This is a genomic window from Massilia sp. UYP34, from assembly GCF_056279385.1.
Map to the genome: position 1 here is coordinate 173,015 of NZ_JBWBRF010000002.1, position 55,112 is coordinate 228,126.

The following is a 55,112-nucleotide window of genomic DNA, read 5'->3' on the forward strand; positions in this document are numbered from 1 at the left end:
CGCTGCGCGGCGCCGGCGGCTGGCCCGAGCTGGCCGAGGAATTGTATGGACCGCTGGCGCGCTGGATGGATGGCGCCGTCACGATCAAGCCCTTGCAGGAGTTGTCCGCATGAGCAGCAAACTCGAAGCGATCCGGTTCCCGCTGCACGGCTCGCGCCTGATCGAGGCGTCGGCCGGCACCGGCAAGACCTGGACCATCGCCGCCCTCTACGTGCGCCTGGTGCTGGGCCACGGCGGCGACGACGCCTTCGTGCGTCCGCTATTGCCGTCCGAAATCCTGGTGATGACCTTCACCCGCGCCGCCACGCGCGAGCTGGCCAACCGGGTGCGCGAACGGCTGGTGCAGGCGGCGGACTACTTCCGCGGCGAGTCCGCGGCCGACGATCCCTATCTGGAAGAACTTGCCGGGGCCTATGCGCCGGGCAGCGAACGCAGCATCGCCGCCCACCGCCTGATGCTGGCCGCCGAAACCATGGACGAGGCGGCGATCTTCACCATCGACGCCTGGTGCCAGCGCATGCTGCGCGAGCACGCCTTCGACAGCGGCAGCCTGTTCGACGAAGAACTGGTGAGCGACGAGCGCATGCTGTTCGAGGACGCCGCCCACGACTACTGGCGCCAGCACGTGTATCCGCTCGACGCGCAGAACCTGGCCGTCGTGCTCGACACCTGGAGCGACGTCGAGGCGCTCAAGGCCAGCGTACGCGAGCTGGTGCATCGCGGGCCGCTGTTGGGCGAAGTGGAGCGCGCGCCGCTGGGCGCGCTGGTGACGCGCCTGGCCGAGGCCCAGCGCGACGAACTGGCGCGCCTCAAGCACGGCTGGCTCGAGCGCGCCGACGCGATGGAGCGCTGGATCGCGGGTCACCGCGAACGCGCGCCCAAATGCTTCAACGGCAACAAGATGCGCGCCGATTCGCTGCTCAAGTGGTTCGAGGCGCTGCGCGCCTGGGCGCGCGACCCGGCGCGGCACATGCCCGACCTGAGCGACACCGCTTGGCGCCGCCTGACCCCGGACGGCATCGTGGACGCCTTCAGCAAGGACTTCAGCGCCGAGGTCCCGGCCTGCTTCGACGCCACCGCCGCGCTGCAGCAGGCGCTGGGCGCGATCGATCCGATCGCCCACGCGCTGCTGCGCCACGCCGCCGGCCACATCGGCGCGCGCATGCGGGAACTCAAGCGCCGCAACCGCCAGTTCGGCTTCGCCGACATGCTCGAACGCCTGAAGCTGGCCCTGGAAGGAGAGAACGGCGCGGCGCTGCGCGAACGCATCGTGCAGCAGTATCCGGTGGCCATGGTCGACGAATTCCAGGACACCTCGCCCGACCAGTACCGCATCTTCGACCTGCTGTACCGGGTAGGCGACAACGATCCGCGACAGGGCCTGTTCCTGATCGGCGACCCCAAGCAGTCGATCTATGGCTTTCGCGGCGCCGACATCCACAGCTACCTGTCCGCGCGGCGCGCCACGGGCGCTCGCCACTACCAGCTCGACACCAATTACCGCTCGACGGCGGCGCTGGTGGGCGCGGTCAATGCGCTGTTCCTGCACGCCGAAGGCGGCGACGGCCGGCCCGGCCACGCGGCAGCGGCGTTCCGCTTCCGGCGCGGCGACGACAATCCGCTGCCGTTCGAGGCGGTCAAGGCGCGCGGCCACCGGGAGCGCCTGATTGGCGTCGATGGCGACGGCGAGATCGAGGCCCTGTCCGTGTGCACCACCTGCCGCGACGACCTCAAGGCCGAGGACTACCGCAGCTTCTTCGCCCACCACTGCGCCGAGCACATCGTGCGCCTGCTGAACGACGAGCGGGTCGGCTTTCAGGATGAGGAAGACGGCAGCTTCCGGCGCCTGATGCCGGCCGATGTCGCGATCCTGGTGCGCGACCGGCGCGAGGCGGCCGCCGTGCGCCAGGCGCTGGTGCGGCGCAAGGTGGCCAGCGTCTACCTGTCCGACAAGGATTCGGTGGTCGAGAGCGAGGAGGCGGCCGACGTGCTGCGCTGGCTGTACGCGGTCGCCAATCCGCTCGACGGCGTTCTTGCGCGCGCCGCCTTCGCCACCCGCACCGCGGGGCTGCCGATGGGCGAACTGGCCCGGCTGTCGAGCGACGAGCTGGCGTGGGAACGGCGGGTCGAGCAACTGAAAGCCCTGCACGGGGCCTGGCAGCGGCGCGGGGTGCTGGCGATGCTGCGCACCTTCATCCACGAACTGGGACTGCCGGCGCGCCTCCTGGCAGAGCCGGGCGGCGAACGGCGCCTGACCAATCTGCTGCACCTGGCCGAACTGCTGCAAGAGGCCAGCACCCAGCTCGAGGGCGAGCAGGCCCTGATCCGCTGGTTCGCCGAGCAGATCGGGGGATTGGGCGGCGGCGGCGACGAGCGCGTGCTGCGCCTGGAAAGCGACGCCGAGCTGGTCAAGGTGGTGACGGTGCACAAGTCGAAAGGCCTCGAGTATCCGCTGGTCTACCTGCCGTTCGCGGTGACCGCGCGCGCGACCAACCGCCGCAACCGCGCCTTCTTCGATTACGTGGACGACGAGGGCAGCCGCCGTCTCGACCTGGCGCTGTCGGACGAGGCGCTGGAGGCGGTGGACCGCGCGCGCATCGAGGAAGACCTGCGCCTGCTGTACGTGGCCCTGACCCGGGCGCGCCACTTCCTGTGGCTGGGCGCGGCGGCGGTGGCGGGCGCGCGCAAGGGCGAGAACCGGCTGCACGAATCGGCGCTCGGCTACCTGCTGGCCGGCGGCGCGCCGATCCCGGCCGCCGGCTTGCGCGATCACTTCGCGGCGGTGGCCGGCGCTGCCGGCGCTATTGCCTTGCGCGAGCTGGAGGCGGAAGACGGCGTCACCATGCTGGCGCGCCAGGATGCGCGTCCCGCGCTGCTGGACGCGCCGGTGTACCGGGCCGAATTCGAGAAGGACTGGTCGATCGGCTCGTTCACCTCGCTGACCCGGCATGCGGTGGCGCCGCCGCCGACGCCGATGCGCGCCCAGGAACAGACCCTGCTGGAGGAAGCGCCGCAGGCGCCGCTGCCGCCGCGCATCGAGGACGTGGCCTGGCACCGCTTCCCGCGCGGCTCGGTGCCGGGCAACTTCATGCACGAGCAGCTCGAATGGCTGGCGCGCGAAGGCTTCGACTGCCTCGACCAGCCCCATGGCCAGACGCGGCTGGTGAAGCGCATCGAGCGCGCCGGCTGGGGCCACCGGCTCGACGACGCGCTGTCCTGGCTGCGCGCGATCGTCGACACGCCGCTGCCGCCGCTGGGCGCGCCGCTGCGCGCGCTGCAGGGCGTGCTGCCCGAGATGGAATTCTGGTTCCCCAGCGAGCGCCTCGCACTGCCCGCGCTGGACGAATTGTGCCGCGCGCATCTGTTGCGCGGCATCGAGCGCCCGGTCTTGCCCGAGCGCGACCTGCATGGCATGCTCAAGGGCTTCGCCGACCTGGTGTTCGAGCACGACGGGCGCTACTGGGTGCTCGACTACAAGACGAATGCGCTGGGGCCGAACGACGCCGCCTACAGCCAGGCGGCGATGCAGGCCGGCATGGCCGAGCACCGCTACGAGATCCAGGGCAGCATCTACCTGCTGGCGCTGCACCGCCTGCTGCGCGCGCGCCTGGGCGCGTCCTACGCGCCCGAGGTCCAGCTGGGCGGCACGATCTTCATGTTCCTGCGCGGGATCGCCAACCCGGACACGCGCGGCTGCTGCGTGCTGGCGCCCGACCTCGCGCTGCTGGACGGACTGGAACGATTGCTGGACAAGGACAAGCATGGGCAAGACTGACCCCGATCGCAGGATCGAACCCGATCCTGCGGCCCTGTGGCATGAGATCGGCAACCTGACCGAGGCCGGCGAACTGCGTCGCCTGTCGGGCGCCTTCGCGCGCTTCATTGCGCAGCTCGGGGCCGCGCCGCCGCCGCTGGTGCTGGCCGCGGCGATCCTGTCCGAGCTCGAAGGCCATGGCCACAGCTGCGTCCAGCTGGCCGACCTGGCCGCCAGCCCGGCGTCCCTGCTGGGCTGGAGCGACGAACAATGGGCGCGGCTGGCGTTGGCCGCGGCGCCGCTGCCGCGCGGCGTGGCGGGCTGGAGGAAGCTCCTGGCCGGCTGCGGGCAGGTGTGGGTGCGCGAGGAGTTCGACTACGACCAGCCGCTGGTGCTGGACGGCGAGCGCCTGTACCTGCGCCGCTACTGGCGCGACGAGACGAAGGTCGCGCGCGCCGTGCGTGAACGCGCCGAGGCGACCCATCCGGTGGATGCGGGCCTGGTGCGCTCCTGGCTCGACAGGCTGTTCGCGGCCGCGCCCGACGCTCCGCGTCCCGACTGGCAAAAGCTGGCCTGCGCCGTGGCCCTGCGCGGCTCGGTCGCGATCATCACGGGCGGCCCCGGCACCGGCAAGACCTACACGGTGGCGCGCCTGCTGGCGCTGCTGTTCGCGACCGCGCCGGACGCCGAACGCCAGCGCGTGGCCCTGGCCGCGCCAACCGGCAAGGCGGCCGCGCGCCTGAAGCAGTCGATCGACAAGGCGCTGGGCGAGCTGGCCGAGCGCGTCGGCGCCGCGCTGCCGCTGCGCGAATTGACCGCGCGCATGGGCGCCGCGCGCACCCTGCACAGCCTGCTCGGGGCGCGGCCCGACACCCGCGCCTTCGCCCACCACCGCGGCAACCCGCTCGACGTCGACGTGTTGATCGTCGACGAAGCCTCGATGGTGCATCTCGAGATGATGGCCAGCCTGCTCGACGCGCTGCCGCCGGGCGCCACCCTGATCCTGCTGGGCGACAAGGACCAGCTGGCCTCGGTGGAGGCGGGCGCGGTGCTGGGCGACCTGTGCCACGACGCGCAGTCCGGCAACTACGACGACGACACCATCGCCTATGTGCGAGCGGCGAGCGGCGAGGCGATTCCCGCGCAGTATGCGGGCGAGGGCGGCGCGCTGGCGCAGCAGACCGTGATGCTGCGTCACAGCCGCCGCTTCGGCGGCCCGATCGGGCAGCTGGCGCTGGCGGTCAATGCCGGCGACACGGCGCGCGCCGAGGCGGTCTTGCGCGCCGGTGCAGAAGACGGCGATGGCGTGCGCTGGATCGAGCACGCGCAGCCATCCCAGTTGCTGCAACTGGCCCATGCCGGCTACGCCCCCTACCTCGAACTGGTCAAGGGCGGGGCGGCGGGCGACGTGGACTGGATACGCCAGGTGCTGCAGCGCTTCGAGACCTTCCGCATCCTGTGCGCGGTGCGCGACGGCGAGTGGGGCGTGTCGGGCCTGAACGAAGCGATCGAGAAGCGCCTGGAAGCCGGCGGCCTGCTGCGCCGCGGCGCCGAATGGTATGTGGGCCGGCCGGTGATGGTCACCCGCAACGACTATTCGACCGGCGTGTTCAACGGCGACATCGGCGTGACCCTGCCCGACCCCGCGCGTCCCGGCGCGCAGCGGGTCTACTTCCTGGAAGGCGACAACGTGCGCAGCGTGCTGGCCACGCGCCTGCGCAACGTGGAAACGGCGTTCGCGATGACGGTGCACAAATCGCAGGGTTCGGAGTTCCGCCACACGGTGCTGGCGCTGCCGCGCGAGAGCAATGCCATCCTGACGCGCGAGCTGGTCTACACCGGGATCACGCGCGCCAGCCGCGAATTCACGCTGGTGACCCCGAGCGGCGAGGTGCTGCGCGAGGCGATCGCCAGCCGCACGCACCGCACCAGCGGCTTGCGTGAACTGGTGGCCTAGGAGTTCGTCATGCGACTTGCCGCAACCTTGCTGTCGCTGTGCCTGGGATCGTTCATGGTCGACGCGCAGGCTGCCGGGGCAGCACCGGATATGCCGCTCGACGGCGAGCAGATCGCCTCCGCGACGGTCGTCCTGTTCCCGTCCGGTATCTTCACACGCGCACCGTTGACCGAAGCCATGCTGGCGCTGCAGGGGTGCACGTTCAAGACGGTTGGCGACACCGCCAGGCAGGTGGCGCTGGCTGGCATCCTGAATCGGCGCCTGTCGGCTGGGGCGCAGGGCGATGGGTTTCCCAACCAGCTGCGCAATCTCGTCTACCTGCAGTTGCGCGACGGCGCAAGATTGCGTTACACGTTGACCGACGAATATGATGCGCCGGGCCGTGTTCTTGGCTGGGTCGACAGCGACAAGGGCGACGGCAGGCCGCTGCTGGCAGGCCGGGAGTTGCTGTTCGACTTGCGCGACTGGGCCGCAGATGTGACGGACAGGAAGAACTTCAGCGCCCACTGCCTGGCAAAGCCGGTCCGGCCGCCCGGGGCACGCAGCGCGCCGCTCGAATGACGAAGAGGCCTTGCGGCCTCTTTGTCATTGGGACGATGCGACTTTAGTCGCGGCGCTTGCGCGTGACCTTGACCTTGGCCTTGACGCGCTTCTTGGTCACCTTGGCTTTCGACGCCTTCGACTTGGCGCGGGCCTTGGCCTTGGCGCTGCCGGCGCTGGCCTTGATGCGCGGCCCGCCCGCGGCGCGCGCCACCCGGCTTACCGGCTCGTCGCCCGTGATGAAGCGGCGGATGTTCAGCGCATCCAGGATGCGCGCCGACGAGGCGTTGGCATTGAGCAGCACCAGCGTCGCCTTCTTGCCGGCGGCGGTGATGTTCATGATCAGGCAGCGGCCGGCTTCGTTGGTGAAGCCGGTCTTGGACAGGCCGACGTCCCAGCCCTTGGCGCCGACCAGTCGGTTGGTATTGCGGTATTCGACGCCGCGGCCGTTGATGTCGATGATCTCGCGGGTCTCGGTCGTCATGCGCACGATTTCCGGATAGCGGGCCGAGGCCGACGCCATCTTGACCAGGTCGGCCGCGGTCGAACGATTGTGCGGGGACAGGCCGGTCGGTTCTTCGATCTCGGTCTGGCTCATGCCCAGTGCGCGGATCTTGCGGCGCACGGCGGCCTTGAAGCCTTCTTTACCACCCGGGAAGGTGCGGGCGAGGGCGGCGGCGGCGCGGTTATCCGAAGACATCAGTGCCAGGTGCAGCACGTCGCGGCGCGTGATGCTGGCGCCGACCGGCACGCGCGAGCTGCTGAACTTGACGCGGTCGACGTCGTCGCGGTCGATCTCGATCATCTCGTCCATGTCGAGCTTGGCGTCGAGCACGACCATCGCCGTCATCAGCTTGGTCAGCGAGGCAATCGGCACGACCGCATCGGCATTTTTCTCAAGCAAGATCTTGCCGGTATCGTCCTCCACCACGAGCACCGATTGCGAACCGAACGGGACGGCGAATGCCGCAGCCGAAAAGGTCATCAGGACCGTTGCGAACAGTTTCTTAATCATTCTTTGTCTGGGATCTGGGGTTGAAGTTGACGTCAGGGCGCCGGGCGGCGCAGGATCAACATCTATCGCTAGGGAAGCATTGATTCATTCATGGCGGCGCACTCGGCCACGAGAAAATGCGCCCAGCGGCGTTGCAAATCCTCGCGATACCACGGGGTATCGCTGCGGTTTGTGCGCGGCCGGCGAGGCCTTGCTGGGCACATTTTTCGTGACCGATTGCAGCGCGCCAGAATAAATCAGTGCTTCCCTGGGGCAACTAGATTAAAGACAATATCATCCATCCCAGCCGTATGTCTATGGCGCACGAGCAAATTCCCCTAGGGGAAGTCGTTTTTTGTCGGAAATGTGTCGTTGTCAATTCAAAGGATTAACAAAGTATGTCGCACAGAAATGTCGAGTGACTAATTTATGTGCAGACCAAACGAAACAGCCCCGCACGCGGCGGGGCTGTTTCGTGTCGAAGGTCGTTACTTGGCCTGGTAGATCTTGTCGAACTCGCCGCCATCATTGAAGTGGCGTTTCTGGGCCGCGGTCCAGCCGCCGAACACCTCGTCCACGGTGAACAGGGCGATCGGCTTGTAGTTGGCCGCATACTTCTTCATCACTGCTTCCGAGCGCACGCGCATGAAGTGCTTGGCGCCGATTTCCTGGCCCGCGGGCGAGTACAGGAAGTTCAGGTAGGCGGTGGCCGGCTGGCGGATCTTGAGGCGGTCGACCACCTTGTCGACGACCGCGACCGGCGACTCGGCCAGGATCGACGTGCCTGGGTAGACGACTTCGAAATCGTTGCCGAATTCCTGGCGCACCATGCTCACTTCGTTCTCGAACGTCACCAGCACGTCGCCGATCTGGCGCTGGGTGAAGGTGGTGGTCGCCGCGCGGCCGCCGGCGTCCAGGATCGGCACGTTCTTGAAGATCTTGGCGACCAGGTCGCGCGCCTGCGCTTCGTTGCCGCCTTTCTTGATCACCGAGCCCCAGGCCGCCAGATAGGTATAGCGGCCGTTGCCGGCGGTCTTGGGATTCGGGATGACGACGCTCACGCCCGGACGCGCCAGGTCTTGCCAGTCGCGCACCTGTTTCGGATTGCCCTTGCGCACCAGGAACACCATGGTTGAGTAATACGGCGCCGCATTGTTCGGGAACTTCTTGGCCCAGTCTTTCGCCACCAAGCCCCGGTCGGCCAGCATGTCGATGTCATTGGCCTGATTCATGGTCACCACCGACGCCGCCAGGCCATCGGCCACGGCGCGCGCCTGCTTGCTCGAGCCGCCATGCGACTGCTTGATGGTGACGGTCTGGCCGGTCTGCTGTTTGTACGAGGCGATGAAGGCCGGGTTGACTTCCTTGTACAGCTCGCGCGCCACGTCATAGGACACGTTCAGCAGTTCGGCATTGGCCGCGCTGGCGTGGAGGGGCAGTGCGCCGCCGAGCGCCAGGGTCAGTGCCAGGATCGAGCGGCGCAGCATGTTCGGAGTGGTGTCGCGCATTGTGTGTTCTCTCTTGTGAAAAATAGTAGTGACAGAGTGCATGTTCCCTAATTCTTCCGTTAAACGGAACAATAGTTTCGTCATATGGTTATAAGGCGAACGCGTTTGACCGTTGCGCCAGCAGGGTTTCTTACTTTCGGTGTATAGTCGAGGTCGTGCGATGCCCGTCATCGTTCGTTCATGTCTGTTTCCAAGTTGATGATTGATGTCCACGCGTATTGAAATCCGCAGGGCTGTCCCTGACGATGCAACGGCCGCCTGCGATCTGCTGCGCCGTTCGATCGAAGAGGGCTGCCGTGCCGACCACCAGGGCCAGCCGGGCGTGCTCGGCGCCTGGCTTGGCAACAAAACGCCGGCCAACGTCGTCGCCTGGTTTTCCTCGCCCTCCAATTATTCGGTGGTCGCCGAAAACGATGGCGTGCTGGTTGGGCTCACCCTGTTGACGCCGGCCGGCAAGTTGGCGCTGTGCTACGTGTCGCCCGACACCTTGCGCCGCGGCATCGGCCGCGCGCTGCTGGATGCGGTGGAGCAGCAGGCGCGCACCTGGAACATCAGCAAGCTGCACCTGCACAGCCCGGCGGGCGCGAGCATGTTTTTCGAGCGCCTCGGCTACATCAATGCCGGGAAAGACAAGGCCTGCTTCGGCCTCGAATGCGATTTGCTGTGGAAACGCCTGGACGGCGCCTGCGATCCGGCGGCGCGCAAGCGCTTCTGCAACTGCGCCGGATAGCTGCCGGCGCCTGGCGCCTACGCGCAACAAAGCGATAACATTTGCACGCTTCCTGAATCCTTCTGCACGCTTGTCGGATACGCTATAGTACGCGCTATCGCAATTGTCGAGTAACGGATCCGCCCCATGGCTTCACGCAGAGATTTTCTTCATCATAGTGCCCGCCTGGCCGCGCTGGGCGCCCTCGGCGCGCCGCTCGCCGCCGCCGCCGCCACCGACCTCCAGCCGCCGCCCGACCTGTTCGACTCGCAAGCGCTGGACCTGGATTTCTGGGTCAAGCCGCGCACCCTGTCCGTGACCCGTCCAGCCAGCGGCGAACGCGCCAGCGTGCTGTACTGGAAAGATGGCGAAGTCATCGATTCCGCCTACGAGCAGTTGTGCCATCTGCTGCGCGACGTGAACGGCAAGGCCACCGCCAAGATCGACCCCAAGCTGCTCGAGATGCTGTGGAGCACCCAGGCCTTCATCGCCCGCTACGGCCTGCTGCAGCCGCTCGAGATCCTGTCGGGCTACCGCTCGCCGGCATCGAACGCGCGCCTGCGCGAAGCGGGTATCCCGGCCGCGCGCCAGTCGCTGCACATGGTGGGGAAGGCGGCCGATATCCGCATCGCCGGCCTGAACGAAGAAGTGCTCGGCGGCTTGATCAAGAGCTTCCGTGGCGGCGGGGTCGGCTACTACTACCGCTCCGGCCCGCGCGGCGGCTGGATCCATGCGGACACCGGCCTGGAGCGCTCCTGGAAGGGATGATTCGCCATCGCGCCGATGCGTGCGAACGTGTCCGATAACTTGGGATAGACTTGTTGTCAAGTGCCGGGGCAGGACGCCCCGGCTGTCCCACGTCTTTCCAAGGAGGCTGTGATGGCAACTATCAATGCACCAACCATGGACCGCCGGTCCAATACCGACCGCCGCGTCCACGTCCACGCGCGCGAGCGCTCGGCCATGTCTGCCGTCGACTACATCGCGATGGCGCTCCTGATCATCGGCGGCCTCAACTGGGCGATGGTCGGCCTGTTCGACGTCGACATGGTCGCCACGCTGTTCGGTCCCGGCACCCCGGCAACCCGCATCGTTTACGTGGTGGTCGGCCTGGCCGCGCTGTACTCGATCTATACCACGGCCAAGATGGTCGGCAGCAAGCGGCGCTGAGCGCGACCCGGCCCGTGCGCATCGGCTTGATTTCCGACACGCACGGGCTGTTGCGAGCGCAGGCGCTCGATTTCCTGCGCGGCAGCGACCACATCCTCCATGCCGGCGACATCGTCGGCGCGGCCATTCTCGACCAGCTCGCCGGCTGGCGCCATTGACCGCCGTGCGCGGCAATAACGACCACGGCGACTGGGCCCACGCCTTGCCCGACACCGTCACCCTGCGCCTGGGCGGCGTCACCATCCACATGCTGCACGACCTCAAGGAGCTCGCCATCGATCCGGCCGCGCAAGGCGTGCGCGTGGTCGTGGCCGGCCATTCGCACAAGAGCGCCTGCGAGGAGCGTGGCGGCGTGCTCTACGTTAATCCCGGCAGCGCCGGACGGCGCCGCTTCACGCTGCCGGTCTCGGTCGGCGAACTGCTGGTCGAAGATGGACGCGTGCTCGTGCGACTGGTCACGCTCGACCTGTCGTAGCGCACCTCAGCGCTTGCGCGTCGCCAGGTAATCGCGCAAGCCATGCGTGACGACCATCGGCAAGACGCTGGCATGGTCCTCGTCGGCGAACACCTTGAGGCGCGTGCGCAGATGCCGGTAGCCGCGGCCCTTGAGCGCCGCATCGAATTCGCGCAGGTCGGCCACCATGTCGGCCTCCTCTTCCGAGCGCGAGCGCTTCTTGCCGGGCGCCAGGGTCTCGAGGCTGCCGATGCCGAACGACACGCTGGCCGGCAAGTCCTTGTTGCGCGCCGCATAGGCGCGTTCGCGCTCGAACATGATGCCGGCGTCGAACCATAGCGAGGGGCTGCCGAGGATGTAGTGGTCGAAGCTGCGCGGCGCATCGAGCATCATCTGCAGCCCGAGCAGGCTGCCGTAGGAATGGCCGACAAAGATCTTGCGCCCCATGTCGGCGCGGTAGTGGCGGGCGATGAAGGGAAACACCTCGCCGGTGAGGTAGCGGCCATAGGCCGACGCTTCGCCGAAGGCGGGCGCCCGTCCCGGCATGTCGGAGCGGTAGGCATGCGTGCGCGGGGTGGTCGGCGTATAGTCGCGGCGGCGGCTGAAGACGGCGGCGTCGCCTTTGGCATACGACAGGCCGACCACGATGGCTTCTTCCATGCCCGCGTGCCGGCTCAGGCGCGAGGCGATATTGCGCACGACCGGGAAGGCGTAGTCGGCGTCGACCACGAACACGACCGGGTAGGCACGCTTGCTCGTGGCATAGGAATCCGGCAGGGCGACAAAGACCTGGTAGTCGCGCCCCAGGGCGCCGGCGCGGACGTCGCGTACTTCGGTATTGGCCAGGACGTAGGGCGGCGGGGCGGCGGCAGCGGCAGGAGCGGCGGCGAGCGCCGCGAGAGAAAACACACAGGCGGCAAGGAGAGCTTTCACCGGGAAGACCTTTGTTGTTGTCGTACAAGCATTGTCACACAGCCGGGTGTGGCAGGAAGCGCTGCCAGGGCCGGGCGCGCCCGCCCGAAATCACTTAAGATAGGGACCGTTTCTTCAAGCGCGCAGCACATGACTCTCTCGTCCGACCAACCCCGTTTCAAACCCCGCCCCTGGACGCATCTCGAGACGCCGCAGGACGTCGAACTCTGGATCGACGAACACAACGCCGCCATGCAGGAGCTGATCCGGCCGCAAGAGACCGGCGTCGGCATCTGCTTCACGCTGGCCGAAGGCGGCACCGTGCACATGCAGACGACCGAAGACGCGATCGTGCTCGACGTCGACGACGACGCCGCGTGGATCGCGCCGCTGATCATGGCCGCCACCCGTGCCGAGCAGCCGCGCGGACAGATCTGGGTGCTGCCGGACGACACGCTGGTGCAGCTGATCCTCGGCCTGTCGACGCTGGTGCAGAGCACGACGCTGGTGACCGGCCACCATTTCGGCGCCGCCGGCCGCCGCGCCTGGTAATCAGTACGGCAGGCCGGTCACGTCCAGCCGCACCTGCCACACGGCGCCGGCGCCGGTGATGTACAGGGTCTTGCCGTCGGCTCCGCCGAAGGCCACGTTGGTGACGTTGGCGTCGGTCCGGATCGTCGCCAGCTCGCGGCCCTGCGGCGTGAACACGCGCACGCGCTTCGGTCCATGCTCGGTCACGTACAGGTTGCCATGGCAGTCGAGCGTCATGCCGTCGCCGTTGTCGATGCCACGAATCACATCGTGGCCTGGCTGCGGCACGCCGTCCCTGATCGGGTAGGCGCGCACCGCGCCGTCGCTCGCGTTCACGTACAGGGTGTCGCCGTTCAGCGACAGCGCGATGCCGTTCGGATTCTTGCGCGTGCCGTCCACCAGCGTGACGGCGCCGTCGGGTGCGATGCGGTAGATGCCGGTCACCGGCTGGCCGCCGGGCGCCGCGGCCTTCTGGTAATCCGGGTCGGTGAAGTAGATGGCGCCATCGGCCGCGATCGCGATGTCGTTCGGCGAATTGAAGACCCGGCCCTGGTAGCGCGCGGCGACCTCGGTGCGTTGTCCGGTCGCGATGTCATAGCGCGACATGGCCTTGTACTTGTGGGTCGCGGCGACCAGGGCGCCGCTGGCGTCGACGGCCAGCCCGTTGCTGCCGGCATCCTCGAGCGCCGTGCTCACCGCGCCGTCGGGCGAGAACTTGCGCACGCGCGAAGGAAACCCTTCGCTGAAGCCGAAGTCCGAGAAGTACAGCGCATCCTTGATCCATACCGGTCCCTCGTACAGGCCGGGCTCGCTGCGCGACGGCTTGATCGCGGCGATCCGTTCGGCCTTCAGTTCGCCCGCCGGCGGCCTGCCGCTGCAGCTGGCGGCCATGGCGGCGGCGGGCAGGGCGACGGCGAGGCCAGTCGCGAGCAGGACGCGAAGGGGGTGGATGCGGCGCAATGGACGGGATCGGGTCATCAATAGGTCTCCTGGTGAATGCTTGGGATGGCTCGCGCTGTGTTAACGCTACCATTTCAATCGAATCAATTGTATCCTTACTAAGAACCTATCCCGGTAGGTGAGAGTTGTTCCTGCCGCGCCTGGCAAGCGTGCGCTGCGTTGCTCGTCGTTGCATGGCTCGCCATGCGGCCTCCTCGCGCCTTGCTCACGCCCGCCATGCATCGACATGAACTTCCTCCCACCTACCGGGATAGGTTCTAAGGAAGCAATGGTAACCCGCCGCGCCGCGCGACCGGCACGGTATTCGAACGACACATTCTGCAAGGAGACCTGAATGATCGACCTGAATCGGCGCGGCCTGGTCATGGCCGCAGGTGGTGTGCTGGCGGCCGGCGCGGTGGGCATGCCGGCCTGGGCCAATCCCGAACGCAAGCTGGGTTATGCGGTCGTTGGCCTGGGCGGTTATGGGCTGGGACGCATCATCCCCCAGTTCAAGGAATGCCGGCACAGCCGCCTGGTGGCGCTGGTCAGCGGCGATCCGGCCAAGGCGAAGAAGGTGGCGCTCGAATATGGCGTGCCCGAGCGCGGCATCTACGATTACCAGAACTATGACGGCATCCGCGACAATCCCGACATCGACATCGTCTATATCTGCCTGCCGGTCTTCATGCATGCCGAATACACGATCCGCGCCGCCCAGGCCGGCAAGCACGTGATGTGCGAAAAGCCGATGGCGCTGAGCGTGGCCGAATGCGAACGGATGATTGCCGCCTGCCGCAAGGCCGGCAAAAAGCTGATGCTGGGCTATCGCTCGCGCTTCGAGCCGCACAACGTCGAGGCGATCCGCCTGGCGCGTAGCGGCGCCATCGGCAAACTGCGCTACTTCCGCTCCGAACACGGTTTCGTCGCGCGCGACCCGAACGCCTGGCGCATGAAGAAGGCGCAATCGGGCGGCGGCTCGCTGATGGACATCGGCATCTACGCGCTGCAGGCGGCGCGCTACATGACCGGCGAGGAGCCGGTGGCCGTATTTGCCAAGGAAACCACCGATCGCAGCGACCCGCGCTTTCGCGAGGTCGAAGACATGATCGATTTCCAGCTCGAATTCCCGTCCGGCGTCATCGGTTCGTGCATGTCGATGTACAGCGCCAACCGTAACCAGTTCGTGCTGATGGGCGACAAGGGACGGATTGAACTGGAACCCGCTACCGCCTACAGCGGCCAGCGCATGTGGGTCGGCGCCGAGCGCAGCGACAAGACCCTGGTCACGCCAGCGCCGGGACCGACTGCCAACCAGTGGGTCGGCCAGCTCGACCATATGGCGCAATGCGTGAAGGAAAACCGCGAGACCATCGTGCCGGGCGAGGAAGGCTTGCGCGATATCCGCATCATCGAGGCTGTGTACCGTTCGGCGCGTGAGCAGAAGCGAATCGACCTGCGCGGCTAGTCACCGAGCCTGTTTTTCGGTTATAAAGTGCCATTGACGGCTGTACAGGGTCGGAGTCGATGGACGAGGCAATGAAGGAGCAACGGCGCAAGGAACGGCGGCGCCGATTCGTGGCGGCGGCATTGGTCACGGTTCTGCTGCCGCCGGCGGCGCGTGCCGCCGACCTGATGAGCGGGGCGAAGGCCCGCGGCACCCTGCGCATCGCCGTCGAGGGCACGTATCCGCCCTTTAGTTTCAAGGATCCGAACAGCGGCCAGCTGACCGGCTACGACGTCGAAGTCGGGCGCCTGGTCGCCGCCGGGCTGAAACTCGCGCCGCAGTTCGTGCTCACCGAATGGAGCGCGATCCTGCCGGCGGTGTCCTCGGGCAAGGTCGACGCCGCCATCAGCCAGGTGATCATCACGCCCGAGCGCGAGCGGGCCTTCGACTTTTCGGTTCCCTACACCTATTCGCGCTTCCAGCTCATCGTGCGCAAGAACGAGCGCGCCACCTACCGCAGCCTGGACGACCTCAAGGGCCGCAAGCTGGGGGTGCGCGCGGGCAGCGTGTTCGAGCAGCGGGCCAGGGGAGTGAAGGGGATCGAGGTCAAGCGTTACCCGGCCGTGCCCGAGAACCTGCAAGACCTCGCCTTCGGCCGTATCGACGCCTCGCTCGACGGCAGCCTGATGGTGGGTTATCTGCTGAAGCATTCGGCGTTGCCGATCAAGGCCGGTCCGCAGGTGGGCGAAGAGGCGCGCATCGGCGTCGCAATTCGCAAGGGCAATCCGCAACTCAAGGCGGCGGTCGACAAGATACTCGACGACGCGCGCGCCGACGGCACACTGCGCCGGCTGTCTCTCAAGTGGCTTGGCGTCGACGCCAGCAGCGCCACGCGCGCGCCAGGCGCACCGTAACAGCACACGGCAACAGGCGCGGCCCGCATCGCGGACCGCGCCACGCGTGGTCGGTGCCACGTCAACGGGCCTTGTCCTGCTCGCCGTTCAGGTCGTCGGATGCCGGGATTCCACCCGACGCATGCTGGCCCCCCTTCTGCTGGCCCTGCCGTTGTCCGCCAGCGCTTTGATGGCTGGCGCCGGCTTGCCGCTGACTGCCCTGGAGATTGCCGTCTTGCCGCAGGCCGGCGTCCTGCTCGCTCTCAGCGCGCTGCTGATTGCCGGCGCTCGAGCCGGCGCGGCTCGCTGCCGATCCCATCTCGTCCAGCTCGGGATAGCTTGGCGCCTTATCGCCATGTCCTTTGTTTTCACCCATGTTCGACTCCTGGCACTGGTGCGTGGAAGACCCATGCTACGCCGATGGCGGACCCCGCCAATCAGCGGATTGATGGCGACGTCGTAGGATTTATCAGACAAAGTCAGCAGTATGACGAGGGGTCAGCGCAACGCCGGAATGATGCCTTGCTGGCGCAGGAAGGACTGGATCCCGTCGAAGATGACGACCTGCTGTTCGGGGCTGAAACCGCCATGGCCGCCGCCCTCGACCGTATGCAGCACGTTGCTCACGCCCATTTTGTCGAGCGCGCTTTTCAGGCGCACGCCGTGGGCATACGGCACCAGCTTGTCGGCGTCGCCATGGATCGTGAACACCGCCGGCCCGCCGCGGCGCACATGGCTCAGCGGCGACAACTCCCTGGCCAGCGCGGCGCGCTGCGGCAGGCTGCCGAACCAGCCCACCGCATACGAGCGGATATGGGGACCCTGCAGCATGTCGGCCACATCGGTGATGCCATACCAGTTGACGACGGCCTTCACCTTCGGCGCGGCGTTCCGGTATGGGCCGCTCCAGCTCTCTTCGTTGAACGCGCATTGATTGGCGAAGGGCGAATCGCCGGGAATCATGGCCGTGGCCAGCGCCAGGTGGCCGCCGGCCGAATCGCCGGTGGTGACCACCCGCTCCAGGTCGAAGCGGTATTGCTCGGCATTGAGGCCGACCCATTGCAGCGCGCACAGTGCGTCTTCGACGGCGGCCGGGGCCAGCGCCGCATTGGCCAGGCGGTATTGCACGTTGACGAAGGCAAATCCCATCTGCAGATAGGGAAGGGCGGCCAGCGCGCGGCTTTCGCGGTTGCCCGCCACCCAGCCGCCGCCGTGGAAGTGCAGCACCACCGGCAGGCGGGCCGTGCTCTCTTGCGTGGGACGTCGCGCGGGGCGGTAGACATCGAGCTTGAGCGCCTGTCCGCTCGCATGCAGGTAGGTGATGTTCGGCTCGACCGCCATCGCGTGGCTGAGCAGGACGGCGGTGCGTAATTGCACTTGTGCAGCGGGCGCCGGCCCAGTGCCGTCCTGGGCCAGGCTGGGCGGGCAAGTGAACGCGGCGGCGAGCAGGCAGGCGGCCGCTACGGCATGCATTCGGGTGTGCGGCATGCCGGTCGCCATGGATGCTCCCTACATGTTCGGATAGTTGGGGCCGCCGCCACCTTCCGGCGTGACCCAGACGATGTTCTGGGTCGGATCCTTGATGTCGCAGGTCTTGCAGTGCACGCAGTTCTGGGCATTGATCTGCAACCGGTCGCCGCCGTCCTCGCGCTTGACGAATTCGTACACCCCGGCCGGACAGTAACGCTGTTCCGGGCCGGCATACCTGGCCAGGTTGACATCGACCGGCACGCTCGGATTCTTGAGCGTCAGGTGGATCGGCTCGTCCTCGCGGTGGTTGGTGTTCGAGATGAACACCGACGACAGCTTGTCGAAGGTCAGCTTGCCGTCCGGCTTGGGATAGGCGATCGGCTTGTAGTGCGACGCCGGGCGCAAGGCTTCATGGTCGGCATGGTGGTGGTGCAGGGTCCATGGCGCCTTGCCGCGGAACACGATCTGATCGATGCCGGTCATGATCGTGCCCAGGACCAGACCCTTGCTCATCCATGGCTTGAAGTTGCGCGCGATGTGCAGCTCTTCGTGCAGCCACGATTGTTCGAAGGCGGCCGGGAAGGCGGTCAATTCGTCCGCCGCACGGCCTTCGCCCAGCGCCGCGAAGGCGGCCTCGGCGGCCAGCATGCCGGTCTTGAGCGCGGCGTGGCTGCCCTTGATGCGGCTGGTGTTCAGGAAGCCGGCGTCGCAGCCGATGAGAACGCCGCCCGGGAACACCGTCTTCGGCAGCGATTGCAAACCGCCCGCGGTGATGGCGCGCGCGCCATACGAGATGCGCTTGCCGCCTTCGAAGAAGCCGCGGATGTCCGGGTGGGTTTTATAACGCTGGAATTCCTCGTACGGCGACAGGTAGGGGTTCTGGTAACCCAGTCCCACCACATAGCCGACCGCGACCAGGTTGTTTTCCAGGTGGTACAGGAACGAGCCGCCATAGGTGTCGTTCGGCAGCGGCCAGCCGGCCGTATGAATCACCAGGCCCGGCTGGTGCTTGGCCGGGTCGATTTCCCACAGCTCCTTGATGCCGATGCCATAGGTCTGCGGATCCTTGCCCTTGTTCAGGTCGTACTTCGCCATCAGCTGGCGGCCGAGGTGGCCACGCGAACCTTCGGCAAAGAAGGTGTACTTGGCATGCAGCTCCATGCCGAGCTGGAAGTCCGCGCCCGGCTCGCCGTCGCGGTTGACGCCCATATTGCCGGTGGCCACCCCCTTGACCGAGCCATCCTCGTGGTACAGGATCTCGGCGGCCGGAAAGCCCGGGAAGATTTCCACGCCCAGGCTTTCGGCCTGCTGGCCCAGCCAGCGCACGACGTTGGCGAGCGAGACGATGTAGTTGCCGTGGTTTTTCAGCGCCGGCGGAATGGCGAACACGGGCGTCGAGAACGAGCGGGTCTCGGTCAGGAACATGACGCGGTCTTCCGTGACCTGCGTGTTCAGCGGCGCGCCTTTTTCCTTCCAGTCAGGAATCAGTTCGTTCAGCGCACGCGGGTCCATCACCGCGCCCGACAGGATGTGGGCACCCAGCTCGCCGCCTTTCTCCAATACGCAGACCGATACTTCCTGGCCTTTTTCGGCCGCCAGCTGCTTGAGCCGGATCGCCGCGGACAGGCCGGCAGGGCCGCCGCCGACGACCACCACGTCGTATTCCATGGCTTCGCGCGGTCCGTATTGTTCGAGGAGGTTGGTTGTCTCTGTCATGGTTGTCGGTGTGCTCTCAATGAGGCAATCTTAAAAATAGCACGAGTGTGCGTGTTTTTACGGTTGAATGCAACTTGCGGGCCATTGTAAAGGCAATATTAGATGAGGCAATCTAATACTGGACATTTGTGGGATCATTATGCTTTCGCAATTAGCCGGAACGACAGCATTGGGGAGCGGGACGTGGGAATCGAAGTCAATTTTGAAGGAAAGATTGCGATGGTCACCGGCGCGTCGAGCGGACTCGGCGCGCGCTTCGCGAAGGCGCTGGCCGGCGCAGGGGCCCAGGTCGTGCTGGCGTCGCGCCGGGTCGAGCGCTTGAAGGAACTGCGCGCCGAGATCGAGGCCGACGGCGGGGCGGCGCACGTAGTGCGCCTCGACGTGACCGACCTGGGCAGCATCAAGGCGGCGATCGCGCACGCCGAGACCGAGGCGGGACCGATCGACATCCTGGTCAACAACTCCGGCGTCTCGTCCACCCAGCGTCTGCTGGATGTCGGCGAAGACGACTATGGCTATATCATGGACACCAATCTGCGCGGCGCCTTCTTCATGGCCCAGCAGACGGCCAAGCGCATGATCGCGCGCGCCAAGGGCGACCCGCGCAAGCAGCACCGCATCATCAATATCGCCTCGGTCGCGGGCCTGCGGGTGTTGCCGCGCATCGGCGTGTATTGCATGAGCAAGGCCGGCGTGGTACAGATGACCAAGGCGATGGCGGTGGAGTGGGGCAAATACGGGATCAACGTCAATGCGATCTGTCCCGGCTACATCGCCACCGATTCGAACGAGAGTTATTTCGACACCGAGCCAGGCCGCAAGCTGATCGAGATGTTGCCGCGCAAGCGGCCGGGCAAGCCGGAAGACCTCGACGGGCTGCTGCTGCTGCTGGCGGCGGAAGAAGCCCATTTCATCAATGGCGCCATCATCACGGCCGATGACGGGATGACCGCGCAGTAATCTTTTGGGAAGCAGGGACGGGAATGAGCAGCAAGAAGTTGGTTCACACCATGCGTATGCCGATTCGCTGGGGCGATATGGACGCCATGGGGCATGTCAATAACACGAATTATTTCCGCTACATCGAGTCGGCCCGCATCGCCTGGCTGGAACAGGTGGGCGGCCTGCCGGATTCGCGCGACGAAGGGCCGGTGATCGTCAATGCCTCGATGAATTTCCTCAAGCAATTGACCTATCCTGGCGACATCGAGGTGCGCACCTTCGTGGCGCCGCCGGGACGCTCGAGCGTCGAGGTGTCGCACGAGATTCGCCTGGTCGGGGCGGACGGCGAACCGGGCGACCTGCATGCCGACGGCGTGGCCAAGGTGGTCTGGGTCGATTTCAAGCTCGGCAAGTCGGCGCCATTGCCGGCGTCCCTGCGCGCCGGGCTGCCGGACGCATGAAGCGGCGAGCGCGCACGTGCATGCTCGACCGTCGCGCGCGATCGCCAGCGTGACAAGGCGACGATCTGCAGCGTGTGTCGATTCACGTGTAGCAATCATCTCGATCTGATCAATCATTCGACATTCGGCCGATTGGTGGCATGCCATCGATCGGCCGACGTCTTTCCCCTCGTTGTTCGCTATCTCGCCATCAATTGGTGACGAATTCGGCCGTCATTCACTGTCTATATGCTGTACTGGCTAAAGTATGTCGGTTGGTAACTTTGTTTCCCCGCGCATAACGATCAATATCTGTTCCGTATTTTTACCCTTGGTTCAATTTCTTAATGGGAATAATCTTTGTTTATTTGAGTTGATGAAATAGCCAGCAGAAAATATTTTCCTTGATTGATGGAACTCATTGGCCATTGGAATCCTCCAATGACCTCATTCCATCATTATGTAAGGAAAGATTCTGTGATCAATTCCACTCGACTCCATCCGAAAGCCAAACTCATGGTGCTTGCTCCTGTGTTTGCCGCACTAGCCGCATGTGGTGGTGGGGATTCTGCCTCGATTGACCCGACCAGTGTTTCCCTGGCAGAAGTAGAAACGGCAGTTCGCCCTGCCGATTATGCTCCCGACAGCGCCGCCACCAACACGGCGGATGCGCCCGTCACCGACGCCGCGCCGGATGGACAGTTCGCCGACGCCACCTCCGCGGGTACGACCGACGTTCCCAGTGGAAACAAGTCGCTGGCAACCGTGGTCGCCTCAGGTACGCGCAATCCCCTCAAGCAACCGTTTGCAAGCAACAGCATCTGGAACATGCCGATCGGTAGCGGGGCACGCTTCGTGCGCGCCAACCTGAATCCGAACCCGGGCAACAACATCTGGGCCGCCATGCCCGGCATCGACGATGAGAAACTCATCCTCAAGCCGACCGCGCCGCTGGTCAATATCAATTACAGCAATGCCGCCTGGACCGGCAAGAATCGTTGCTCCGCGACGGGCGGCCTGATGTACCAAGTGCCGATGCCAAGCAACTACATCATTCCCAACAGCAACAAGAACAGCTCGGCCGTGTTCCTGCTGAAGGATGGCCGCACGCTGGTGCAGACCCAGCCAGTGGCGCGCTGCACCGCGGGAGGACCGGCCACGGCCTATGCCAAGTTCGCCAATGTCGACCTGTATGGCGCGGGCATCACCGGTGCGCACGGTGGCTCGGGCCTGTCGGCCATCGGCGGCAGCATTCGCCTTGGTGAGCTGCGTCCAGGCACCACGACCGGCCCGCGTCATGCGCTGAAGGTCAATGTGTACGCCAAGGAAGCGCTGTACAAGTGCCCGACGCGCAGCGCCTGCTCGCGCTGGCCGGCGACGACCTCGGACAGCTATGCGGTCGGCTGGTACGGCAGCGCTGGCAAGAACGCCCCCGCCGCCATGAAGATGGGCGCGTTGCTGGCGATTCCGGGCAGCACGTCGATCGCCTCGCTGGGCCTGGAAACCATGCCGGCCAAGCAACTGGCGTGGACGCTGCAGAACTACGGCGCGTACATCGTCGACGACACCTACGCGGCCGGTTTCGACTTCAGCGCCGAAGACGGTCCGGACGGTTCGAAACGCGCCGAGTTCAAGCGCGACTGGGGCTTCGACATGAACCAGAAGGTCCAGGGCAACACCGCCTGGGTGCGTGACATCCAGCGCATCATGAAGGCCCTGAGCGTGGTCGACAACAATAGCGCGACCAGCATCGGTGGCGGCGGTACCCCACGCCAGCCTCTGGCGCCTGCCATCGCACGCTAAGCTCGACTTCGGAGCACAAGCCGCCGCATGGGAATGCGGCGGCTTTTTTCATGGCCGCTGGCGCGGCTGCGCGCCGACCCCGCAGATGCCGCCTGGCGAGGATGCCATCGGGTCAACGCATTCGCCACCCTGCACATGCACGCGTACGCCTGCCGCAAATGGCGCGACGGCATCGCCAACCGGCGCATTGGTGGAATCAAGATAGCGATCAGCTTGCTTATCATCATGCCAGCCGTAAAATATACGCGTGTGAAATGATTATATTAAATATTATGGAAAATCGACGCATGGCTATAGTTGGAATCAAAAGCCTTCGTGAAAAAGTCTTGTTTTCCTTCGCTAGAGGCGGCGAGGGCGCGATTCGATGATCTCGTCGATGTGAATCTACTGGGAAAGGTAAAACCAACCTCGGCAGTGATAAAAGTTTATTGCTCATGCATGGTTTGATATTGATCACGCCAGACTGATCGCAAAAAAATAGAATTTGAATGTGAATTCATTTTATGCGGAGGGTGGTCATCAAATGGTCATTGAACACACCACCGCTCCTGCGAATTCAGCGACAATTTCAGCCGCGATTTCAGATGATTTCTGGCCAGAAGGAAATCCGCCATTTTCATCCCACCAAGACAAGCACATTGTTTCCAGCCGCTTTTATGAGGGCGCCATTCCAGACTTTGCAGAGGCAGCCCTCGAGCGTCTCTATGCAAACATCTATTGCACCCTGACCCGGATCGGCATTTATGAGCCGCTCGACGGCGTCCACACCTTCGCCGCCGCCGACGAGCATGACATCGTCCTGCTGATCCTGTTCCGGATCGATCGCGACACGGTCCGCATCCTCAACCAGCAGGTCGCCCTGAGCGAGGGCGACCTGGCTTGCTTCGCAGCCAACGTATTTTCCCGCTACCCGGCGGCGAGGCGCATCGAGGGCTACGCACTCGACACGCAGGTCGCTGCGTCCGGATTCGCCTTCCCCATCCAGGTCCGGCCCCAGCTCGAAGAAAACGTGGTCGACCTTCCGCCCAGCGCGGACGCGTATATGCGGCAATTGGGCAAGAGCACCAGGGAGCTGATGCGGCGCAGCATGCGCAAGTGCGCCGCGCAATTTCCTTCGTGTCGTTTCGAGGTGTTGTCGACGCACCAGATCACGCCGCGCCATGTGCGCGAACTGGTCCGCCTGACCGACCAGCGAATGGATGCGCGCAGTGCCGAGCGATACGTCGTCAATGCCGACATCGACCGCATGGCGCGGCTGGCGCGCAGCCACGGCTACCTCGGCCTCATGCTGATCGAAGAAACCATCGTGGCGGCAAGCCTCTGCTTCAAGGTCGGTGCGCGCCACTTCCTGTACCTGGTCGGCCACGACCCACGCTTCGACGCCTTTCGGCCGGGCCGGCAGGTGACCCTGCACGTCATCTTCCATGCCATCACCCTCGGCGGCCGCGAGCTGTGGATGATGGGAGGCCACCACGACTGGAAGTCCCATTTCCTGGCACGCCGCAAGACGCTCAGCAGCGTGACGATCTACCGCTCCCGAGCGGCCGCGCTCGCCTGTTGGCGTCCCTTGTTGCGCAATGCGGCACGCTCCCGGTTGCACGATCTGAAGCTGCTCATGGAGGAGGTGCAGGCGCGGGGCGGTGCGGGCGGCCGGCTCCTGGGCCATTCGCTCGCCGCGCTGCGCCACGCCCGGAAGCGCCTGCGGCGCCTGCGCCTCCGGCTGGCCGGGGAAGCGGGCAAGCCGTGCTTCCGGCGCGATGGGGGCGATACGGATGCCTGACGGGCTGCGGACCACGAGCGTGGGCGCGCTGCGGCCCGGCTTCGTTTCAAGACCACATGGTGGAATAATGAATGATCGACTCGACGATCGACTCGACCTGGCAAGCGGCGCGGCACGGCACGACGCCGTGCTCGTGGGACGCCCCTTTCCGCCGTCGCTGGGCGCCTTGCTCGAGCAGTGCTACGAGAACGTGTTCTGCACGGAGGCGCGCTGCGCGGCGCTCCCGGCCGACGCCGAGGTGGCGTGCTATGTCGCGCAGCGCGACGGCATCCCCGTCATGGGCGTGCTGTATCGTCGCGAGGGGCGCGCGATCACGGTCTTGAGCGAGCAGTTCGCCATCGACGGCGGCGCGCTCGAGCAGATGGTGCGCTGCCTGTTCTCGCGGCACCAGGGCGTCCACCTGATCCATTTCCCGGCCGTGCAGGCGCCGCGCCGGCGTATGCCGTTTCCATGCCAGCGCTACGGCGCCACCGAAGACCTGGTGATCTCGCTGCAGGGCACGCCAGAAACCTATCTCGCCAGCCTTGGGCCGAATACCCGCGTGGCGATCCGGCGCGCCCAGCGAATGCTCGCGCGGCAGGCGCCCGACCTGGCGTTTTCCTTCCATGGCCCCGACACCATCGACCCGGCCGATGTCGCCGCCCTGGTCGAGCTCAACTGCCTGCGCCTGAGGCACAAGGGACAGTCTCCGAGCCACACGGCGGACTCGCTGGCCACGCTGGAGAGCATGCTTGGCGCGTATGGATGCATGCTGCTCGCCCGGAGCGGCGGGCGCATCCGCGCCGGCGTGGCGTGTACCCATGTGGGCCGGCATGCCTACATGCACGTGATCGCGCACGATCCCGAATTCGACCAGGCACGGCTCGGCCTGCTGTGCTGCTTCATGAGCATCTGCGAGTCGATCCGGCGCGGGATGCGCGAGTACCACCTGCTCTCCGGCCGCTATGACTACAAGCGCAGGTTGCTCGGGCAGCTGCGCGACTTCGACCGCATCGTCGTGTACCGCTCGCTGGCCTCGGTCGTGGCGAGCCTGCCGACCTATGCCCGCACCCTGGTGCGCGGGCGGGGGCGCCAGGCAAGGCAGCGCATGTCGTCCTGGAGGCGATCATGGACGTCCTAGATGTCGGCCGCCCCCGGTCCGAACGGGAGCGCAGCAGCCCGCCCGAGCAACTGCCATTGCTGTGGGACGAGGCAGAGACGCCGGCCCCCGTACGCCCGGCGCCAGGCGCGGCGAGCGAGCGCGACGCCGCCATGGAGCGCGAGACGCGGCGCGCCAAGACGGTGCTCCTGACGCTGTTCGGCGTGATCCTGCTGGCTTCCCACTTCCTGTGAAACGACGGCGCACCCATGCCTGGAGCGACAGCCATGAACCATGAAAAGAAAATCGTGATGCTCGGAACCCATGTCGATGGCTGCGGCGGCATCGCCTCGGTCATCGCGGTGTACCGGGCCGCGGGGCTGCTCGCACGGGGCGATATCGTCTACCTTCCGACCCATCGCACCGGGCCGGGGCGGGCCAAGATCCAGCTGTTCGCGCTGGCCCTGCTGGCCCTGCTGCGCCTCCTGGCCAGGGGCGAGGTCGCGCTGCTGCACATCCACGTGGCCATCAACACCAGCTTCTGGCGCAAGTATGTCTTCTTCCTGCTGGGTTACGTGTGCCGCGTGCCGGTCGCGCTGCACCTGCACGCGGGGCGCTACCCGGATTACTACCGCAGCGGGTGCGGCCCGCTGGCCCGCCTGCTGATGCGCTTCGCCTTCGACCGCGCGCAGGCCGTCGTCGTCGTCTCGGGCGCACTGCAGGACTGGGTGCGCTCCGTCTCGTCCCAGCGGCGCGTGGTGGTCCTGCACAACCCGGTGCTGCTGCCGCAACGCCAGGGAGCGGAGGCGGGCGGGCGCGCGCCGGCGACCCTGGTCTTCCTCGGCCATCTCGAGGCAGGAAAGGGCTGCCACGACCTGCTGCACGCGATGCCCGCGATCGTCGCGGCCGTGCCGCAGGCGCGGCTGCTGCTGTGCGGCGACGGGCAGCGCGACGAGGTGCGCGCGCTCGTCGCCGCCCTCGGACTGCAGGCCAGCGTCGACCTGCCCGGCTGGGTCGATGCGCACGCACGCGCGGCCTTGCTCGACGCGGCGACCGTGTTCGTGCTGCCGTCGCACGCCGAAGGCTTGCCGATGAGCTTGCTGGAGGCGATGGCGCATGGCGTCCCGGTCGTCGCCACGGCGGTCGGCGGCATCCCGGACGCGGTGCGCGATGGGGTGGAAGGCGTGCTGGTCGCGCCCGGCGACACCGCGGCGCTCGCCGCCGCGGTGCTCGGTCTGCTGGCCGACCCGGATACCCGCATGCGCCTGGGCGCGGCCGGCCGCGAGCGGGTCCGGACCGAGTTCTCCAGTACGCGAATGATCGCCACGCTCGAGGATCTGTACGAGAAGCTGGCGGCAAACGACGCGCGCCGGCCCGGTAGGCGCGAGCGCTTCGACGAGACAATCGGCTGACCATGCCCGGGACTGGCCAGGGGGAATCCATGAAGATTTGGTTCGATCTATCCAATTCGCCGCACATCAATATGTTCCGCACGATGATCCGCGACCTGCAGCGCTCCCACGAGGTCATCGTCACCAGCCGTCCGCTGGCCAATACCGAAGACCTGCTGCGCATGCACAGCATCGCGCACACGACGGTGGGCGTGCATTATGGCCGCTCCCTGATCGGCAAGACCTGCGGCTTCCCGATCCGCGTCGCGCAGCTGGTGCGCTTCCTGCGCCGGCGTGGCGTCGAGGTGGCGGTGTCGCAAAGCTCTTTTCACTCTCCGGTCGTGGCCCGGCTGCTGGGAATCCGGTCGGTCTACCTGAACGACAACGAGCACGCCGCCGGCAACGTCCCGGCGTTCGCCTGCGCCGACCGGATCATGGTGCCCGAATTCCTGACGGCCCGGAACCTCAGGCGCCAGGGGGCGTCGCTGGCCAAGGTGGAGCGCTATCCCGGCGTGAAGGAGGGCATCTACCTGTGGGAGTATGCGCAGCGCAGCCCGGCACCGGCGCGCGCGCGCGATCCGCAGGCGCCGCCGCGCATCTTCGTCCGTCCCGAGCCCTGGACGGCCCAGTATTACCGGGGGCCGCGCAATTTCCTCGACGATGTCATCGGCGCGCTGCAGCACCGCGCCAGCGTCACCGTGCTGCCGCGCTCGCGCGAGCAGTACCTGCATTATGCCGGCGCTGCGTTCAGGCATTGCCGCACGCTGTCCGGCGTGATCGACATCGAGACCATCGCCGGCGACTGCGACCTGTTCATCGGCGCGGGCGGAACCATGACCCGTGAGATGGCCGTGCTGGGCGTGCCCACCATCTCGGTCTACCAGGACGCGCTGCTCGACGTCGACCGCTACCTGATCGCCGAAGGCGCCTGCGTCCACCTGCCGGCGCTGACCGCGCAAGGCGCCCTCGATTACCTGGCCTCGCGCGAGCGGGCCGGCCCCAACGCTGGCCTCCTCGCCAAGGGGCGCGCCGCCTACGACATGATCAAGCACGAGGTGACCCATGCACACGCCTGACACGCCCCCCATTCGCATCGCCATCGCCGGCCTGGGCAAGATGGGCCTGTCGCACCAGGCCATCGTGGGCGCCCATCCCGACCTGGAGCTGGTCGCCGTCTGCGACCCAGCCACCTGGCTGCTGGACATCATCGGCCGCTACACCAAGGTGGCAACCTACAGCGACTATGCGCGCATGCTCGAGCGCGAGCGGCTCGACGCGGTGCTGGTGGCCACGCCATCGCGGCTGCACGCGCGGATGGTGCGCGCGGCGCTCGAGCACGGCCTCGACGTGTTCTGCGAAAAGCCGTTCTGCCTGGACGTCGAGGAGGGCGCGCGCCTGGTGGCGCTGGCGGCCGCGCGCGGCGCCGTGACCCAGGTCGGCTACCACAACCGCTTCCTGGGCACCTTCGAAGAGGTCCGGCGCCTGCTCGACGTGAACGCGATCGGGCGCGTGCATCATGCGCGCGTCGACTGCTATGGCCCGGTGGTGCTGCGCCCGAAGGGCGCCACCTGGCGCAGCAGCCGCAACGAGGGCGGCGGCTGCCTGTATGACTACGCATGCCACGGAATCGACCTGCTCAACTTCATGGTCGGCCCGCCGACCGGCGTATCGGGCTCGATCCTCAGCAGCGTGTTTTCCGCCTCGGCCGACGACGAGGTGTATGCCAACCTGTCGTATGCCGACGGCAAGACCGCGCAGCTGTCGGCCAACTGGAGCGACGACAGCCACCGCAAGATGTCGACCACGCTCGTGCTGTGGGGCACCAACGGCAAGATCGAGGCCAGCCGCCAGGAGCTGCACATCCACCTGCGCACGCCGGTGGCGGCCCGTCCCGACCTGGCGGCAGGCTGGAATGTCCGCTATACCACCGAGCTGACCAGGCCGGTGTGGTTCTACCTGCGCGGCGAGGAGTACTCGGCGCAGATCGATTATTTCGCCGAATCGGTCCGGCAGCGCCGGGTCGACAGCCACTGCGGCCTGGCCGCGGGGCTGGCCACCGACGTGGTGGCCGACATGATCCGGCGCGACGCCGCCGGCGCGTCCGGCGCCCGCACCGACACCGTCAGCGGCGCCGACCTGGCGGTCGCGCGCGGCGCCCCGGGGCGCTGGGCAAGGCTGCGCGACGCGATTCTGAGCTCGCCCGAGACGATCATGAAGGTATTAAAAGGGAGCCCTTGATGGACCGTATTCTATTTGGAGACAACCAGTTCTTCGGCATCAACCACATGTCGGATGAGCATGCGCGGGCCCAGAGCATGCAGTTCCAGAGCAACGAGGCAATCATGGCCATGCTCGACGGCGTCCTGGAGATAGGCATCGAAGTACTGATGTGCACCACCCACGAGCGGGTCGCAGGGATCTGCGAGACCATCCGCGCGCAGCAGGCACGCTACCGCCGGCTGAAAATCTATCCGTGCATGCCCTACGCGCACAAGTATGCCAACGCGGTGTCCGAACTGGGCATCATCGAGGCGGTCCGCAAGTTCCTGCCGGACGAAGCGCCGCTGACGGCGGCGGTCAAGAGCGGCATCGCGGTGGCGCGGCGCGACGTCGACGCGCTGATCCGGCGTCTCATCGACGCCGAGATGAAGATGTTCACGGCGATCCCGACACCGGTGGTCTTCCTGCAGAACGTGGTCACCGATCTGGCGCTGGGTCTCGGATTCCACGACGCGCTGCGTACCTTCCACGACCATGTGCGCGAGCGCTACGGAGCCGAACCCGGCTTCATCACCATGAACCTGCCCCGGCTGCTCGAGGCGCTCGACGCCGTGGGCATCGCCAACCCGATCGTCTGCGCCAACATCAACAAGATCGGTTTCCGAATGTGCGGCGGCTTGCCGGCCTACGAGGAAGCCGTCGCTTCGCGCCAGTTCCGCGCGGTGGCGATGTCGGTGTTTGCTTCCGGTGCGATCCCGGCCGCCGAAGCGATCGAGTACGTCTGCGGCCAGCCGCGCATCGAATCGATCGTGTTCGGCGCTTCCAGCCTGGGCAAGGTGCGCCATACCAAATACCTGATCGACCATTACACGGCGCTGGGAAGGGGCGAGCCATGCAGCGTGCCGGTACAGTGAAGCCGCTGCGCGTCGGCCTGTTGCTCGAAACCCGCGCGAGCGACGGCTACACGGCCACCCTGTGCGACTGGCTGGCGGAAAACCGCGACCTCGAGCTGGCGCTGGTCCTGGTCCTTGATGGGGCGCCGCCGGGCCGGGCCGGGCGCACGCGCCGTTCCGCGGCCCTCGGGGGGGCGGCGCCGCGCATGCCGTTGTTGCTTGCCGGCGTGACGGCCTTGGAGCGTCAACTGTTGCGCCACTACGAGGCGCACCGCGCGCATCTGGCAGTGGTCGACGTGGCCACCCTGGCCGCGGCGCGCGGGGTGCCGGTGCGCAGCCTGGCGCCGCGCAGGTCCGCGGCGGCCGCGCCGCCCGATCCCGCGCCCGCTGCGCTGCCCGATGGCGCGCCCGCGTCGATCTCCGCCCCGGAGCTGGGCGGCCTGGAGCTGGACCTGCTGGTGTGCTGCGACGGCGCCACCTGCGACGAGCGCCTGGCTGGCGCGGCGCGCCTCGGCGCCATCGGCATCGACTACCGGCGCGACCGGATCGCCGGCGGCGCGCCCATCGGCTTCTGGGAGACCTACCACCGCACGCGCAAGACCGGGTTTGCCATCGTCCGGCTGGGACGGGCAGGGGAGGCGGGACAGGTCCTGGTCGAGGGGGCGTTCCGTACCAAGTATTCGTTCCTGCTCAACCAGGCGCACCTGTTCTGCAAGGCGCATGCCCAGCTGCGCAGGCTGCTGAGCGACGTGGCCGCGACGCGCAAGCTGCCGGCGGTGCGCGATCCGGTCCCGTACTCGGGGTGCTGCCTGGCGCCGCCGGGCGGCCTGCACGCGCTGCGCTATGCGCTCAAGCTGGCCGGGCGGCTCGGCCTGCGCGGCGCGCGGCGCATCCTCGGCATCCGTCACAAGTGGACGCTGTCGGTGACCCGTTCCGGGTGGCGCAACGCCGTCTTGTGGCGCGGGGTGCCGGTGGCGGCGCCGGACGGGCATTTCTGGGCCGATCCCTTCCTGCGGGTCCACGCCGGAAAGATCTATTGCTTCGTCGAAGACTATGTCTATGCCACCAATCGCGCGCATATCTCGGTGCTCGACATCACCAAGTCCGACGTCAAGTGCCTCGGCGTGGCGCTGCGCGAGCCCTTCCACCTGTCGTTTCCGTTCCTGTTCGAATACGCGGGCCACCTTTACATGTGTCCCGAGACCTCCGAGAGCAACCAGATCCGCATCTACAAATGCGACGAGTTCCCGCTGCGCTGGTCGCTCGATTCGGTCGCCATCGACGGCATCTCGGCCGCCGACTCGATGTTCTTCGAGCACCGCGGACGCTGGTGGCTGCTCACCAGCATCGACCGCGCCGGCCTGAACGACCACTGTTCCGAGCTGTGCCTGTTCCATGCGCCCGATCCGCTCGGCGGAGCATGGACGCCGCACCCGATGAACCCGCTCTACATCGATACCGACATGGGGCGCAACGCCGGCCTGATCGTGGACGAAGGCCGCATCTACCGCGCCGCCCAGCGCCAGGGGTTCGACCAGTACGGGGAAGGCCTGGCCCTGTACGAGATCATCGAACTCGACGAGACCAGGTATGCGGAGCGCAAGGTCACCGACATCCGGCACGACTACCTGCAGCGCTCGCTCGGCAGCCACCACATCTCGTCGGACGGCAACGTGACCGTGGTCGATTTCAAGACCCATTGCTTCGCTCCCTGAGGGACTGCGCCGATGAGAACCCGATGAACGATCCGACCTTGCCACCGCAGTCGTCACCGACGTCGCCACCGCCGTCGCCGCCGCTGTCGCCATTACCTGCGGCATCGATTGCGCCGCCCGTCGCGGCCCGGCCCGGCGCGGCGGCGCCCGTGTACCTGGCCTGCCTGGGTGCTGCGCTGGCGGTCGGCATGGCGTGCGAGCTGCTCGGCGGCGTACGCGCCGCCGCCGTCCTCGGCGCCGGCCTCGTGGCCTTGGCCGGCATGCGCGATTTCCGTGTCCTGGCCGTGGCGGCGATTTTCCTGCTGCCCTATGTGTCGACCTTTTTCCTGTCCGAAGGCGTGGCCGGCGTGTCCGGCCAGCGCATCGTCGGGCTGGTGATGCTGCTCGCGCTGGTGTCGGTCGCATGCGGCCATGCGCTCGATCCCTGGCGCATCCGCTATCCCCGCTGGCGGCCCGCTTTCCTCGCCTATGTCGCCCTGTTCGTGTTCGCCGCCTTCAACGGCGCCAGGTCGGCAAGCGCCATCCCGGAATATTTCAGGGTGCTCGAGGTGGTGCGCGAGACGACGCCGCTGGGCTACCTGAGGGTGAGCCTGTTCGCCCCCGCGCTGGTCATTGCCGGCTGTGCGATCGTGGGCCTGCTGGCGGCGAACGTGCGTGATTCGCGCTGGCTGCTGCTGCCGGTGCTGTCGTCGGCGGTGGTGCTGGCGACGCTGGTCTGCCTGTTCGCGCTGCTCGGCGCCAGCGCCGGCGCCGACCTGGCGCAGCAGGAATCGCGCCGCTCGCTGTCGGTGCTGGGCCTGCACGCGAACGAACTCGGCCTGCTGCTGAACATGGCGCTCGCCCTGGCCATCTGCGCCCTCGGGACGGCCGGGTGCGCCACGGCGCGGGCCGCGCTGGCGCTGGCCTGCCTGGTGCTGATGGGGGGCGTCCTGATGACCTTTTCGCGCGGCGCCTTCCTCGGGCTGGGGGTGGTGATCCTGTATGCGCTGGTCTGCGCGCGCGGCCGCAGCTGGCCGCTCTGGATGCTGGTCGCGCTGGCGCTGGTCGCGGCCCTGTCGTCCGATTCGCTGGCGCAGCGGGCGTTGCACGGCATCGGCGGCGGCGACCTTGGCCTGCTCAGCTCGGGCCGCATCGACGCCATCTGGCTGCCGCTCCTGCCGGAAATTCTCGATCGCCCGATCCTGGGCGGCGGCCATGCATCGATCCTGTGGTCGCAGGCGGCGCAGGCACGCACGATCCTGCCGGTGGGGCACCCGCACAGCGCCTACCTGGCCGCGCTGCTCGACGTCGGCATCGTCGGCAGCGTGCTGATCGCGCTGTTCTTCGCCCATGCGTGGCGACTGTTGCGGCGCGCGGCGCGCCAGGCCGCGCAGGCCACCCAGGCTGCACCGGGCGCGCTGGCCGGGTTCTTCAGCGGCGGCGCGGCCTGCATCCTGCTGCTGCTGGTCCAGGGCCTGACCGACGACAGCTTCATGCCGTCTTTTACGAGCGTGTATTTCTGGCTGTGTTACGGCGCGGCGGTCGGGACCCTGGCCCGTGCGCACCGCGTGGCCGCGCAGCCGGTGGCTGCGCCGGGCGTCCCGGCGCGCGGCCGGCCGGCGGCGGGAGCGGCGTCATGAAAGTCTGTTTCGTCGGGATGGACAACCTGCCGGTGCTGGCCGAAGAATTCAATATGCACGGGATCGGCGGCGAGCAGGTCCAGCAGACGCTGCTGGCCCTGGCGCTGGTGCGGCGCGGCTTCGAGGTGAGCATGGTGGTGTACGACTACGGCCAGGCCGACCGCCGCAGCTGGTCGGGCATCGTCACCCACCGCGCGTTCGGCCAGGAGGCCGGACTGCCGCTGCTGCGCTTCGTGTATCCGCGCTGGATCAAGACCTGGCGCGCCCTGCGGCGCGCCGATGCGGACGTGTACTACCTGAGCTGCGCCGGCATGCAGCTCGGGCTGGTCGCGCTGTTCTGCCGCCGTTATGGCCGCAAGCTGGTGTTCCGGGTCGCGCACGACAGCGATTGCGTGCCGGATGCGCTCCTGATCAAGTACCGGCGCGACCGCAAGCTGTACGAATACGGGTTGCGTCGGGCGCACCTGGTGCTGGTCCAGACGCAGCACCAGCGCGACGCCATGCTGCAGAACTACCGGCGCGACAGCACGGTCGCGCGCATGCTGGTGCAGGCGGCGGCGCGGCCGGTGGAACGCGATATCGACGTGCTGTGGGTGAACAACCTGCGCCAGTTCAAGCGTCCCGACCTGCTGCTCGCGCTGGCGCGCCGCCTGCCGCACCTGCGCTTTTGCATGATCGGCGGCGAGCAGCCCGGCGCCGCCGACCTGTATGCCGACATCGCGGCGCAGGCCGCGCTGCTGCCGAACCTGTCGTTCGACGGCCGTGTGCCGTATCACCGGATGGCCGGGCGCTATGCGGCGGCGCGCGTGTTCGTCAATACCTCGGACAGCGAAGGCTTTCCCAACTCGTACCTGCAGGCCTGGATCCACGGCACGCCCACGGTCGCCTTCTTCGATCCGGACTGCGTGATCGCCCGCGAACGACTGGGCCACGCGGCAACGACGCTCGACGACATGGCCACGCAGGTCGCCGCGCTGGCCGCGGGCGGGGCCGACTGGCAGGCGTGCAGCGCGCGCTGCCGCGCCTACATGGAGCGGCATTATGCCGAGCAGGATGTGCTCGGCCCTTATCTGGATGGACTCGAGGAGCTCTGCCATGGAACAAGGAACTGAACGGCCGCTGCATGTGATGTTCCTGGTCGTGTCCGCCAGCGTCGGCGGGGCCGAGACCCATGCGGTCACGCTGGCGCAGGCGCTCGACCGGCGCCGTTTCTCGGTGTCGCTGGTCTACCTGAAGAACGAGGGCGAGATCCCCGGCGCCTTCGACGACGCGCAGTGCCGGGTGTCGGCGTTCTGCCTGAACGCGCGCAACAAGCTCGACCTGGGCGCGGCGCGCCGGCTGGCGCAGTACGCGGCGCAGCGCGAGGTCGACATCGTCGTCTGCGCCAACCCGTATCCGCTGATCTACGCCTGGGCGGTGCGGCTGCTGTCGCGCAAACGCCTGCGCGTGGTCGAGATCCTGCACTCGACCGAGCCGTTCACGCGGCGCGCGTGGCTGCAGATGGTCCTGTACCGTCCCCTGATGTGGATGTCCGACCTGCTGGTCTTCGTCTGCAAGAACCAGCGCTCGTATTGGGAGACCCAGCGGGTCCGGGCGCGCAGTTCGCAGGTGGTGCACAACGGCGTGGACCTCGGCCGCTTCAGGAACGACTTCGGGACGGCGCAGATCAGCGCTTTCCGCCGCCAGCACGGCTTCGCGGGGCACGACTACGTGGTCGGCGTCTGCGGTATCCTGCGCCAGGAAAAGGGGCATCAAGACCTGTTGCGCGCGCTTCACATGGCGCGCACGGCCGGCACCTGCGCCAAGTGCCTGATGATCGGGGATGGGCCGATGCGACCGGCGATCGAGTCCACCATCGACAGCCTGTGCCTGACCGGGGACGTGGCGATCACGGGCGTGCTGGCCGACGTGCGGCTCGCCATCGCCTCGTGCGACGTCATCGTGGTGCCCTCGCACAACGAGACATTCTCGATCGCGGCGCTCGAGGCCATGGCCATGGGCAAGCCCCTGATCATGGCCGATGTGGGCGGCGCCTCGGAGCAGGTCGAGCACTTGGGCAACGGCTACCTGTATCCCAAGGCCGACGTGGCGGCGCTGTCCGACCGCATCCTGCGCATGGCCGATCCCGGCTGCCGGAGCAGGTTCGGCGCCGCCAGCCTGCGCAAGGTGATCCGCGAATTCTCGCTCACGCGGATGGTGGACGCCTACGTGCGTGAACTGATCGACCTGGCGCGCCACTGACATGGGGCGCGCCGGCTCCGCCATGGGAGTGAGCCGGTCGGCGGCGTTCCTGACCGCCGGCGGCATGGCCGAGTTCGCCTTGCAGTTCCTGATGCCCGTGATCCTGGTGCGCCAGCTCGACTTCGATGCCTTCGGCCAGTACCGCTTCCTGACCCTGATGCTGGGCACGGCGCTGGCGCTGGCGCCGGCGTTCATGCCGCAGGCGCTGTACTACTTCCTCCCGCGGGCCGACGGCCGGCAACTGACGGTGATCGGCAACGCGCTCGCCTATCTGGCCTGCATGGGCCTGGTCGTGGCCCTGCTCGCGAGTCCGGCCAGCCCGCTCGCGGGCGATCTGCTGCGCGCGCTGCATGGGGCGACGCACGGCCTGTCGGCGCTGTACCTCGGCCTGTCGGTGCTGCTGTCGATCACGACCACGCTGGCGATCGCCGAGGGGCGTATCCTGTGGCATTGCAGCACCGAGCTGGCGCTGGCCCTGCTGCGCACCGCGCTGGTGGCGCTGGCCGCGATCCTGTCGCACGACATCGCCTGGGTGCTGGCGGCGCTGGTGCTCGATGCCACGCTGCGCCTGGCGGTGCTGGCGGCCTATTTCCTGACGCGGCCCGGCGGCGCGCGCCTGCGCTGCGAGCCGGCCAGCCTGCTGGCGCAATGGCGTTACGCACTGCCGTTCGCCGCGGGCGGCAGCCTGTTCGCCATGCGGGCCCAGGCCGACGGCTGGATCGCCGCATCGGTCATGCCGGCGCACCTGTTCGCCGCGTTCTCCATCGGCGCCGTGGTGCTGCCGGTCGCCACCCTGATCCGCCAGCCGATCAACAGCGCCATGCTGCCGCACCTGAACCGCGCCGTCGCCGCGGGCGCCCGCGCCGACGTGCATGCGCTGCTGCTCAAGGGGAGCGGGGCGGCGACGCTGCTGCTCGCGCCGCTGGCCGGTGCGCTGTTCCTGCTGGCGCCCGAGATCGTGGCGCTGGTGTACACCGAACGCTATCTGGCGGCGGTCCCGGTGATGCGCCTGTACCTGGTGCTGGTCGCGCTGCAGTCGGTGGCGATCGGCTTCGCGATGCCGGCGCTCGACATGGGCCGGCTGGCGCTGCGGATCAATCTCGCAGGACTGGCGCTGTCCGCCACCCTGAGCCTGGCCGGCGTGCACTGGTTCGGCCTGGCCGGGGCGGCGCTCGGCAGCGTGGCCGCCTTCCTGCTGTGCGAACTGGCCAACGCGCGCGCGGTGGGGAAGGTGCTGGGCCGGCCATGGCGCGCGATGTGTCCGGTGCGGCTGGCGCGGCTGGTGCTGGGCGCCTGCGTGGCGGGAATCCTGCTGGCCGAATGGTCCGCGCCGGCGTTCGGCGCCGACCCGTGGCGCTCCCTCGGGGGCAAGCTGGGCGTGTATGGCGCCACGGCGCTGGCGCTGTTCGCCGCGTGTGGCGGCCTGGGAGAGCTGCGCCGCCTGCGCGCGCCGTTCGCCGTATCCGGCGTGGCGCCGGTCGTGGCGCAGCCGCCATCGGCCTGACTGCCGCCATGTCCCCGGACGCTGAAGAAGCGGAAAGCCGCTGCAGCATCGGTGGGGGAACGCGCATCGAGCACCGCTGCCGCTTGCTGAGGTACCGATCGCCTTGATTTAGCTCAGCAAGTGAAGTGTTTATCGCGTTAGGGTAGTGATTGCAGGGTTGCCTTCACGCGCCAGGTCATTCAAATCGTTGCACAGCGGTGCGCTGTGCCGGTCCAACCGAGGGAACAGCATGGGCAAGAACGAGATCCTGACACCCGAAGTCACGCCGTTGGACAGGTTCGATCCCGGGCCCGCGCTGGCCCCGTTCAGGCTGGCCGAGCATGTCGGGGTGCTGGTGCGCCACCGGCTGTTCATCGCGCTGGTGACGCTCTCGGTGGCGGCGCTGGGCGTCCTCTATGCGCTGGCGCGGCCACCGTCCTATACCGCCAACCTGCTCATCCACGTGACCGACATGCGCTCGTCCGAACCGCGCACCCTGCTGGGCGACACCACGCCGGGCATGGCGTACAAGCGCGCCATGTCCGAAGCCGAATTGTTGCGCTCGCGCTCGGTCATCGGGGCCGCCGCGACGCGCCTGCGGCTGGACCTGGTGGCCGAGCCGCGCCGGTTTCCGCTGGTCGGCGCGGCGCTGGCGCGCTGGAATGCGGGCCGCGGCGCGGCGCCGGCGCCCTACGGCGGCTATGCCTGGGGCGGCGAACGCATCCGGGTGGGCGAGCTGTCGGTACCCCCGGAACTTCTCGACCAGCCGTTCCATGTCACGCGCCTCGACGGCGAGCGCTACAGCCTGCACGCCGCGGACGGCCGCCCCGTTGGCGTCGGCCGGGTCGGCGAACCCCTGCTGGCGGCGCTCGACGGCGCCAGCGTGCGCCTGACGATCGACGCAATGGAGGGCGCGCCGGGCACCGCCTACCTGGTGGCGCGGCGCCCGGTCCCGGCCGTCATCGAAGAGATCGGCGACGCGCTGAACGTTGCCGAGCTCGGCAAGGACACAGGCGTCCTCAGCGTGAGGCTCGAAGGCGCCGAGCCGCGCCGCGTCACGGCCGTCCTCAACGAGATCGGCAACGTCTACATGGAGCATGTCCGTCTCCAGAAAGCGAACGAGTCGACCGGCTCGATGGAGGTGCTGCGCGCGCGCCTTCCCGCGCTGCGCGAGCGCCTCGCCGCGGCCGAGGAGCGTTACGAATCCTACCGCCGCCAGCACGGCGCCGCGGACGTCGTCGAAGATACGCGCCTGGCGCTGGGCCGCCTGTCGGCGACCCGCGAGCAGCTGTCCCAGCTGCAACGCAGGCGCGCCGAACTCGGCGTGCGCTACGGGGACCGGCATCCAGAGCTGCTGGCGCTGGAACAGCAGCTCGAAGGGGCGCGCCGGGAGATCGCCGGCCTCGAGGCAGAGACCGGGCGCCTGCCCGCCGTGGCGACCGAGCTCGAGCGGCTGGCGCGCGACCTGAAGGCCGAGACCGACCTGTATAACGCGGTGCTGCGGCGGCTGGAGGAACTCGACGTCGACGCCGGAGACCGCTCCAGCAACGTCAGGATCGTCGACGAGGCGGTCGTCCCGGCCAGGCCGACCGGTTCGCGCAAAGCGATCGTCGCACTCTCCGTCGTGCTCGGCCTGTGCTTCGGCATCGGCGGGGCCTTCTTCCTGACCTTGCGCGAACGGCTGCGCCAGCCTTCCCGGGGGGAGGCATGAAGCGGGTCATGCGTATCGGGATCGTCCTGCTGGCCGCTGCCGCGTGGTGCCTCTTCCGCATCGCCCTCGTGCTCCTGGGGATCCTGCTGTACCTGTTGCTGTTGCCAGGCGTGATCGCCATGAAGCGCGGCTATCCCCATACCGACCGGGTATTCCTGTGGTGCGCGCTGCTCGGCTGGACCGGAGCGGCCTGGATCGTGGCCCTGGTCTTCGTCCTGACGCGGCGCACGAGCGCCCTGCGTCGCTACGCGCTGCCTCCCGGCTGAGCGACGCCATTCCCGATACGTACAGGGGTTGTGACGGCGGCGTGGCGGTGGTCCCGCACCGATAACCGCCTGTCAGTGCGCCATGACCAGCGGTGACCCGCGCCGTCGTTCGGACCGCCGCGCCGGTTGCGCGTACCATGGCCGTGCCCCGGTCACGCCCCCGCGGGCATTCAACCATCACGATACCGGCGGCATGCGCGTCGCAGTCGGCCGCGCGCCATTGCGGCGCCTGGCGGCGACCGCCAATCGTGACAATGTGTGAGCTTTGTACCCACCCTGGTGTGGCAAAATCCTCGTTGCCCAAAGGTAACTCCATGCGGGAGATGTCGCCACATTGTTGCAAAACTGCTGTGTGAGCCTGTCAGACAGTTCCTACAAGGAAACTGAGCGTTTATAATCGGATCAGTTTTCCCGGGCGTCCCATGGACGCGTCATTCCCCCATTGTTGGCAGTTTTATGTTCGAGAACGAGGTCGCTTTCTCCATCGCGCGTCATGCCGCATGGGCTCCCGGCGTGACGACACGAGAGGGATGGGCCGCATGGGCGGAGGAACCCTGGGCGCTGGCGCCGGGCGACGAGCCGAAGCTCGCCGCGATGCCCGCCATGTTGCGCCGCCGCGCCGGCCTGCCGGGACGCATGGCGCTCGAAGTGGCCTACGAGGTCGCCGGCCAGGACCTCGACATTCCCACCGTATTCTGCTCGCGTCACGGCGAGGTCGCGCGTTCGGTCGACCTGCTGCGCGCGCTGGCGCGCAAGGAGCCGCTGTCGCCCACCGCATTCGGCCTGGCCGTGCACAACGCCAGCGCCGGGCTGTTCTCGATCGCCCGCGCCGACCGCGCCAATCACGTGGCCCTGGCCGCCGGCAGCGCCACGCTCGAACATGCCGTGATCGAGGCCTGCGGCCAGCTTGCCGACGGCGCGCCGATGGTCTTGCTGGTGGCGTGCGACATGCCGCTGCCGGACCCGCTCGCCCCATTCGAGGACTGCCACGAGCAGCCGTTCGCGTTCGCCTGGGCGATGGTGCCGGCCGGCGCATCGGCGTTGCGGCTGTCCTGGTGCGCGCATGCCGGCCAGTCCAGCCAGCGCATGCCGGGCGGCCTGGAGGTGCTGCGCTTCCAGCTCGGCGGCGGCGCGCCATTGGTGCGCGAGGCGCAAGGCAGGCGCTGGACATGGAGACGCGATGCTGCCTGATGCCGGCCGCGCCTGGCGGGTGTTCGCCACCGGACTGAGTTTCGCGCTGTTCGGGGTGGGCGGCATGCTGCTGCGGATCGCGGTGTTCCCATCGCTGTCGCTGTTCGTGCGCGCGCCCGCCGTACGCCGCCGCGCGGCGCGCGCGGTCGTGCGCCTGAGCTTTCGCGCCTTCGTCGGCATCATGCGCACGCTCGGGGTGTTGCGCTACCAGGTGCACGGCCTCGACAAGCTCGATCGCGATGGCCAGCTGATCCTGGCGAACCACCCGACCCTCATCGATACCGTCTTCTTGATCGCCTTCGTGCGCAACGCCGATTGCATCGTCAAGGGAACGCTGTCGAACAACCCCTTCATGCGCGGGCCGATCCGCGCCGCCGGCTATATCTGCAACGACCGCGGGCCGGAGCTGGTCGAGGATTGCATCGCCTCGCTACGCGCGGGCGGCAATCTGATCATCTTTCCCGAAGGGACGCGCACGCCGCCGGGCGGCGCCGCAACGCTCAAGCGTGGGGCCGCCAATGTCGCCGTGCGCGGCAGGCGCGCGGTCACGCCGGTCGTGATCCGGTGCGACCCGCCGACCCTTGGAAAGGGCGACAAATGGTGGCACGTGCCGCCGCGCCAGGCGCAGTTCCATATCGAGGTCAAGGACGACATCGCCGTCGACGTGTTTCTGGCCAACGATGTGCCCGAAGTGGTCGCGGCGCGGCGCCTGACCGATTACCTGCAACAGTTTTTCATGAAAGAAGGCCAGCAACATGCTTGAACAGGAAGTGAAGGAACTGATCATCGACGTTCTCCAGCTCGAGGACATCTCGCCCGAGGATATCGACAGCGAGGCGCCGCTGTTCGTCGAGGGGCTGGGACTCGATTCGATCGACGCCCTGGAAATCGGCGTGGCGCTGCAGAAGCGCTACGGCATCACCCTGGCGGCCGAATCGCAAGAGACGCGCCGTCATTTCGCTTCGGTGCGTGCGCTGGCAGCGATGATCGAAGCCAACCGGAAGAAGTAGGAGAACCCCATGGTACGTATCGAAGACATGAACCGCGATGAACTGTTCGTCTGGGTCGCCGACCTGCTGGCCGACATGTTCGAACTGGACCGCGATGCACTGACTCCCACGTCGAACCTGTATTCCGACCTGGACATCGACAGCATCGACGCGGTGGACCTGGCGGTCAAGCTCAAGCAAATGACCGGCAAGCGCCTGCAGCCCGAAGTGTTCAAGACTATCCGCACCATCGAAGACGTCGTGACCGCCCTGGTCGGCCTGGGCGAGGCGCAGGCGCAGGCGCCGGCCGAAGTACAGGCGGCCTGAGAAGCGTGATCTGGAATGTCCTGACGGCGGCGTTGACGCTGGTGTATCCGCTGGCCATCTGGTGGGGGCATGGCAGCGTCGAGCCGCGCTTTCTGGCGGGACTGCTGTTGCTGACGATCGCCACGCGCCTGCCCACGCTCAAGCTGAGCCTTGCGGCGCGCTGGAGCGTGGCGGGAGGGCTGGCCCTGGCGGCGGCGGCGGTCGCGTCGAATGCCGTGCTGCCGCTGAAGCTGTATCCGGTGCTGGTCAACGGCGTCATGCTGGCGGCGTTCGGCTACAGCCTGCTGGCCGGGCCATCCATGGTCGAGCGCCTGGCGCGACTGCGCGAGCCCGACCTGCCGCCGGCCGCGGTGGCCTATACCCGGCGCGTGACCCAGGCCTGGTGCGTGTTCTTCGTATTCAATGGGGCCGCGGCGCTCGGCACGGCCCTGTTCGCGTCCGACGCGCTCTGGTCGCTGTATAACGGCGTAATCGCCTACCTCCTGATGGGCGCGATGTTCGGCGGCGAATATCTGCTGCGCCTGCGCTTCAAGCGTGTGCATCATGCGTGATCTGTTTCAGCGTCTCTGGAGCCGCCCCGAAGAGACGGTCGCGGGCTGGCGCGACGGCGTCGCCGTGACGCACGGCGCCTGGCTGGCGCGCACGCGCGCATGGGCCGCCCTCGCGCTTCGCGTCGAGGGCGACCGCGTCGCGCTGTACCACGACGACAGCCTCGAATTCGCGGCGGCCCTGATCGGCGCCTGGGTGGCGCGCAAGACCGTGTGGCTGGTGGCGGACACCTTGCCCGCCAGTTGCGCGGCGCTCGGCGGCCAGGTCGACGCCTTCTGGGGCCAATTCCCGGCGCAGACCGGGCCGGCCGGGCCCGGCCCCGGGGACGACTGGCGCGGTGAATGGTCGACGCCGGCGCCGGACTTTCCCGCGCTCGTGGTGTACACCTCGGGCAGCACCGGCGCGCCGACGCCGATCGCCAAGCGCTTCTCGCAACTGGGCGCCGAGGTGGCTGCCCTGGAGCGCCAGTTCGGCGCCGCGCTCGGTGCGGCTGACGTGATCGCGACGGTGTCGCACCAGCACATCTACGGACTGCTGTTTCGCATCCTGTGGCCATTGGCCGAAGGACGCGCCATCCACGCCGCGCGGCACGAGTTTCCCGAAACCCTGGCGCCAGCGCTGGGCGTGCGCCCCTGCATCCTGCTGGGCAGCCCGGCCCACCTGAAACGCTTGCCGGTTCACCTGGACTGGCGCGGCGCCGCGTGCATGCTGCGCGCCGTGTTCTCGTCGGGCGGCATGCTGGAGCAGGGCGCATCAAAGCACGCGGCCGGCCTGCTCGGACAGGCGCCGACCGAAATCTACGGCAGTTCGGAAAGCGGCGGCGTGGCCTGGCGCCGGCGCACAACGGGCGAAACGGGCGAAACGGGCGAAACGGGCGAAGCATGGACGCCGTTGCCGGAAGTGCGCTGGAGGCTCGATGAGGCCGGCGCGCTCGAGGTGGCGTCGCCATTTGCCGGCCCCGACGGCTGGCTCGCGCTTGCCGACCGCGCCGAGGACGCCGGCGCCGGTCGTTTCATGCTGCGCGGCCGGAACGACCGGATCGTCAAGATCGAAGAAAAGCGGATTTCGCTGGACGCGCTGGAGCGCGCCCTGGTCGCCACGGGACTGGCGCGCGAGGCGCGGGTGCTGGGCGTGCCGGATGCGGCGCGCCAGACGCTGGCCGCCTTCGTGCTGCCGAGCGCCGAGGGGCGCGCGCTGCTCGACGGCGCGGGCAAGGCGGCGCTCAACGCGCGCCTGCGCGCCGCCCTGGCGGGCCTGGTCGACGCGGTGGCGTTGCCGCGCCGCTGGCGCTATCTCGACGAATGGCCGGTGAACGCCCAGGGCAAGACCCCGCTGGCGCAGCTGCTGGCGCTGCTGGACGAACGGCGGCCGCAGCGCCCCCGCCTGCCCGCGGCAAGGCTGCTGGAAGCCGGCCCGGCGCGGGTCCTGCTGGAGCTGGTCGTGCCGGCCGACCTGCTGTACTTCGACGGCCACTTCAGCGTGGCGCCGGTGCTGCCGGGCGTGGTGCAGGTGGACTGGGCGATCCATTACGGCCGCGAACAGCTGGCCCCGGCCGGCGCGTTCAGGGGCATCAATGCGCTCAAGTTCCAGCAGATGATCCGGCCCGGCCATCCGGTGTTGCTCGAACTGTTGCACGACCGGGCCAAGGGCAGCCTGAATTTCCGTTATTTCTCGGACGCCGGCGCCCATGCCAGCGGCCGCATCCTGTTGGAAAGCTGAACACGCATGCTGAACAAGAAATTCTCGCCGGAGCGCCAGAGCGCCTTCGAAGCGCGCTTCGAGGCGCAAAAGATCGCCTATGGTCCGGTGGTGTTCCAGTGCGTGCGCTACGCCTGGAAGCGCGGCATGCTGCAGGCGATCGCCGACGCCGGCGCGACCGGCCTGTCGATCGACGAGCTGGCGCAGGACGGCCGCTGGACGCCGTACGTGCTGAAGGTGGTGCTGGAAACCTGCCTGTCGGCCGGCGTGGTCCTGATCGACGCGGGCCGCTACGCCCTCGACAAGACCGGTTTCGTGGTCCTGACCGACCCCATCACCCAGGTCAACATCGACTTCAACCACGATGTCTGCTATCAGGCGATGTTCGACCTCGAAAGGGCGCTCGACGCCGAACGCCCGCTCGGGCTGAAGGTGTTCGGCGACTGGCCGACCCTGTACCAGGGCTTGTCGCAGCTGCCGGAACCGGCGCGCAGCAGCTGGCTGGCCTTCGACCACTATTATTCGGACACCTCGTTCCCCGAGATCATGCCGGACGTGTTCGCGACCGCGCCGCGGCGCCTGATGGACATCGGCGCCAATACCGGCAAGTTCACGCTGGCCGCGCTGGCCTACGACAAGGCGGTCGCGCTGCACCTGGTCGACCTGCCGGGCCAGCTGGCGGTGGCCGACGCCAGGCTCGCCGAGTGCGGGCTGCGCGCGCGCGCGACGCTGCACCCGACCGACCTGCTCGACGAAGCGGCGGCGCTCCCGGGCGAGATGGACCTGATCTGGATGAGCCAGTTCCTGAGCTGCTTCTCGGAGGCCGCGATCGCCAGCATCTTCCGCCGCGTCGCGGGCGCGCTGGGTCCGCGCGGCCAGGTGCTGGTGCTCGACACCTTCTGGGACCGCCAGCGCTACGACATCGCGTCCTATTGCCTGATCAATACCTCGCCGTATTTCAACGTCCTCGCCAGCGGCAACAGCAAGGTCTACGAAAGCGGGGATTACATCCGCCTGGCGCGCGCCGCGGGACTGGAACTCCTGACCGCCCGCGACGGCATCGGTTACTGCCACTCGCTGCTGCGTTTCGCCAGGGCGGAGCGGCAATGATGTTCCATCCCTGCGTCGTGATCCCGGTGTACGACCACGAGCACGCGATCGGCAAGGTCCTGGCCCAGGTGCTCGAACACGGCCTGCCATGCATCCTGGTCGACGATGGCAGCGCGCCGGCCTGCGCCGCCGTGCTGGACCGGCTTGCGGCGGCCCATCCCGGCCGGGTCGTGCTCGAACGCCATGCGCTCAACCAGGGCAAGGGCGGGGCAGTGCTCACCGGCTTCGCACGGGCGCGGCGCGACGGCTACAGCCACGTGCTGCAGGTCGATGCCGACGGCCAGCACAGCGTGGCCGACATCCCGCGCTTCCTGGACGCGGCGCGCGCGCGGCCGGCGGCGGTGGTGGCGGGCTGCCCGGTGTACGACGAATCGGTGCCGGCGCTGCGCCTGTATGCGCGCTACCTGACCCACGTGTGGGTCTGGATCAATACCTTGTCGCTGGCGATCCGCGATTCGATGTGCGGCTTCAGGGTGTATCCGGTGACGGCGGTCATGGCGCTGGCGGCGCGCCGCCGGCTCGGGCTGCGCATGAATTTCGACATCGAGATCCTGGTGCGCCTGTACTGGGACGGCAGCGAGGTGGTGAACCTGCCGACCAGGGTCGGCTACCCGGAAGACGGCGTGTCGCATTTCAAGGCCTGGACCGACAACGTCCTGATCACCCGTCTGCATGTGGCGCTGTTCTTCGGCATGCTGCCGCGCATTCCCACCCTGCTGGTGCGCACATGGCGCAACTGAAGAGCGCGCCCGACGCGCCGCATTGGGCGGCCATCAACGAAGCGAGCTTCGTCGGCGGCATGCGCCTGCTGTTCTGGATCTGCCGCGTGTTCGGCCGCTGGCCGTTTCGGCTGGCGCTGTATCCGGTGCTGCTGTGGTACGTCGCGACCCAGGGCCGGGCGCGCCGCGCGTCGAGCGGCTATCTCGCGCGCGCCGGCGCGCCGCATGGTTTCCTTGGCGTGCTGCGCCACTTCGGCGCCTTCGCCGAGGCCATCCTCGACAAGATGCTGCTGTGGGGCGGGCTGTTCGATTTTTCGAAGGTCTCGCTGCATGGGGCCGAGCCGCTGCTGGAACGGATCGCAACGCGGCGCGGCGCACTGCTGGTGTGCGCCCACCTGGGCAATCTCGACCTGTGCCGCGCGCTTTCGCTGCGTACGCCGGGCCTGAAGGTGACGGTGCTGGTGCACACGCGCCATGCGCAAGCCTTCAACGCCATGCTGGCCAGGCTCGATCCGCGCAGCGAACTGAATCTGATGCAGGTCACCGACATGACGCCGGCCATGGCAATGCAGCTGTCCGAGCGGATCGAACGCGGCGAGTTCGTCGTGATCGCCGGCGACCGGGTGCCGGTGGCAAAGGCGCCGCGGGTGGCGCTGGCGCCGTTCCTGGGACAGGCGGCCGCCTTTCCGGTCGGCCCGTACGTGATGGCCTCGGTGCTGGGCTGCCCGCTTTACACCATGTTCGCCGTGCGCCAGGGCGATCGCCACGAGCTGCACTTCGAGCTCTTGCGCGAACGCGTGTTGCTGCCGCGCGCCAGCCGCGACGAGGCGCTTGCGCGGCTCGCGACCGACTATGCCGCCCGGCTCGAGCGCCACGTGCGCCGTGCGCCGCTCGAATGGTTCAATTTCTACGACTTTTGGCAAGACCCCGGATCGGAACGCCCTGATGCAGCTTGATGACCTGAACCAACCCGCGCGCACGGTGCGCTTCGACCGCGAGCGCCTGGCCCTGGAAGACGTGGTCGCCATCGCGCGCGGCGCCGCGCAGCCGGTGCTGTCAAGCGACCCGGCGTTTCGCGCCGCGATCACGCGCGGCGCCGACTTCCTCGACCGCCTGCTGCGCGAGGACGGCGCCATCTATGGCGTGACCACCGGCTATGGCGACTCGTGCACGGTGCCGGTGCCGCTGTCGCTGGTGGCTGAACTGCCGCACCATCTGTACACCTACCATGGCTGCGGCCTCGGGACGTTCCTGACGCCGGCCGAGACCCGCGCCGTGATGGCCGTGCGCCTGGCGTCGTTGTCCAAGGGCTTCTCGGGCGTGAGCATCGGCCTGCTGGAGCAGATCGTGCGCCTGTTCGACGCCGGCCTGTTGCCGCTGATCCCGAGCGAAGGCTCGGTCGGCGCCAGCGGCGACCTGACGCCGCTGTCCTACCTGGCGGCGGTGCTGTGCGGCGAGCGCGAAGTGCTGCGCGACGGCGTGCAGGTGCCGGCGGCGCAGGCGCTGCGTGAAGCCGGCATCGAACCGTTGCGCCTGCGGCCGAAGGAAGGCCTGGCGATCATGAACGGCACCGCCGTCATGACCGGCCTGGCCTGCCTGGCCTGGGACCGCGCCGATTACCTGGCGCGCCTGACCACCCGGATCACCGCCCTGGCGTCGTTCGCGCTGGACGGCAACGACCATCATTTCGACGAAACCCTGTTCTCGGTCAAGCCGCACGCCGGCATGCAGGGCGTCGCCGCCTGGCTGCGCCAGGACCTGGAATATGGCGGCCAGCGCGAGCGCAACGGCAAGCGCCTGCAAGACCGCTATTCGATCCGCTGCGCGCCGCACGTGATCGGCGTGCTGGCCGACGCCTTGCCGTTCTTCCGCGCGGCGATCGAGAATGAGCTCAACAGCGCCAACGACAATCCGATCATCGACGCCGAGGGCGAGCGCGTGCTGCATGGCGGCCATTTCTACGGCGGCCACATCGCCTTCGCGATGGACGGCATGAAGAACGCGGTGGCCAACCTGGCCGACCTGCTCGACCGCCAGATGGCGCTCCTGGTCGATGCCCGCTACAACGCCGGCCTGCCGGCCAACCTGTCGGGCATGGAAGGCGAACGCGCCGCGATCAGCCATGGCCTGAAGGCGCTGCAGATCAGCGCCTCGGCCTGGACCGCGGAAGCGCTCAAGCTGACCATGCCGGCCTCGGTGTTCTCGCGCTCCACCGAATGCCATAACCAGGACAAGGTCAGCATGGGCACGATCGCCGCGCGCGACTGCCTGCGCGTGCTGGAACTGACCGAGCAGGTGGCGGCCGCACTCCTGATCACGGTGCGCCAGGGCGCGTGGCTGCGCCGCCGCCTCGATCCGGCGCGCGCGCTGCCGGCGCCGTTGGCGCGCATGCTCGAACTGCTGGGCGACGACGTGGCGCCGGTGACCGAGGACCGCCGCCTCGACCCCGATCTGCGCCGGCTGCTCGAACGCATCCGCGACCAGGCATGGAGCCTGTATGCGTAAGCTCAAAACGCCGGCGCGTTGGTGGGCCGAGGTCGAGATGCAGGTCCAGTTCTTCGACCTGGACCCGATGCAGATCGTCTGGCACGGCAACTACGTCAAGTACCTCGAGGTCGCGCGCTGCGCGCTGCTCGACAAGATCGGCTACAACTACGAGCAGATGCGCGAATCGGGCTATATGTGGCCGATCATCGAGATGAACCTGCGCTACGCCGGCCCGGCCACCTTCGGCCAGCGCCTGCTGTTGCGCGCCGAGATCGTCGAGTGGGAAAACCGCCTGCGCATCGACTACCTGATCCTCGACGCCGCCAGCGGCAAGCGCCTGAACCGCGCCACCACGACCCAGGTCGCGGTCGACATCCAGAGCGGCGAGATGTGCTTCGTCTCGCCGCCCATCCTTTTCGACAAGTTGGGAGTGCCAGCACCATGAAACAACTCCTCGCCATGGCGGCGCTGGTAATCGGCGCAGGCACAGCCGCCGGCCTTGCCCAGGCCGCCGCGCCGGTCGCGCGGATCCAGGCCATGCTGGACAAGCCCGAGCAGCTGTGCGGCCGCTTCGACCAGACCAAGCGCCTGGCCGGCATGAAGAAGCCGCTGCTGTCGAACGGGCGCTTCTGCGTGGTCGCCGGCAAGGGCGTGCTGTGGCGCACCTTGAAACCGTTCCCGAACACGCTGCGCCTCAAGCGCGACGAGATCGTCCACCTCCAGGGCGAGCGGGTCGCGATGCGCCTCGACGCCAGCCAGGAGCCGACCGTGCGCATGATCAACGGCGTGCTGTTCTCGCTGCTGGGCGGCGACCTGGGCCGGCTCGACAGCCTGTTCGAGGTCGACGGCAGCGCGAACGCCGACAGCTGGAAGGTCGCGCTCAAGGCACGCAATGCGGCGCTGGCGCGCGCGGTCGGGACGATCGCGCTCGAAGGCGGCGCCCACGTGCGCAGCATCCAGATGGTCGAGGAGAGCGGCGACCGCACCGAGATCGTGTTTTCAAGCATCAAGACCGGCCCGGGCGCGGTCTTGCCGGAAGAGGCGGCCCAGCTTTGATCGGCCAACGTCGCCTGGCGCTGGCCTGGGCCCTCGTCGTGTGCCTGCTGGTCGGGCACAACGCCTGGCTGTGGATCGGCCAGCGCGTCGCGCCGAATACCGACATCCTGGCCCTGCTGCCGCTCGAAAAGCGCGATCCGGTGCTGCAGCAGTCGTTCACCCATATGGTCGACAGCGCGCAGCAGCGGGTGGTAATGCTGGTCGGCGCGACCGAGTGGGACGCCGCGGGGCGGGCGGCCGACGCCTATCGCCAGGCGCTGGCGCCTCACGCGGGCCTGCTGGCCTTCGATGCGATGGGCGACGACGCGCAGGCCGGCTGGCTGGCCAGCCTGCAGCCGCACGCCACCTTGCTGGCCGGCGCCGAGCAGGAGCGCCGCATGCGCACGGAGCCGGCCCGGTTCTGGGTCGACGACGCGCTGGCGCGCCTGTACAACGCGTTTTCGGGCCCCAGGCTGGGATCGTTCCGCGACGACCCCTTCGGCCTGTTCGCCGGCTGGGCCCAGGAGCGCGCCGGCGAAACCCCGGTGCGCCCGCGCGACGGCCGCCTGTTCGTGGCTGGCGAAGGCCGCGACTACGTGCTGCTGACCTATACCCTGACGCAGCCGGCGTTCTCGCTCGGCGCCCAGGACGCCGTGGCGCCGCTGCTGGAGCGGGCGGCGGCCTCCGCAAGGCGCGCGGCGCCGGGCGCCGAGGTGATCGCCGCCGGCGTCGTGCTGCACGCCGCCGCCGCCGGCCGCCAGGCCAGCCGCGAGATCCACACCATCGGCGTGGGCTCGCTGATCGGCATCGTGCTGCTCACCTGGCTCACCTTCCGCACGCTCAAGCCGATTGGCCTGACCCTGCTGGCGATCGGGGTCGGCTTCCTGGGCGCCTTGTCGGTGTGCTGGCTGCTGTTCGGCCAGATCCACCTGTTGACCCTGGTCTTTGGCGCCAGCCTGATCGGCGTGGCCCAGGACTACGGCATCTATTTCCTGTGTCATCGCCTGCGCGCCGATCCGGCGCTCGATTCGCCGACCCTGTTGCGGCGCCTGCTGCCGGGCCTGGGCCTGACCCTGCTGGCGGCGGTGATTGGCTATCTTGGCCTGGCGCTCACGCCGTTCCCGGGACTGCGCCACATGGCCGTGTTCTCGGCCCTGGGCCTGGTGTTCGCATGGCTGACCGTCGTCTGCTGGTTCCCGGCCCTGATCTCGGCCGATACCCTGCAAGCGGGCTGGCTGGCGCAGCGCTATCGCGGCGTGGTGCGCCATTGGCCGCGCCTGTCGGGCAAGCCGGCGCCGCTGGCGCTGGTGGCGCTACTGGGCGCCGTCGCGCTCGGCGGCTGGTCGCAACTGACCACGAACGACGACATCCGCTCGCTGCAATCGTCTCCGCCCGGCCTGGTCCAGGACCAGATCAAGCTGGGCAAGCTGCTCGACGCCCCAAGCCCGGTCCAGTATTTCCTGGTCCGGGGCGCCTCGGCCGAACAGGTACTGCAGCGCGAGGAAGCGCTCAAGCGCCGGCTCGATCCATTGATCGCCGCGCGCCACATCGGCGGCTACCAGGCGCTGTCGAACTGGGTGCCGTCCGCGCGCGTCCAGGCCGAGCGTCTGGCGCTGATCGAGGACAAGCTGCTGCGCGCCGGCGGCCCATTGACGATGCTGGCGGCCGAGATCGGGGAAGATCCCGCATGGGCGGGTGTCACCGCCGCCCACCTGCGCAGCCAGGCAAAACCGATGCTGGTCGGCGACTTCCTGCGCAGCGCGGCGGCCGAACCGTGGCGCCATCTGTGGCTGGGCGCGATCGATGACGGCAACGGGCAGGTCCACGCCAGCATCGTGGCCCTGCGCGGCCTGCGCTACGCGTCGCTGCCCGTGCTGGCCGGCGCCGCCGACGGACTCGACGGCGTGCAATGGGTCGACAAGGTCGGCGGCATCTCGGCGGTGCTGGGCAGTTACCGCGCCACCATGGGTTGGGTGGTGCTGGGCGCCTATGCGGTGGTGCTCGCGGTCCTGTTCCCGCGCTATCGGGGCCGTACCTGGCGCGTGCTGGCGCCGACCGCGGCGGCCAGCGTGCTCACGGTGGCCCTGCTCGGCTACAGCGGCCAGCACCTGCAGCTGTTCCACGTGCTGGCGCTGATGCTGCTGCTCGGCGTGGGCGTCGATTACGGCATCTTCATGCAGGAAGAGTCGGGCGAGGGTGACGATGCCCCCTGGCTCGCGGTCGGGCTGTCGGCGGCCAGCACCATCCTGTCTTTCGGGCTGCTGGCCCTGAGCGGCACCCCGGCATTGCGGGCCTTCGGCCTGACCATGCTGGCCGGCGCCGCGCTGGTCTGGCTGCTCGCCCCCTGTTTTTCAGTATCGAAGGAATCGCATCATGCAACGCCTGTCCCGGCTTGAACGTCTGGCGCCGCTGGCGGCCGCCTTGCTGCTCGCGGCCTGCGCCACCCGACCCGAGACGCCGGCGCGCCTCGGCCTGCGCCTGGCGCCGGCCACGCTCGGCGCCACCATCAGCGTGCAGCAGCAGTTGACGGTCGAACGCGCCGGCAGCACCAACGACCTGCTGGCGGCGCTCGAAGTCGATCCCCGGCGGGTCAGCCTGGTCGGCCTGGCGCTCGGCATGCGTGTGCTGAGCCTCGAGTTCGACGGCCTCGAAGTCACCGAATGGCGCCATCCGATGCTGCCGTCCCAGGTGCGCGCCGCCGACGTGCTGGAAGACCTGCAGCTGACCTTGTGGCCGGTCGAGCAGATCGCGCGCGCCTTGCCGCCCGGCTGGGAGGTCGAGGACCAGGGGCTGCGGCGCACCCTGCGCCGCGACGGCGAGGTGGTGGCCACCATCACCTACAGCGGCCTGCCGCGCTGGCAGGGCACCGCGGTCCTGGACAACCAGCGCTACCACTACCGGCTGACCGTGGTGTCGGCATCCGAATGAAGACCGTCATGCCCCATGTGTACCTGAACGACTGCGCGCTGCTGTGCGCGCTGGGCAGCGAGCGCGCGACCATCGCGCGCCGCCTCCTGGTGGACGCCGCGAGCGGTCTGGTGGTCTCGGACGCCTGCTCGCCCGGACGATCCTTGCCCCTGGGCCGCGTGCAGGCCGCGCTGCCCGATCTGGCCGGCTTGCCGCTCTCTCTGCGCAGCCGCAATAACGCACTGGCGCTGGCGGCGCTGGCGCAGATCCGGCCTGCCGTCGACGCCGCGATCGCGCGCCACGGCGCGGCGCGGGTCGGCGTGGTGATCGGCACCAGCACCTCGGGGGTGAGCGGGGCCGAGTCGGCGCTGGCCGTGCACCTCGCCGATGGCGTGCTGCCCGAGGGTTTTCACTACGGCCAGCAAGAGATGGGTTCGGTCGCCGAGCTGCTCGCGCGTGAGCTGGGCGTCGGCGGTCCGGCCTACGTGCATTCGAGCGCGTGCTCGTCGAGCGCCAAGGCGCTGGCGAGCGCCGCGCGCCTGATCCGCATGGGCCTGTGCGACGCCGTCGTCACGGGCGGCGTCGATACCTTGTGCGGCTTTACCGTCGCCGGCTTCAGCGCCCTGGAATCGGTGAGCGTCGCCCGCTGCAACCCGCTCAGCGCCAAGCGCAACGGCATCAACCTGGGCGAGGCCGCGGCGCTGTTCCTGATGAGCTGCGACCCGGCGGCGGTGGCGCTGTGCGGCTGGGGAGAATCGTCCGACGGCCACCATATCTCGGCGCCCGACCCGGAAGGCGTGGGCGCGCGCATCGCGATGCGCGACGCATTGAGGCGGGCGGGCATCGACGCCGGCGCGATCGATTACATCAACCTGCACGGCACGGCGACCGTGCAGAACGACGCCATGGAGTCGCGCTCGGTAGCGGCGCTGTTCGGCGCCGGGGTGGCGGTCAGCTCGACCAAGCCGTTCACCGGCCACACGCTGGGCGCGGCCGGCGCGGTCGAGGCGGCGTTCTGCTGGCTGGCGATGCAGGACGATAACCCGGACGGCCGGTTGCCGCCGCACCTGTGGGACGGGGAACAGGATCCGGCGCTGCCGGTATTGAACCTCGCGCTCCCGGGCGCGTGCCTGGGCCGCCCCATCCGTTATGCGCTGAGCAATTCGTTCGCCTTCGGCGGATCGAATGCGGCGCTGCTGTTCGGGAGGACCGCATGAGCGCGCGCCAGGAGGACCCGATCGATATCCACAGCCTGGTGCCGCACAGCGGCGCCATGTCGCTGCTCGGACGCTTGCTGGCGGCCGACGACGAGAACCTCTGCGCCGAGGTGACGATCACCCCGGACAGCATGTTCTGCGTCGACGGCGCGGTGGGCGCATGGGTCGGCGTCGAATACATGGCGCAAGCCGTCGCCGCCCACGCCGGCCATGCGGCGCGCCTGCGCGGCGCGCCGGTGCGGGTCGGTTTTTTGCTCGGCACGCGTCGCTATGCGTGCTCGGTGCCGGCATTCGCCGCCGGCAGCCGGCTGCACGTCCACGTGCAGCGCGCGCTGCAGGGCGAGAACGGCCTGGGGGCATTCGACTGCCGCATCGTGGACGGCAACGACGGGCGCGAGCTCGCGACCGCCACCATCACCGTATTCCAGCCCAATAATGTCGAAGAGTTTTTGCAACGGAGTCCAGAATGAGTAGTATCCAGAAAAGCGTGCTGGTGACGGGGTCGTCGCGCGGCATCGGCAAGGCCATCGCCCAGCGCCTGGCGCGCGACGGCTACGACGTGGTCGTCCATTGCCGCGACCGGCGCGCCGACGCCGACGCGGTGGCGGCCGGTATCGTGGCGGCCGGCGGCGCGGCGCGCGTGTTGCAGTTCGACATCGGCCAGCGCGAAGCGACCGCCGAGGCGCTGCTGGCCGACATCGAGCGGAGCGGCTGTTATTACGGCGTGGTGGCCAATGCCGGCGTGGCGCGCGATACGGCTTTCCCGGCCATGAGCGGCGAAGAGTGGGACGTGGTGCTGGGCACCAACCTGGATGGCTTCTTCAATGTGCTCAACCCATTGGTGATGCCGATGGTCCAGCGCCGCAAGCCCGGCCGCATCGTGACCATGGCCTCGGTCTCGGGACTGATCGGCAACCGCGGCCAGGTCAACTACAGCGCCGCCAAGGCCGGCATCATCGGCGCGACCAAGGCGCTGGCGCTGGAACTGGCCAAGCGCGAGATCACCGTCAACTGCGTGGCGCCTGGCCTCATCGAGACCGACATGATCGCCGAGGTGCCGCTGGACGAGGCCCTCAAGCTGGTGCCGGCGCGCCGCGTCGGCCGCCCGGAAGAAGTGGCGGCCGCGGTCAGTTACCTGATGTCGGAGGACGCCGCCTACGTGACGCGCCAGGTGTTGTCGGTGAATGGGGGGCTGGCATGAACCGCCGCGTGGTGGTGACCGGCATGGCCGGGATCAGCCCGCTCGGCAACGACTGGCCGACGATCCGCAAGCGCCTGGGGGCCTACCGCAACGCCATCGTGCGCATGGAGGAATGGGCGGGCTACGAAGGCCTGAATACCCAGCTTGGCGCGCCTGCCGCGCCGTTCGAGCTCTCGACCCGCTACGACCGCAAGGCCACGCGGAGCATGGGCCGGGTGGCCCTGCTGGCCACCCGCGCCAGCGAACTGGCGCTGCACGACGCGGGCCTGCTCGACCATCCGCTGCTGAAGAGCGGCCAGATGGGCGTGTCGTTCGGTTCCTCGGCCGGCACGCCGAGCGCCATCGGCGACTTCGGCCGCATGATGGAAGAGCGCACCACGCGCGGCATCAACGCCACGACCTACATCAAGATGATGGCGCATACGGCGCCGGTGAACATCGGCGTGTTCTTTGGCGTGACCGGCCGCGTGATCACGACGTCGTCGGCCTGCACCTCGGGCAGCCAGGGTATCGGCTACGCCTACGAGGCGATCAAGAGCGGGCGCCAGCTGGCCATGATCGCCGGCGGCGCCGAAGAGCTCGATGCGACCGAGGCGGCGGTGTTCGACACGCTGTTCGCCACGAGCACCCGCAACGACGCGCCGCAGACCAGCCCGCGGCCGTTCGACCGCGCCCGCGACGGCCTGGTGATCGGGGAGGGCGCCGGCTGCCTGATCCTCGAAGAGCGCGCGCATGCGCTGGCGCGCGGCGCCGCCATCTACGCCGAGCTGGTGGGGTTCGGCACCAACAGCGACGGCACCCACGTGACCCAGCCCAATGCCGCCACGATGAAGGTGGCGATGGAACTGAGCCTGCGCGACGCGGGCTTGAGTCCGGACGCCATCGGCTACGTCAATGCGCACGGCACCGCCACCGCCCATGGCGACCTGGCGGAGAGCCAGGCCACGCACGCCGTGTTCGGCAAGCGCATGCCCATCAGTTCGCTCAAGAGCTATATGGGGCACACGCTGGGCGCCTGCGGTGCGCTGGAAGCATGGATCAGCATCGAGATGATGCGCGAAGGATGGTTTGCGCCGACGCTCAACCTGGACGACATCGATCCGGAA

At 68.1% G+C, this 55,112-nt stretch carries 53 protein-coding genes and 1 pseudogene (2 of these 54 running past the window's edge); 47 read left to right on the forward strand and 7 right to left on the reverse strand.

Annotation, left to right across the window (positions count from 1 at the left end):
• The 4 genes in view from recC to ACZ9AQ_RS04155 are tightly spaced (at most 9 nt apart) and all read left to right on the forward strand, a layout consistent with a single transcriptional unit that may run on beyond the window.
• Positions 1–113 carry the 3' portion of an exodeoxyribonuclease V subunit gamma gene (gene recC / locus ACZ9AQ_RS04140; RefSeq protein ID WP_429202606.1) on the forward strand. 3,313 nt of this gene lie to the left of the window's left edge, so the window shows 113 of its 3,426 coding nt (coding positions 3,314–3,426); its start codon lies off the left edge, out of view; it ends in the stop codon at positions 111–113.
• On the forward strand, positions 110–3,775 hold the full coding sequence (gene recB / locus ACZ9AQ_RS04145) for an exodeoxyribonuclease V subunit beta (protein WP_429202604.1): 3,666 nt from the start codon (positions 110–112) through the stop codon (positions 3,773–3,775). Before recC ends, recB begins: the two co-directional genes overlap by 4 nt.
• Positions 3,762–5,711 (forward strand): exodeoxyribonuclease V subunit alpha, encoded by a 1,950-nt coding sequence (gene recD, locus ACZ9AQ_RS04150; RefSeq protein WP_429202602.1) that lies wholly within the window; start codon positions 3,762–3,764, stop codon positions 5,709–5,711. The genes recB and recD overlap by 14 nt, the downstream gene beginning before the upstream one ends.
• A 9-nt stretch (positions 5,712–5,720) precedes the next feature.
• Positions 5,721–6,272: a hypothetical protein gene (locus ACZ9AQ_RS04155; RefSeq protein ID WP_429202601.1), complete on the forward strand. Its 552-nt coding sequence runs from the start codon at positions 5,721–5,723 to the stop codon at positions 6,270–6,272.
• A 43-nt stretch (positions 6,273–6,315) separates the two neighbouring features.
• Here the strand turns inward: ACZ9AQ_RS04155 and ACZ9AQ_RS04160 are convergent, their stop codons facing one another.
• Entirely contained in the window at positions 6,316–7,266 is a 951-nt protein-coding gene (locus ACZ9AQ_RS04160) for a serine hydrolase (protein WP_429202600.1), read from the reverse strand.
• A 467-nt stretch (positions 7,267–7,733) separates the two neighbouring features.
• A complete protein-coding gene (locus tag ACZ9AQ_RS04165; protein ID WP_429202598.1) occupies positions 7,734–8,753 on the reverse strand; it encodes a sulfate ABC transporter substrate-binding protein in 1,020 nt (339 codons plus the stop codon).
• A 205-nt stretch (positions 8,754–8,958) separates the two neighbouring features.
• Here ACZ9AQ_RS04165 and ACZ9AQ_RS04170 point away from each other — a divergent pair, with 205 nt between their 5' ends.
• The 4 genes and pseudogenes from ACZ9AQ_RS04170 to ACZ9AQ_RS04185 all read left to right on the forward strand — a co-directional run bounded on the left by ACZ9AQ_RS04170 (position 8,959) and on the right by ACZ9AQ_RS04185 (position 11,107).
• Positions 8,959–9,483: a GNAT family N-acetyltransferase gene (locus ACZ9AQ_RS04170; protein ID WP_429202596.1), complete on the forward strand. Its 525-nt coding sequence runs from the start codon at positions 8,959–8,961 to the stop codon at positions 9,481–9,483.
• Positions 9,484–9,609: 126 nt separating this feature from the next.
• Positions 9,610–10,230 (forward strand): YcbK family protein, encoded by a 621-nt coding sequence (locus ACZ9AQ_RS04175; protein ID WP_429202595.1) that lies wholly within the window; start codon positions 9,610–9,612, stop codon positions 10,228–10,230.
• 111 nt (positions 10,231–10,341) lie between these two features.
• Positions 10,342–10,632, forward strand: a complete 291-nt coding sequence (locus ACZ9AQ_RS04180; RefSeq protein ID WP_429202593.1) for a DUF378 domain-containing protein — start codon at positions 10,342–10,344, stop codon at positions 10,630–10,632.
• Positions 10,633–10,646: 14 nt separating this feature from the next.
• Positions 10,647–11,107: pseudogene (locus ACZ9AQ_RS04185) on the forward strand (metallophosphoesterase family protein).
• A 6-nt stretch (positions 11,108–11,113) separates the two neighbouring features.
• On the opposite strand, the gene ACZ9AQ_RS04190 reads toward ACZ9AQ_RS04185, so the two are convergent.
• Complete coding sequence (locus ACZ9AQ_RS04190) at positions 11,114–12,019, reverse strand: alpha/beta hydrolase (protein WP_429202591.1); 906 nt, start codon at positions 12,017–12,019, stop codon at positions 11,114–11,116.
• A 129-nt stretch (positions 12,020–12,148) separates the two neighbouring features.
• Between ACZ9AQ_RS04190 and ACZ9AQ_RS04195 the strand changes: the two genes are divergently transcribed.
• A complete protein-coding gene (locus ACZ9AQ_RS04195; RefSeq protein ID WP_429202589.1) occupies positions 12,149–12,550 on the forward strand; it encodes a hypothetical protein in 402 nt (133 codons plus the stop codon).
• Here the strand turns inward: ACZ9AQ_RS04195 and ACZ9AQ_RS04200 are convergent, their stop codons facing one another.
• Positions 12,551–13,507, reverse strand: a complete 957-nt coding sequence (locus ACZ9AQ_RS04200; RefSeq protein ID WP_429202588.1) for an SMP-30/gluconolactonase/LRE family protein — start codon at positions 13,505–13,507, stop codon at positions 12,551–12,553.
• A gap of 316 nt (positions 13,508–13,823) precedes the next feature.
• Between ACZ9AQ_RS04200 and ACZ9AQ_RS04205 the strand changes: the two genes are divergently transcribed.
• Together ACZ9AQ_RS04205 and ACZ9AQ_RS04210 are read left to right on the forward strand one after the other, a co-directional pair.
• Positions 13,824–14,936, forward strand: a complete 1,113-nt coding sequence (locus tag ACZ9AQ_RS04205) for a Gfo/Idh/MocA family protein (protein ID WP_429202586.1) — start codon at positions 13,824–13,826, stop codon at positions 14,934–14,936.
• A 71-nt stretch (positions 14,937–15,007) separates the two neighbouring features.
• On the forward strand, positions 15,008–15,829 hold the full coding sequence (locus ACZ9AQ_RS04210; RefSeq protein ID WP_429202584.1) for a transporter substrate-binding domain-containing protein: 822 nt from the start codon (positions 15,008–15,010) through the stop codon (positions 15,827–15,829).
• A 61-nt stretch (positions 15,830–15,890) separates the two neighbouring features.
• Here the strand turns inward: ACZ9AQ_RS04210 and ACZ9AQ_RS04215 are convergent, their stop codons facing one another.
• The 3 genes from ACZ9AQ_RS04215 to ACZ9AQ_RS04225 form a co-directional block, all read right to left on the reverse strand.
• Entirely contained in the window at positions 15,891–16,184 is a 294-nt protein-coding gene (locus tag ACZ9AQ_RS04215; protein ID WP_429202582.1) for a hypothetical protein, read from the reverse strand.
• A gap of 122 nt (positions 16,185–16,306) precedes the next feature.
• A complete protein-coding gene (locus tag ACZ9AQ_RS04220; RefSeq protein WP_429202581.1) occupies positions 16,307–17,296 on the reverse strand; it encodes an alpha/beta hydrolase fold domain-containing protein in 990 nt (329 codons plus the stop codon).
• 21 nt (positions 17,297–17,317) lie between these two features.
• Positions 17,318–18,994: an electron transfer flavoprotein-ubiquinone oxidoreductase gene (locus tag ACZ9AQ_RS04225; RefSeq protein WP_429202579.1), complete on the reverse strand. Its 1,677-nt coding sequence runs from the start codon at positions 18,992–18,994 to the stop codon at positions 17,318–17,320.
• 183 nt (positions 18,995–19,177) lie between these two features.
• Between ACZ9AQ_RS04225 and ACZ9AQ_RS04230 the strand changes: the two genes are divergently transcribed.
• From ACZ9AQ_RS04230 to ACZ9AQ_RS04405, 36 genes are all read left to right on the forward strand, one after another.
• Positions 19,178–19,954 (forward strand): SDR family oxidoreductase, encoded by a 777-nt coding sequence (locus tag ACZ9AQ_RS04230; RefSeq protein WP_429202577.1) that lies wholly within the window; start codon positions 19,178–19,180, stop codon positions 19,952–19,954.
• 23 nt (positions 19,955–19,977) lie between these two features.
• A complete protein-coding gene (locus tag ACZ9AQ_RS04235; protein ID WP_429202575.1) occupies positions 19,978–20,397 on the forward strand; it encodes an acyl-CoA thioesterase in 420 nt (139 codons plus the stop codon).
• A gap of 807 nt (positions 20,398–21,204) precedes the next feature.
• Entirely contained in the window at positions 21,205–22,179 is a 975-nt protein-coding gene (locus ACZ9AQ_RS04240) for a hypothetical protein (RefSeq protein WP_429202573.1), read from the forward strand.
• 27 nt (positions 22,180–22,206) lie between these two features.
• Positions 22,207–22,437 carry a hypothetical protein gene (locus ACZ9AQ_RS04245; RefSeq protein WP_429202571.1) on the forward strand — a complete coding sequence of 77 codons (231 nt, stop codon included), beginning with the start codon at positions 22,207–22,209 and terminating at the stop codon, positions 22,435–22,437.
• Between the two features lie 265 nt (positions 22,438–22,702).
• The gene (locus tag ACZ9AQ_RS04250) at positions 22,703–23,959 is read left to right on the forward strand and encodes a GNAT family N-acetyltransferase (protein ID WP_476108116.1); all 1,257 of its coding nucleotides are present in this window, start codon (positions 22,703–22,705) and stop codon (positions 23,957–23,959) included.
• Between the two features lie 67 nt (positions 23,960–24,026).
• Positions 24,027–25,079 (forward strand): GNAT family N-acetyltransferase, encoded by a 1,053-nt coding sequence (locus ACZ9AQ_RS04255; RefSeq protein WP_429202568.1) that lies wholly within the window; start codon positions 24,027–24,029, stop codon positions 25,077–25,079.
• Entirely contained in the window at positions 25,067–25,291 is a 225-nt protein-coding gene (locus tag ACZ9AQ_RS04260; protein WP_429202566.1) for a hypothetical protein, read from the forward strand. Before ACZ9AQ_RS04255 ends, ACZ9AQ_RS04260 begins: the two co-directional genes overlap by 13 nt.
• Positions 25,292–25,324: 33 nt before the next feature.
• Positions 25,325–26,449 carry a glycosyltransferase family 4 protein gene (locus tag ACZ9AQ_RS04265; protein WP_429202564.1) on the forward strand — a complete coding sequence of 375 codons (1,125 nt, stop codon included), beginning with the start codon at positions 25,325–25,327 and terminating at the stop codon, positions 26,447–26,449.
• A gap of 29 nt (positions 26,450–26,478) precedes the next feature.
• Positions 26,479–27,504, forward strand: a complete 1,026-nt coding sequence (locus ACZ9AQ_RS04270; RefSeq protein WP_429202562.1) for a DUF354 domain-containing protein — start codon at positions 26,479–26,481, stop codon at positions 27,502–27,504.
• A complete protein-coding gene (locus tag ACZ9AQ_RS04275) occupies positions 27,491–28,666 on the forward strand; it encodes a Gfo/Idh/MocA family protein (RefSeq protein WP_429202561.1) in 1,176 nt (391 codons plus the stop codon). Before ACZ9AQ_RS04270 ends, ACZ9AQ_RS04275 begins: the two co-directional genes overlap by 14 nt.
• The gene (locus ACZ9AQ_RS04280; RefSeq protein WP_429202559.1) at positions 28,666–29,562 is read left to right on the forward strand and encodes a hypothetical protein; all 897 of its coding nucleotides are present in this window, start codon (positions 28,666–28,668) and stop codon (positions 29,560–29,562) included. The genes ACZ9AQ_RS04275 and ACZ9AQ_RS04280 overlap by 1 nt, the downstream gene beginning before the upstream one ends.
• Complete coding sequence (locus tag ACZ9AQ_RS04285; RefSeq protein ID WP_429202557.1) at positions 29,541–31,256, forward strand: glucosamine inositolphosphorylceramide transferase family protein; 1,716 nt, start codon at positions 29,541–29,543, stop codon at positions 31,254–31,256. Before ACZ9AQ_RS04280 ends, ACZ9AQ_RS04285 begins: the two co-directional genes overlap by 22 nt.
• A 23-nt stretch (positions 31,257–31,279) precedes the next feature.
• Positions 31,280–32,875, forward strand: a complete 1,596-nt coding sequence (locus ACZ9AQ_RS04290) for an O-antigen ligase family protein (protein WP_429202555.1) — start codon at positions 31,280–31,282, stop codon at positions 32,873–32,875.
• Entirely contained in the window at positions 32,872–33,987 is a 1,116-nt protein-coding gene (locus ACZ9AQ_RS04295) for a glycosyltransferase family 4 protein (protein ID WP_429202553.1), read from the forward strand. Before ACZ9AQ_RS04290 ends, ACZ9AQ_RS04295 begins: the two co-directional genes overlap by 4 nt.
• Positions 33,971–35,116, forward strand: a complete 1,146-nt coding sequence (locus tag ACZ9AQ_RS04300) for a glycosyltransferase (RefSeq protein ID WP_429202551.1) — start codon at positions 33,971–33,973, stop codon at positions 35,114–35,116. The genes ACZ9AQ_RS04295 and ACZ9AQ_RS04300 overlap by 17 nt, the downstream gene beginning before the upstream one ends.
• Before the next feature lie 22 nt (positions 35,117–35,138).
• Positions 35,139–36,620 carry a lipopolysaccharide biosynthesis protein gene (locus ACZ9AQ_RS04305; RefSeq protein WP_429202550.1) on the forward strand — a complete coding sequence of 494 codons (1,482 nt, stop codon included), beginning with the start codon at positions 35,139–35,141 and terminating at the stop codon, positions 36,618–36,620.
• 229 nt (positions 36,621–36,849) lie between these two features.
• Positions 36,850–38,310: a GNVR domain-containing protein gene (locus ACZ9AQ_RS04310; protein WP_429202548.1), complete on the forward strand. Its 1,461-nt coding sequence runs from the start codon at positions 36,850–36,852 to the stop codon at positions 38,308–38,310.
• An 8-nt stretch (positions 38,311–38,318) separates the two neighbouring features.
• Positions 38,319–38,576 carry a superinfection immunity protein gene (locus tag ACZ9AQ_RS04315; RefSeq protein WP_429202547.1) on the forward strand — a complete coding sequence of 86 codons (258 nt, stop codon included), beginning with the start codon at positions 38,319–38,321 and terminating at the stop codon, positions 38,574–38,576.
• 456 nt (positions 38,577–39,032) lie between these two features.
• The gene (locus ACZ9AQ_RS04320) at positions 39,033–39,767 is read left to right on the forward strand and encodes a beta-ketoacyl synthase chain length factor (protein WP_429202545.1); all 735 of its coding nucleotides are present in this window, start codon (positions 39,033–39,035) and stop codon (positions 39,765–39,767) included.
• Complete coding sequence (locus tag ACZ9AQ_RS04325; protein ID WP_429202543.1) at positions 39,757–40,530, forward strand: lysophospholipid acyltransferase family protein; 774 nt, start codon at positions 39,757–39,759, stop codon at positions 40,528–40,530. Before ACZ9AQ_RS04320 ends, ACZ9AQ_RS04325 begins: the two co-directional genes overlap by 11 nt.
• A complete protein-coding gene (locus ACZ9AQ_RS04330; protein ID WP_429202541.1) occupies positions 40,523–40,777 on the forward strand; it encodes a phosphopantetheine-binding protein in 255 nt (84 codons plus the stop codon). The genes ACZ9AQ_RS04325 and ACZ9AQ_RS04330 overlap by 8 nt, the downstream gene beginning before the upstream one ends.
• Positions 40,778–40,786: 9 nt before the next feature.
• On the forward strand, positions 40,787–41,083 hold the full coding sequence (locus ACZ9AQ_RS04335; RefSeq protein ID WP_429202539.1) for an acyl carrier protein: 297 nt from the start codon (positions 40,787–40,789) through the stop codon (positions 41,081–41,083).
• Between the two features lie 5 nt (positions 41,084–41,088).
• Positions 41,089–41,634 (forward strand): COG4648 family protein, encoded by a 546-nt coding sequence (locus tag ACZ9AQ_RS04340; RefSeq protein ID WP_429202537.1) that lies wholly within the window; start codon positions 41,089–41,091, stop codon positions 41,632–41,634.
• Positions 41,627–43,351, forward strand: a complete 1,725-nt coding sequence (locus tag ACZ9AQ_RS04345; RefSeq protein WP_429202535.1) for an ApeI family dehydratase — start codon at positions 41,627–41,629, stop codon at positions 43,349–43,351. The genes ACZ9AQ_RS04340 and ACZ9AQ_RS04345 overlap by 8 nt, the downstream gene beginning before the upstream one ends.
• A 6-nt stretch (positions 43,352–43,357) precedes the next feature.
• The gene (locus ACZ9AQ_RS04350) at positions 43,358–44,440 is read left to right on the forward strand and encodes a methyltransferase (RefSeq protein WP_429202533.1); all 1,083 of its coding nucleotides are present in this window, start codon (positions 43,358–43,360) and stop codon (positions 44,438–44,440) included.
• Entirely contained in the window at positions 44,437–45,180 is a 744-nt protein-coding gene (locus tag ACZ9AQ_RS04355; RefSeq protein ID WP_429202531.1) for a glycosyltransferase family 2 protein, read from the forward strand. The genes ACZ9AQ_RS04350 and ACZ9AQ_RS04355 overlap by 4 nt, the downstream gene beginning before the upstream one ends.
• A complete protein-coding gene (locus tag ACZ9AQ_RS04360) occupies positions 45,168–46,115 on the forward strand; it encodes an LpxL/LpxP family acyltransferase (protein ID WP_429202530.1) in 948 nt (315 codons plus the stop codon). Before ACZ9AQ_RS04355 ends, ACZ9AQ_RS04360 begins: the two co-directional genes overlap by 13 nt.
• Positions 46,105–47,664 (forward strand): HAL/PAL/TAL family ammonia-lyase, encoded by a 1,560-nt coding sequence (locus tag ACZ9AQ_RS04365; RefSeq protein ID WP_429202528.1) that lies wholly within the window; start codon positions 46,105–46,107, stop codon positions 47,662–47,664. Before ACZ9AQ_RS04360 ends, ACZ9AQ_RS04365 begins: the two co-directional genes overlap by 11 nt.
• On the forward strand, positions 47,657–48,091 hold the full coding sequence (locus ACZ9AQ_RS04370) for an acyl-CoA thioesterase (protein ID WP_429202526.1): 435 nt from the start codon (positions 47,657–47,659) through the stop codon (positions 48,089–48,091). Before ACZ9AQ_RS04365 ends, ACZ9AQ_RS04370 begins: the two co-directional genes overlap by 8 nt.
• Complete coding sequence (locus ACZ9AQ_RS04375) at positions 48,088–48,702, forward strand: LolA family protein (protein WP_429202524.1); 615 nt, start codon at positions 48,088–48,090, stop codon at positions 48,700–48,702. Before ACZ9AQ_RS04370 ends, ACZ9AQ_RS04375 begins: the two co-directional genes overlap by 4 nt.
• Complete coding sequence (locus ACZ9AQ_RS04380) at positions 48,699–51,077, forward strand: MMPL family transporter (protein WP_429202523.1); 2,379 nt, start codon at positions 48,699–48,701, stop codon at positions 51,075–51,077. The genes ACZ9AQ_RS04375 and ACZ9AQ_RS04380 overlap by 4 nt, the downstream gene beginning before the upstream one ends.
• Entirely contained in the window at positions 51,055–51,609 is a 555-nt protein-coding gene (locus tag ACZ9AQ_RS04385) for a DUF3261 domain-containing protein (RefSeq protein ID WP_429202521.1), read from the forward strand. The genes ACZ9AQ_RS04380 and ACZ9AQ_RS04385 overlap by 23 nt, the downstream gene beginning before the upstream one ends.
• Positions 51,606–52,805, forward strand: a complete 1,200-nt coding sequence (locus tag ACZ9AQ_RS04390; protein ID WP_429202519.1) for a beta-ketoacyl-ACP synthase — start codon at positions 51,606–51,608, stop codon at positions 52,803–52,805. Before ACZ9AQ_RS04385 ends, ACZ9AQ_RS04390 begins: the two co-directional genes overlap by 4 nt.
• Positions 52,802–53,275: a hotdog family protein gene (locus ACZ9AQ_RS04395; RefSeq protein ID WP_429202517.1), complete on the forward strand. Its 474-nt coding sequence runs from the start codon at positions 52,802–52,804 to the stop codon at positions 53,273–53,275. The genes ACZ9AQ_RS04390 and ACZ9AQ_RS04395 overlap by 4 nt, the downstream gene beginning before the upstream one ends.
• Entirely contained in the window at positions 53,272–54,006 is a 735-nt protein-coding gene (gene fabG, locus ACZ9AQ_RS04400; protein WP_429202515.1) for a 3-oxoacyl-ACP reductase FabG, read from the forward strand. Before ACZ9AQ_RS04395 ends, fabG begins: the two co-directional genes overlap by 4 nt.
• A protein-coding gene (locus tag ACZ9AQ_RS04405) for a beta-ketoacyl-ACP synthase (RefSeq protein ID WP_429202513.1) crosses the window boundary here: on the forward strand, positions 54,003–55,112 show its 5' portion. Its footprint extends 114 nt past the window's final position; 1,110 of the gene's 1,224 nt are visible here — the first part of the coding sequence; it begins with the start codon at positions 54,003–54,005; its stop codon lies beyond the right edge, outside the window. The genes fabG and ACZ9AQ_RS04405 overlap by 4 nt, the downstream gene beginning before the upstream one ends.

What these genes read in the sequence shown, in the direction of transcription:
- recB (WP_429202604.1), top strand. Translation starts at nt 110, where the DNA reads ATGAGCAGCAAACTCGAAGCGATCCGGTTCCCGCTGCACGGCTCGCGC.
- recD (WP_429202602.1), top strand. Translation starts at nt 3,762, where the DNA reads ATGGGCAAGACTGACCCCGATCGCAGGATCGAACCCGATCCTGCGGCC.
- ACZ9AQ_RS04155 (WP_429202601.1), top strand. Translation starts at nt 5,721, where the DNA reads ATGCGACTTGCCGCAACCTTGCTGTCGCTGTGCCTGGGATCGTTCATG.
- ACZ9AQ_RS04160 (WP_429202600.1), bottom strand. Translation starts at nt 7,266, where the DNA reads ATGATTAAGAAACTGTTCGCAACGGTCCTGATGACCTTTTCGGCTGCG.
- ACZ9AQ_RS04165 (WP_429202598.1), bottom strand. Translation starts at nt 8,753, where the DNA reads ATGCGCGACACCACTCCGAACATGCTGCGCCGCTCGATCCTGGCACTG.
- ACZ9AQ_RS04170 (WP_429202596.1), top strand. Translation starts at nt 8,959, where the DNA reads ATGTCCACGCGTATTGAAATCCGCAGGGCTGTCCCTGACGATGCAACG.
- ACZ9AQ_RS04175 (WP_429202595.1), top strand. Translation starts at nt 9,610, where the DNA reads ATGGCTTCACGCAGAGATTTTCTTCATCATAGTGCCCGCCTGGCCGCG.
- ACZ9AQ_RS04180 (WP_429202593.1), top strand. Translation starts at nt 10,342, where the DNA reads ATGGCAACTATCAATGCACCAACCATGGACCGCCGGTCCAATACCGAC.
- ACZ9AQ_RS04195 (WP_429202589.1), top strand. Translation starts at nt 12,149, where the DNA reads ATGACTCTCTCGTCCGACCAACCCCGTTTCAAACCCCGCCCCTGGACG.
- ACZ9AQ_RS04200 (WP_429202588.1), bottom strand. Translation starts at nt 13,507, where the DNA reads ATGACCCGATCCCGTCCATTGCGCCGCATCCACCCCCTTCGCGTCCTG.
- ACZ9AQ_RS04205 (WP_429202586.1), top strand. Translation starts at nt 13,824, where the DNA reads ATGATCGACCTGAATCGGCGCGGCCTGGTCATGGCCGCAGGTGGTGTG.
- ACZ9AQ_RS04210 (WP_429202584.1), top strand. Translation starts at nt 15,008, where the DNA reads ATGAAGGAGCAACGGCGCAAGGAACGGCGGCGCCGATTCGTGGCGGCG.
- ACZ9AQ_RS04215 (WP_429202582.1), bottom strand. Translation starts at nt 16,184, where the DNA reads ATGGGTGAAAACAAAGGACATGGCGATAAGGCGCCAAGCTATCCCGAG.
- ACZ9AQ_RS04220 (WP_429202581.1), bottom strand. Translation starts at nt 17,296, where the DNA reads ATGCCGCACACCCGAATGCATGCCGTAGCGGCCGCCTGCCTGCTCGCC.
- ACZ9AQ_RS04225 (WP_429202579.1), bottom strand. Translation starts at nt 18,994, where the DNA reads ATGACAGAGACAACCAACCTCCTCGAACAATACGGACCGCGCGAAGCC.
- ACZ9AQ_RS04235 (WP_429202575.1), top strand. Translation starts at nt 19,978, where the DNA reads ATGAGCAGCAAGAAGTTGGTTCACACCATGCGTATGCCGATTCGCTGG.
- ACZ9AQ_RS04240 (WP_429202573.1), top strand. Translation starts at nt 21,205, where the DNA reads ATGCCGATCGGTAGCGGGGCACGCTTCGTGCGCGCCAACCTGAATCCG.
- ACZ9AQ_RS04245 (WP_429202571.1), top strand. Translation starts at nt 22,207, where the DNA reads ATGGGAATGCGGCGGCTTTTTTCATGGCCGCTGGCGCGGCTGCGCGCC.
- ACZ9AQ_RS04250 (WP_476108116.1), top strand. Translation starts at nt 22,703, where the DNA reads ATGGTCATTGAACACACCACCGCTCCTGCGAATTCAGCGACAATTTCA.
- ACZ9AQ_RS04255 (WP_429202568.1), top strand. Translation starts at nt 24,027, where the DNA reads ATGAATGATCGACTCGACGATCGACTCGACCTGGCAAGCGGCGCGGCA.
- ACZ9AQ_RS04260 (WP_429202566.1), top strand. Translation starts at nt 25,067, where the DNA reads ATGGACGTCCTAGATGTCGGCCGCCCCCGGTCCGAACGGGAGCGCAGC.
- ACZ9AQ_RS04265 (WP_429202564.1), top strand. Translation starts at nt 25,325, where the DNA reads ATGAACCATGAAAAGAAAATCGTGATGCTCGGAACCCATGTCGATGGC.
- ACZ9AQ_RS04270 (WP_429202562.1), top strand. Translation starts at nt 26,479, where the DNA reads ATGAAGATTTGGTTCGATCTATCCAATTCGCCGCACATCAATATGTTC.
- ACZ9AQ_RS04275 (WP_429202561.1), top strand. Translation starts at nt 27,491, where the DNA reads ATGCACACGCCTGACACGCCCCCCATTCGCATCGCCATCGCCGGCCTG.
- ACZ9AQ_RS04280 (WP_429202559.1), top strand. Translation starts at nt 28,666, where the DNA reads ATGGACCGTATTCTATTTGGAGACAACCAGTTCTTCGGCATCAACCAC.
- ACZ9AQ_RS04285 (WP_429202557.1), top strand. Translation starts at nt 29,541, where the DNA reads ATGCAGCGTGCCGGTACAGTGAAGCCGCTGCGCGTCGGCCTGTTGCTC.
- ACZ9AQ_RS04290 (WP_429202555.1), top strand. Translation starts at nt 31,280, where the DNA reads ATGAACGATCCGACCTTGCCACCGCAGTCGTCACCGACGTCGCCACCG.
- ACZ9AQ_RS04295 (WP_429202553.1), top strand. Translation starts at nt 32,872, where the DNA reads ATGAAAGTCTGTTTCGTCGGGATGGACAACCTGCCGGTGCTGGCCGAA.
- ACZ9AQ_RS04300 (WP_429202551.1), top strand. Translation starts at nt 33,971, where the DNA reads ATGGAACAAGGAACTGAACGGCCGCTGCATGTGATGTTCCTGGTCGTG.
- ACZ9AQ_RS04305 (WP_429202550.1), top strand. Translation starts at nt 35,139, where the DNA reads ATGGGAGTGAGCCGGTCGGCGGCGTTCCTGACCGCCGGCGGCATGGCC.
- ACZ9AQ_RS04310 (WP_429202548.1), top strand. Translation starts at nt 36,850, where the DNA reads ATGGGCAAGAACGAGATCCTGACACCCGAAGTCACGCCGTTGGACAGG.
- ACZ9AQ_RS04315 (WP_429202547.1), top strand. Translation starts at nt 38,319, where the DNA reads ATGCGTATCGGGATCGTCCTGCTGGCCGCTGCCGCGTGGTGCCTCTTC.
- ACZ9AQ_RS04320 (WP_429202545.1), top strand. Translation starts at nt 39,033, where the DNA reads ATGTTCGAGAACGAGGTCGCTTTCTCCATCGCGCGTCATGCCGCATGG.
- ACZ9AQ_RS04325 (WP_429202543.1), top strand. Translation starts at nt 39,757, where the DNA reads ATGCTGCCTGATGCCGGCCGCGCCTGGCGGGTGTTCGCCACCGGACTG.
- ACZ9AQ_RS04330 (WP_429202541.1), top strand. Translation starts at nt 40,523, where the DNA reads ATGCTTGAACAGGAAGTGAAGGAACTGATCATCGACGTTCTCCAGCTC.
- ACZ9AQ_RS04335 (WP_429202539.1), top strand. Translation starts at nt 40,787, where the DNA reads ATGGTACGTATCGAAGACATGAACCGCGATGAACTGTTCGTCTGGGTC.
- ACZ9AQ_RS04345 (WP_429202535.1), top strand. Translation starts at nt 41,627, where the DNA reads ATGCGTGATCTGTTTCAGCGTCTCTGGAGCCGCCCCGAAGAGACGGTC.
- ACZ9AQ_RS04350 (WP_429202533.1), top strand. Translation starts at nt 43,358, where the DNA reads ATGCTGAACAAGAAATTCTCGCCGGAGCGCCAGAGCGCCTTCGAAGCG.
- ACZ9AQ_RS04355 (WP_429202531.1), top strand. Translation starts at nt 44,437, where the DNA reads ATGATGTTCCATCCCTGCGTCGTGATCCCGGTGTACGACCACGAGCAC.
- ACZ9AQ_RS04360 (WP_429202530.1), top strand. Translation starts at nt 45,168, where the DNA reads ATGGCGCAACTGAAGAGCGCGCCCGACGCGCCGCATTGGGCGGCCATC.
- ACZ9AQ_RS04365 (WP_429202528.1), top strand. Translation starts at nt 46,105, where the DNA reads ATGCAGCTTGATGACCTGAACCAACCCGCGCGCACGGTGCGCTTCGAC.
- ACZ9AQ_RS04370 (WP_429202526.1), top strand. Translation starts at nt 47,657, where the DNA reads ATGCGTAAGCTCAAAACGCCGGCGCGTTGGTGGGCCGAGGTCGAGATG.
- ACZ9AQ_RS04375 (WP_429202524.1), top strand. Translation starts at nt 48,088, where the DNA reads ATGAAACAACTCCTCGCCATGGCGGCGCTGGTAATCGGCGCAGGCACA.
- ACZ9AQ_RS04385 (WP_429202521.1), top strand. Translation starts at nt 51,055, where the DNA reads ATGCAACGCCTGTCCCGGCTTGAACGTCTGGCGCCGCTGGCGGCCGCC.
- ACZ9AQ_RS04390 (WP_429202519.1), top strand. Translation starts at nt 51,606, where the DNA reads ATGAAGACCGTCATGCCCCATGTGTACCTGAACGACTGCGCGCTGCTG.
- ACZ9AQ_RS04395 (WP_429202517.1), top strand. Translation starts at nt 52,802, where the DNA reads ATGAGCGCGCGCCAGGAGGACCCGATCGATATCCACAGCCTGGTGCCG.
- fabG (WP_429202515.1), top strand. Translation starts at nt 53,272, where the DNA reads ATGAGTAGTATCCAGAAAAGCGTGCTGGTGACGGGGTCGTCGCGCGGC.